Source organism: Rhizobium sp. R339 (assembly GCF_002211395.1).
GTDB lineage: Bacteria > Pseudomonadota > Alphaproteobacteria > Rhizobiales > Rhizobiaceae > Rhizobium.
Map to the genome: position 1 here is coordinate 1 of NZ_LOKV01000025.1, position 56630 is coordinate 56630.

Here is a 56630-nt window from a genome sequence, read left to right on the forward strand (position 1 = left end):
TCGTCGACTGCGAATCCACCTTCGTCATCACCTGCGACGAAGGTCTGCGCGGCGGCAAACCGGTGCCGCTGAAGGACAATACGGATACGGCGATCCACATCGCCGCCCGCCAGCATGTGCATGTCAACAAGGTGCTGGTCGTGCGCCGTACCGGCGGCAAGACCGGCTGGGCGCCGGGCCGCGATCTCTGGTATCACCAGGAAGTCGCCACGGTGAAGCCGGAATGCCCGCCGGTAAAGATGAGGGCGGAAGATCCGCTCTTCATTCTCTATACGTCAGGCTCGACCGGCAAGCCGAAGGGCGTGCTGCACACGACAGGCGGTTATCTCGTCTACGCCTCGATGACGCATGAATATGTCTTCGACTACCATCATGGCGACATCTACTGGTGCACGGCCGATGTCGGCTGGGTCACCGGCCATTCCTATATCGTCTATGGGCCGCTGGCGAACTGCGCCACGACGCTGATGTTCGAAGGCGTGCCGAATTTCCCCGATCAGGGCCGCTTCTGGGAAGTCATCGACAAGCACAAGGTCAATATCTTCTATACCGCGCCGACGGCGATCCGCTCGCTGATGGGCGCCGGCGACGACTTCGTCACGCGCTCGTCTCGCTCTTCACTGCGCCTGCTCGGCACTGTGGGCGAGCCGATCAACCCGGAAGCCTGGGAGTGGTATTACAATGTCGTCGGCGACAAGCGCTGCCCGGTGATCGACACCTGGTGGCAAACGGAAACCGGCGGCCATATGATCACGCCGCTGCCGGGCGCCACCGATCTGAAGCCGGGTTCGGCAACGACGCCGTTCTTCGGCGTCAAGCCGCAGCTGGTCGACAATGAGGGCAAGGTGCTGGAAGGACCTGCGGACGGCAATCTCTGCATCACCGACAGCTGGCCGGGCCAGATGCGCACGGTCTATGGCGACCACGAGCGCTTCATCCAGACCTATTTCTCCACCTATAAGGGCAAGTACTTCACCGGCGACGGCTGCCGCCGCGATGAAGACGGCTATTACTGGATCACCGGACGCGTCGACGACGTGCTCAACGTTTCCGGCCACCGGCTGGGTACGGCGGAAGTCGAATCCGCGCTCGTCTCGCATAATCTGGTTTCGGAAGCCGCGGTCGTCGGCTATCCGCATTCGATCAAGGGCCAGGGCATCTATTGCTACGTGACGCTGATGGCCGGCCACGAGGGGACGGACACGCTTCGCCAGGAACTGGTGAAACACGTGCGCGCCGAAATCGGCCCGATCGCGGCTCCCGACAAGATCCAGTTCGCGCCGGGCCTGCCGAAGACCCGCTCCGGCAAGATCATGCGCCGCATCTTGCGCAAGATCGCCGAGGACGATTTCGGCGCTCTCGGCGATACCTCGACGCTTGCCGATCCCGCTGTCGTCGACGATCTGATTGCCAACCGGCAGAACAAAGTGACTGCCTGATATTTGGAGCCGCCCCTTCTGGGGCGGCTCATTTTTCCTCTGCGCAGGGCGAGCGCGGTTTGCGGCCTCCGCCATATTCACGGGCGAAGCCGTCGGAGAGAAGATTGCCGGCGACGTCGCGTCCGTCCGCCAGGGTGACCGTCGCCAGAATGCGACCGAAATATTTGTCGCCGGAGATGTTCGTCAGCCGGATTCTAGGCGAATGGGCGGCCATCTCCTCCAGCGCATGGCGTGCCTCCAGACCTGCCCGCCGTACCTCATGACACTTGGAATGCAGTTCCGGCGCATCGATGCCGCGGATGCGCACATAGACTTCCATCGTCTGCTGCGGCCGGGGCATTGCCTGCACCAGCAGCGTATCGCCATCGATCACGCGAAGGATTTCAGCCGACACCGGACCATCGATCGCGTCCCGCGCCGTGACAGCGGAGGCGGCGAGAGCGACGAAGACGAGCATCGGCAGGAATCGTGTCATGAAAGGAATAAATTCCGATCACGGTGCGAAGTAAATAGGAATATTTACTTAGAAATCGATAGCCCGGCCATTGATCTCGTAGTCGCCGAAGCGGGCGGGCTCGGCGCCGCCTCGGCCGCCGATCTCAGGCGGTAGCTCCAGGGGCGTCTGGTTTTTCCGCCGCTCCTCGGCTTCGGCAAGTGCGCGCCTGGCAGCCGGAGACAGCATCTTGCGCGGTGGCTCCGATCCCTCGGCGGCCGGGATTTCGCTATTGTCGTTGTCGGCTTCCTGCATTGGCTTCTCCTGCCGGAAAACATTGAAAATGGCGGGTGAATAACCAAATCATAATGCGCCGGCACCGGGATTGAAAGCTCGTGACGCCGAAATCGGAGATGGAGATCCGCGATGAACCTCGTCCGCACTGCCATGTTGCTCGCCTTCATGACGGCGCTTTTCATGTTTGTCGGCTTCCTGATCGGCGGTCGGGCCGGCATGATGATCGCATTCGTCATTGCGGCCGGCATGAATTTCTTCTCCTACTGGAATTCCGACCGCATGGTGCTTTCGGCCTACCGCGCCCAGCAGGTCGATGAACGCAACGCGCCGGAATTCTTTGCGATCGTGCGCGATCTCGCCGGCAATGCCGGCCTGCCGATGCCGAAGCTCTATCTCTACGACAGCCCGCAGCCGAATGCCTTTGCCACCGGCCGCAATCCCGAAAATGCCGCCGTCGCCGCCTCGACCGGGCTGCTGCAAGCATTGTCTCCAGAGGAAGTCGCCGGCGTGATGGCGCATGAGCTCGCCCATATCCAGAACCGCGACACGCTGACCATGACGATCACGGCAACGCTTGCCGGCGCGATCTCGATGCTCGGCAATTTCGCCTTCTTCTTCGGCGGCAACCGCGAGAACAACAATCCGCTCGGCTTCATCGGCGTCCTCGTCGCGATGATCGTGGCGCCGCTCGCCGCCATGCTGGTGCAGATGGCGATCAGCCGCACGCGCGAATATTCGGCCGACCGCCGTGGCGCCGAGATCTGCGGCAACCCGCTCTGGCTCGCCTCGGCGCTCGGCAAGATCGCGCGGGGTGCTGCGCATGTCCCGAACGAAGACGCGGAACGCAATCCGGCGACGGCGCATATGTTCATCATCAATCCGCTCTCCGGCGAGCGCATGGACAATCTGTTTTCGACGCATCCGAATACAGAAAACCGCATCGCCGCGCTGCAGGAGATGGCGCAGGGCGGCATGAATGTCTCGACGGGACCGGTCCGTGCTGCTAATCCGTCGCGCAAATCGCGCTCTGTTCCGAATACGGGTCGCGGTGGTTCGCAACCGCCAAAAGGTCCGTGGTCTTGAATTCTGACGGCACGAAGAAGCCATTCCGCAAACAGAAGCCCTCCGCGCCCCGATCGGCGCCTGATAAGCCCGGCCTGCAGGCCCGGGCCGCGGCGGCGAAAATCCTGGCTGCCGTGGTCGACCGCAAGCTGCCGCTCGACGGCGCTCTCGACCACGAACATGGCAATCCCGCCTATAAGGCGCTCGGCGAGGGCGATCGGGCGCTGGTCCGCGCCATCCTGAACACGACGCTGCGCCATCTGCCGCGCATCGACGCGGCCATCGCCGTCCTCCTGGATTCGCCGCTGCCCGAGGGCGCGCGGGCGCTGCATCACGTTCTTGCCATCGGCGCGGCGCAGATCCTCTATCTCGATGTGCCCGATCATTCGGCCGTCGATCTTGCCGTCGAACAGGCCAATCAGGACCCGCGCAATCGCCGTTTCGCCAAGCTGGTCAACGCCATCCTGCGCCGTCTCGGCCGCGAGAAGAACGAGGTGCTGGAAAAGATCGGCCAGGTTGCGCCGATGCCGGCCTGGTTCATTGCGAGGCTGGAAAAAGCCTATGGCCGGGAAGCGGCGCTGGCGATTTCCGAATCCCAGCTCGAGCCCGCCGCGATCGATCTGACCGTCAAATCCTCAGCCGAAGATTGGGCGAAGCGCCTGAACGGCGTCGTTCTGTCGACGGGCGGCGTAAGGCTTGCGGCCTTTGAAGGCGGCATTCCCTTGCTCGAAGGTTTTGACGAGGGCGCATGGTGGGTGCAGGATGCGGCGGCCAGCATTCCGGCCAAGCTTTTCGGCGATCTCTCGGGTAAACGCGCTGCCGATCTCTGTGCCGCGCCCGGCGGCAAGACGGCGCAGCTCATCCTTGCCGGGGCTGCCGTCACCGCCCTCGACCAATCGGAAAGCCGGCTAAGACGGCTGCGGTCGAACCTGGAACGGCTTGGCCTGAAGGCGGAGACGATCGCGACGGACCTGACAAAATTCGAGCCGGCCGAGCGCTTCGATGCGATCCTGCTCGACGCCCCCTGCTCCTCGACCGGCACCACCCGCCGGCATCCCGATGTGCTGTGGACCAAAGGGCCTGAGGATATCGCCCGGCTGGCGGCGCTGCAGGAGCGGCTGCTGCGTCATGCGCTGACTTTGCTGAAGCCGGGCGGCATGCTGGTTTTCTCGAATTGCTCGCTCGATCCGGCAGAAGGCGAAGAGGTCGTCGCCCGTATTCTCGCCGATACGGATGCGGTCGAGCGCGTCGCGATCGACGCCCGTGACTGGCCGGGCCTCGAAGCGGCGGTCACGCCGCTTGGGGAATTCCGCACGCTTCCCACCATGCTGAAAATGACCGGCGGTTTTGCCTCCGGCCTCGACGGCTTCTATGCGGCCGTGCTGCGTCGAACAGCGTAATCGCAGCTCCGAGAACCGTTGGATAATCTCCGGCGGCGCGCATGAATTTGAGTATATTCGAACCTTGTCACAAATTAATTCATTGCGGGCGATGAAATCGGCCGCTTTTCACCTATTCTTAACCACGAGGGTCAATAGACAATAGAATATGCAGTCCGGTCGGCGTTTTGCGAGCATGTATGTTCGGGAGGCTTGGCGGCGCGCCTTGCGCCGCGTCGCGTTGCTGCGCCTGAAGCTCATTCGCCATTCCATCAAACCGCCCGAGCGCCTGATCGTCGCGCCGACCGATCTTCGCGGCATCGATCCGCATGTCGCCGACGAAATCCTCAACGGGCGCTTTCTTTTGGCCGGGCGCATGCTCGAGACCAGTGGAAAATCGCCCTTTACCTTCACCCTGCCCTCGCGCCCTTTTGCGATCCGCCTCCATAGCTTCGGCTGGCTGCGGCATATGCGGGCGCACAAGACGGAGCGCAGCGCGGCCGCTGCCCGTACAATCGTCGACAGCTGGCTTTCCATCCATGCCGGCCGCATGGAGGGCGTCGCCTGGGAGCCCGACGTCACCGCCCAGCGCGTCATTGCCTGGCTCTCGCACTCGCCTGTCGTGCTGCAGAATGCCGATCGCGGCTTCTATCGCCGTTTCATGAAATCGCTGGCGTTCCAGGTGAAATTCCTGCACCGCATGGCGCCGTTCACGCTGGGCGGCCTGGAGCTGTTTCGGCTGCGCATCGCGCTTGCCATGGCCTCCGTCGCCATGCCGACCCGCGCATCGACGCTGAAAAGAGCCGCGCAGGCGCTCGACCGCGAGTTCGATAGCCAGATTCTGCCGGATGGCGGCCACGTCTCACGCAACCCGCGCGCCGGCCTGGAACTGCTGCTCGATCTGCTGCCGCTGCGGCAGACCTATGTCAATCTCGGCCACGATCTGCCGCAGAAGCTGATCTCCGGCATCGACCGCATGTATCCGGCATTGCGGTTCTTCCGCCATCAGGACGGCGATCTGGCGCTTTTCAACGGCGCCACCTCGACACTCGCAAACGAGCTGATGTCGGTGCTCAGATATGACGAGACGGCAGGCCAGCCGTTCAAGGCCTTGCCGCAGTCGCGCTACCAGCGGCTTTCCGCGGGAAAGACTGTCATCATCGCCGATACCGGCGTGCCGCCTTCCGGAGGCGCGCTGCGGACCGCGCATGCCGGCAGCCTCTCTTTCGAGATGTCGTCCGGCCGGCATCGCTTCATCGTCAATTCCGGTTCGCCGAAATTTGCCGGGCATCGTTATGTCCAGATGGCGCGCACGACGGCGGCGCATTCGACCGTCATCCTCAGCGACACCTCATCCAGCCGTTTTTCACATTCGCCTTTTCTCAGCCACGCGATCATCGAACCGGTCAGAACCGTCAGCGTCGAGCGGGCCGAAACGGAGGATGGACGCGACGGCATCAAGCTCAGCCATGATGGTTATCTCAGAACCTTCGGCGTGATGCACGAGCGTGAACTGACGCTCAACGCCGCCGGCTCGATCGTCACCGGCCGCGACCGGCTCGTCGTCCGGGAAGGATATGAGAGTGACGAGCCGCTGAAGGCGGTCGCCCGCTTTCACATCCACCCGTCGATTGTGCTGGAGCAGAGCGACGGCGAATCCGTGCTGCTGACGGCGCCGGACGGCGAAAGCTGGCTGTTTTCCGCGCCCGGCAATGAAGTGCTGATCACCGAAGACATTTTCTTCGCCGACAGCTCCGGCATTTGCGGCTCGGACCAGATCGAGATCGATTTCGATCTTGCCGGGAAGACGGAAATCCGCTGGTTCCTGTCTCGCAAAGGTTAAAGCGCCCGGCGATCTTTCAGATCCTGTGCTGACTCCTGTTTGCGCGGGGGCAAAGCTGTGCTAACGCGACGCCAACATGCAGGCGTCCCCTGCGGATGTCTCCCGAGCCCGAACGGAGAAGGTTTCATGGCCGTCATTTCCAAGAAGATCCCCGCCCCCGACAAGGTCGAAATCAAGACCGCCCTCCTCTCCGTCTTCGACAAGACCGGGGTCGTCGAGCTTGCCCGCTCCCTGTCCGAACGCGGCGTGCGGCTGCTGTCGACCGGCGGCACTTACAAGGCGATCGCCGCTGCCGGCCTTGCTGTCACCGATGTCTCCGAAATCACCGGCTTTCCCGAGATCATGGACGGACGCGTCAAGACGCTGCATCCGTCGGTGCATGGCGGCCTGCTGGCGATCCGCGACGATGGCGAGCACCAGGAGGCGATGAAAAAGCACGGCATCGAGGCGATCGACCTCGCCGTCATCAATCTCTACCCCTTCGAGGAAGTACGCGCGGCCGGCGGCGATTATCCGACGACGGTCGAGAACATCGATATCGGCGGTCCGGCGATGATCCGCGCATCGGCCAAGAACCATGCCTATGTGACGATCCTGACCGATCCGGCCGATTATGCCGGACTGCTGAAGCAGCTTTCCGCCGATGGCGGCAAGACCGCCTATGCCTTCCGTCAGCGCATGGCCGCCAAGGCCTATGCCCGCACCGCGGCCTATGACGCGATGATTTCCAACTGGTTCGCCGAGGCGCTGTCGATCGACACGCCGCGTCACCGCGTCATCGGCGGCGCGCTGAAGGAAGAGATGCGCTACGGTGAAAACCCGCATCAGAAGGCAGCCTTCTATGTGACCGGCGAGAAGCGCCCCGGTGTGTCGACGGCCACCCTTCTCCAAGGCAAGCAGCTCTCCTACAACAACATCAACGATACCGACGCGGCCTATGAGCTGGTCGCCGAGTTCCTGCCGGAGAAGGCGCCGGCCTGCGCCATCATCAAACATGCCAATCCCTGCGGCGTTGCGACCGGAGCGAGCCTGGTCGAAGCCTATCGGCGGGCGCTCGCCTGCGATTCCGTGTCGGCCTTCGGCGGCATTATCGCGCTCAACCAGACCTTGGATGCGGAAACGGCTGAGGAAATCGTCAAGCTCTTCACCGAGGTCATCATCGCGCCTGATGTGACCGAGGAGGCGAAGGCGATCGTCGCCCGCAAGCCGAACCTGCGGCTGCTGTCGGCCGGCGGCCTGCCCGATCCGCGCGCCGCGGGCCTGACGGCGAAGACGGTTTCCGGCGGCTTGCTCGTCCAGAGCCGCGACAACGGCATGGTTGAGGATCTGGAGCTTAAGGTCGTCACTAAGCGCGCGCCGACGGCGCAGGAGCTCGAGGACATGAAGTTCGCTTTCAAGGTCGGCAAGCATGTGAAATCGAATGCCGTCGTCTATGCCAAGGACGGCCAGACCGCCGGTATCGGCGCCGGACAGATGAGCCGGGTCGATTCCGCCCGCATCGCCGCGCTGAAGGCCGAAGAGGCGGCCAAGGCGCTCGGCCTCGCGGTTCCGATGACAAAGGGTTCGGCGGTCGCTTCCGAAGCCTTCCTGCCGTTTGCCGACGGGCTGCTGTCGATGATCGCCGCAGGGGCGACGGCCGTCATCCAGCCCGGCGGCTCGATGCGCGATCAGGAGGTCATCGATGCCGCGAACGAACATGGCGTCGCCATGGTCTTCACCGGCATGCGCCATTTCCGGCACTGAATGAGGCTGCCGTCAGGTCCGGGCGCGCGTCGTGTTCCCTACGTGCGGTCGGCCGGATAAGGCGTGCGGACCAGCAGCGCCAGGCCGCCGGCGAGGAACAGGATCAGCGTTGCCATTCCAAGCCGCGGCGATCCGCTCATATAGGTCACCAGCGAGAAGAGCAGCGTCGCCATGAAGCTCGTGGCGCGGCCGGAAAGCGCGTAGATGCCGAAATAGCGGCCGGCTTCCTCGAGGCTGACGCTGCGGGCGAGATAGGAGCGCGACGAGGCCTGCACTGGCCCGAAGGCGAGCCCGATCAGCAGGCCGTAGAGGATATAGGCTTTTTCCGCGGCAGTGCCGAAGAGACCGCCGGAATCCGTCGTCGGCAGCGGCATCAAGCCGAACAGGGTGTAGCCCGGTCCTGTCGAAATGATGCCGACGGTGGCGAGGAGCAGCATGGTCAGGCTGATCACGACGGTCGCCTTCGAGCCGACAGCCTTGTCGACGCGGCCGGCGAGCAGGCAGCCAAGGATCGCCACGATGTTCAGGATGATGCCGTAGACGCCGATCTCGATCGTCGCCCAGCCGAACATGCCGGCAGCGAAGACGCCGCCGAGGATCAGCAGGCCGTTGACGCCATCCTGATAGATCATGCGGGCGATGAGGAATTTGAGGATGCCGCGGCGTTCCTTGAGCTCACCGAGCGTGTTTTTCAATTCCTTCAGGCCGAAGCGGACGGCAGCGCCGAAGGGAAGGCCTCGGCGGACGTCGGGCGTGAACAGGAACATCGGCAGGATAAAGATCAGATACCAGACGGCCGAAATCGGCCCGGTGATGCGCGCATCCTCGCCGGCCTTCGGATCGAGGCCGAAAAGCGGGTCGAGGCCGAGGATGGTCTTGCCGCTCTCGGGACTTGCCGCAAGCAGCGTCACGACGGCGATGAGGACGATCATGCCGCCGAGGTAACCGAGCCCCCAGGCGGTGTTGGAAAGCTTGCCGACCTCGGTTCTGTCGACCAGGCGCGGCATCATCGAATCGTTGAAGACGATCGAAAACTCGGCCGAGATCGAGGCGAGGATCGTGAAGATCACGGGATAGAGGATCGGCGAGCCGGGGGCGGCGAACCATAGGCCAAAAAGGCTTGCGATCTTGATGACCGCAAAGAAGCCGATCCAGGGCTTGCGCGCGCCGGACTGATCGGCGATCGAGCCGAGAACGGGCGAGAGCAGGGCGATGATCACCGAAGAGATCGTCGCCACGTTGCTCCACATCGCCTGGGCGGACACCGGATCATCGGTCAGGCGCGCGACGAAGTAAGGCCCGAAGATGAAGGTGGTGACGACAGTGAAGAAGGGCTGGGCCGCCCAGTCGAAGAACATCCACCCCCAGATGCCCTTCTCCGTGGCCTTTGGCGGCTGCGTTCCTGTCCAGTCGATGCGATTCAACATCCGCTCCTTTTTGGCGGACTGTCTCACCTCACCCGGTCGCGCGCAAGGTCGGTCAGGATGCCGGCGGCAACGGTAATGCGCGCAAGATTGGGATCGCCGCCGTCGCTGAGGCTCGAAAGCTCCTCGACAATGCGGTTGATGCGGATGCGATCCTGCGCATGCCAGGCCTGAACGGGCAGCTTCTCCTTGCCGTGATCGGAAAGGGCCGAGATGACGATATCGCGTCTGGCGCTGGCGATCTGGTCGATGCTGCGGGCAAGCGCCAGGTTCTCGTAGTGGTCGGAGGTGAGGATGCGTCCGCCCGCTGCCAGCAGCCGCGCGATACGGAAGGTCTGCGATACCGCAAAATAATTCTCGGCGGCGCGCACCAAGGGTTCGCCGGTACGCTCGGCAATCTGCATGATCTCGGGCACCAGCGCGAAACTCTGGAGATTGGCGATTTCGGCGGCGAGTTTTTCCGGCACCCCGGCCTGGACATAGTCCGCCTGGCGCGCGGCGGCATCGGCGGCCGACTGTTCGGCGAAGGCGGGCTTGAGCTTCTTCAGGGCTGCCTGCAGCCGGCTAATGACTTCCGCCATATCGGCCTTGCCCATGCCGGTCTTGAGAAGCAGGCGCGTCAGCACGATGAAACTGTGGCTGATTTCCTCGTAGATGCGGTTCTGCATGTCGCCGGAAACCTTGCCGTCGAGCGCGTCGGTTTCCGCCCACAGCCGGGCCAGGTCGAAACCGTCGCGGGCGACGATGGCGGCGCGCACCACTTCCGGCGCAGACGCCGCCGTCGCGTCCATCATGGCGACGGTGAAGCTCGGGCCGCCGCGGTTAATCGCCTCGTTGGCAAGCACGGTCGCGATGATTTCGCGCCGCAGTCGATGGCTGGCAATATCGCCGGCATTCGACTTCTGCATCTTCACGGGGAAGTAATTCGAAAGCGTCGCGGTGAAATAGGGATCGTCGGGCAGATCGCTTGCGGCGAGCGCATCGAAGAGCACGATCTTGGCATAGGAAACCAGCACCCCGATTTCAGGCCGCGTCAGCGGCCTGCCGGCGGCATAACGTTCGGCAAGCGTGGCGTCATCGGGCAGCGTCTCGACCTTGCGATTCAGCTGCTTGGCGCTCTCGAGCACGCTCATGAAGCGGGCGAGCTCTAGACCATTTGCCGTGCCTTTGCGCTCCGTTAGCGAGATCGCCAGCGACTGCAGATAGTTGTTGCGCAGCACGAGGGTCGCCACTTCGTCGGTCATCGACGATAGGAGCTGATCGCGTTTTGCCCGTGTCAGGCGCCCGTCATGCATGGCGGCCGCCAGCGCGATCTTGATGTTGACCTCGACGTCGGAGGTGTTGACGCCGGCCGAGTTGTCGATGGCGTCGGAGTTGCAGCGCCCGCCGCTGAGGCCGTAAGCGATGCGGCCCTTCTGGGTGACGCCGAGATTGGCGCCCTCGCCGATGACCTTGGCGCGAACCTCCGTCGCCGTGATGCGGATCGGATCGTTGGCGCGGTCGCCGACTTCGGTGTCAGTTTCGGAAGGAGCCTTCACATAGGTGCCGATGCCGCCGAACCAGAGCAGGTCGACCGGGCTCCTCAGGATCGCGGTCATGATCTCGAAGGGTGTCGCCACGGCCTTGTCGATGCCGATCGCGGCAACCGCTTCCGGCGTCAGTGTTACCGATTTCGCGGCGCGGGAAATGATCATCGCACCCTTCGAAAGGACGGTCTTGTCGAAATCCTGCCAGCTCGAGCGCGGCAGGTTGAAGAGCCGCTGGCGTTCGGCCAGGGTCTTTTCCATGTCGGGATCGGGATCGATGACGATGTCGCGATGGTCGAAGGCGGCAATCAGCCGGATCTTCGGAGAGAGCAGCATGCCGTTGCCGAAGACGTCGCCCGACATGTCGCCGACGCCGGCGACGGTGAAGGGCGTCGTCTGGATGTCGATGTCCATTTCGCGGAAATGGCGTTTGACGGTTTCCCAGGCGCCGCGGGCGGTGATGCCCATCTTCTTGTGGTCGTAGCCGGCCGAGCCGCCGGAGGCGAAGGCATCGTCCAGCCAGAAGCCGGCTTCCTGGGCCAGCGCATTGGCGGTGTCCGAGAAGGTTGCCGTGCCCTTGTCGGCGGCGACGACGAAATAGGGATCGTCGCCGTCGAGCCTGACCGTATCCTTCGGCGGCACGATCTCGGCGCCGGAGATATTGTCGGTGATCGACAGCAGCGTGCGGATGTAGGTCTTGTAGGCCTCGCGGCCGGCATTAAAGATCTCGTCGCGGCTGCCGCCAATGGGGAGCTTCTTCGGGTAGAAGCCGCCCTTGGCGCCGACCGGCACGATGACGGCATTCTTCACCTGCTGCGCCTTGACGAGGCCGAGCACCTCGGTGCGGTAATCCTCGGCACGATCAGACCAGCGCAGGCCGCCGCGCGCCACCTTGCCGAAGCGCAGGTGCACGCCTTCGACCTCGACCCCGTAGACGAACATTTCGCGGAAGGGTCTCGGCTCCGGCAGTCCGTCGATCAGATGCGGATCGAGCTTGAAGGCCAGCATCGCCTTCGGCGAACCGTCCGGGTTCCGCTGGAAATAATTGGTGCGCAGCGTCGCATCGACGATATTGACGTAACGGCGCAGGATCCGGTCGTCATCCAGGCTCGGCACGTCGGCAAGTTCGGCCTCGATCGCCTGATGCAGCTCGGCAAGTCTCTTCACACGGGCCTTTTCCGAAAGTTTGGTGTCGAGCGTGTCGTGGAAGAGACGGAAGATGGCGGCGGCAATCGTCGGATATTTATCGAGCGTCGTCGCGATATAATCCTGCGAGTAGGCGATGCCGGCCTGGCGCAGATAGCGCGCATAGGCGCGCAGCACGTTGGCCTCGCGGGCCGACAGCCCGGCCGACAGGATCAGCCGATTGAAGCTGTCATTGTCGATCGTGCCGGCAAAGGCGGCGACGAAGGCTTCCTCCAGCGCGGCGCCATAACGCTGCAGATCGATTTCGCGGCCGGTGCGGGTTTCGAGTTCCATGTCGTGCAGCACGACGAGCCTCGTTTCCCCATCGGCGACCGGCACGCGGATGTCGAAGGTGCGTTCGCTGACGACGTTGAAACCGAGATTTTCCAGAAGTGGCACGCGGCGCGACAGCGCCAGCTGGCCGGCGGCGTGGAAGATCTTCAGCGACAGGATGCGGCCATGATCTTCCTGACGATGATAGAACTGGATGCGGAGCGGTTCGCCGGCGGCACAGGCGCCGATATCGGCGAGGTCGGCTACGGTTTCTTCAGGGGTGAAGGAATCCTGGAAGGCCTGGTCGACGGATAGTTTGGGCGCCTTAGGCCCGGCGAGCGCCTCGAAACGGTCGTCCCAGCGGGCGGTAATTTCGCGGATCGTCTGCTCCAGCTTCGCCTGCGGAATGCGCGGCGTCTTGCCGCCGGAGCGGCCGATGATGAAATGGACGCGTGCCACGCCGCCTTCCGGAAAAGCCGGATAATAGGCGGAGACACGGCCGTCATAGACGGTCTTGAGATAGGTGCCGATCCGCTCGCGCACGATCGAGTCATATTCCTCGCGCGGCACGTAGACGATCACGGAGACGAAACGGTCGAAATGGTCGATGCGCGGCAGAGCGCGCACACGCGGCCGGTCGGCGAGATCGTTGATCTGTTCGGCAAAGCTCGCGAGCAGCGTCGTATCGATCTGGAAAAGATCGTCGCGCGGATAGGATTCCAGCGTGTTGTCGAGCATGCGACCGGAATGGCTCATCGGGTCGAAGCCGAAATGCTCCTTCACCTTCTCGATCTTGGAGCGCAGCAGCGGGATTTCGGAGGCGAGCGAGGTATAGGCCGTCGAGGTGAAAAGGCCGACGATGCGCAGTTCCCCCGTGACATTGCCCTTCGCGTCGAAGCGCTTGACGCCGACATAATCCATATAGGCGCGGCGATGGACGATCGATTTCACATTCGCCTTGGTGACGATCAGGTAGTCGGGGCCGTCGAGGAAGGCGAGGATTTCGGGCGTGGTCGTCACGGCATCCTTGCCGGTGCGCAGCACGAGAACGTCGGGATTGGAGAGGATGCCGAGGCCCGCCCCCTTGTCGCGCTCGACCTTGGCGTCGGCGCCCTTGCCGGAATAGACATATTCGCGCATGCCGAGGAAGGTGAAATTCTCGTCGCGCAGCCAGGTCAGAAAGGCGACCGCTTCGGCGTGTTCGGCCTTCCTGCGGCCGGCGCCGTTGGCCGCAAGCTCGGCGATCACGCCGTCGAGCTTGGCAAGCATCGGCTTCCAGTCGGAAACAGAGAGGCGGACCTGCTCGAGCACGGTCTGGATGCGCTTGATGAGATCGGTGGCCTGGGCGGAATTGAGCGGCGCGATATGAAGCTGGATATGGCTGACGCGGGCGGCGGGATCGCTCGGGTGATCGGCGGAATAGAGCGTGGGCGCCTTGCCCTTTTCCATCACCAGGATGGGATGCACGGCCATGAAGAGATCGCGGTGGGTGCTCGTCACTTCGCCCATGACCGATTCATAGAGGAAAGGCATGTTCCGGTCGGTCACGGAGAGCACCGAGACGGCAGTACCGGCAGGCGTCACATCGGCAATGGTGTCGATGCTGACGCGCGGGGTCTTGCCGTTCCAGGTGGCGAGTTCCCTGGCCGAATGCGCGGCGGTGAGTGCCAGCATTTCGGGCGTATAATGTTCGAGATCGTCATTGCTGGCCCGGCCGAAGAGAATATCCGGATCGAGATGCGCCTCGCCCGTCGCCTTGGCGATCTTGCGTGCATTTTCGATCTGCTTTTCCCGTTTCGGATTGTTTCTTGCAGCCATGAATCGCCTCCCGCAATGGACTTATTTCTGCAAGCTAGCAGAAGATTTCCCGAAAAAATCTCTAAAATAGAGGCCTGAAGGGTCGCTTTGATGCTTTTTTGACGCTCAAAATGGGAATTTGTTAGAGATTTTTCCGCTTTCGTGGCCAAAACGAACGGGAAGGCCCTTCTCCGGTTTTTCGCTCCGCCGCACATTTCCATGCTCACGTGAAGAATGGTTGACAGCGCGGCGTCAAAAAGATCATCAAACGCCATCATCAGTCGGACCTTGATATCATGTCGGAAAATGCAGCGGGTGCGGTCATCGTCATTTCCAGCCATGTGGTGCGCGGCTCGGTTGGAAACCGCGCCGCCGTCTTCGCGCTGGAGACGCTCGGTCATCCGGTCTGGGCATTGCCGACGATCGTGCTGCCCTGGCACCCGGGCCACGGCCGCGCGACGCGGCTGACATTTGCGGAAGCGGATTTCGACGCGGCGATCGACGATCTGATCCGCGCGCCGTGGATCGGTGAGGTTAAGGCGGTGCTGTCAGGCTATTTCGGCAATGCCGCCCAGGCGCGCTCCGTCGCCCGGCTGATCGGTGCGCTGAGGCAAGACAATCCCGATCTCGTCTATGTCTGCGATCCCGTCATGGGCGATCTCGGCGGCCTTTATGTGCCGGAGGCGACTGCGGAGGCCATTCGCGATCATCTGATCCCACTTGCCTCGCTCGCCACGCCGAACCGCTACGAACTCGCCTGGCTTTCGGGGGCGGCCCTCGAAGACAACAGCGCGATCATGGAGGCGGCGCTGGCGCTCGGACCGTCGCGCATGCTCGTCACCTCGGCCGTGCCGATGATGTCCGGCGGCACCGGCAACCTCTATCTCTCCGGCCGCCACGCGCTTCTGGCCGAGCATCGCGTCGTCGAAAACCCGCCGAACGGCCTCGGCGATCTGCTTGCCGCCGTCTTCCTGTCGCGCCTGCTGTCCGGCCTGGAAGACGAAAAGGCGCTGCAGCTTGCCACCGCCAGCGTCTTCGAAGTGCTTGCGCGCGCCGTCAAGCGCGGCAGCAACGAGTTGATGCTGGCAAGCGATGCGTCCAGCCTTTCGACGCCGATGGCGATGGTGCAGATGCGCCGGCTCGTGCATCCGGCGCAGCGGCGGAAAAAATGACGCATTTGCCAATGCACTCATTTTGCAGTGCAGCAGTTGATCTTGTCTTCGGTGCGCGCTAATCCAGAAGACATGCAGCGTTTTCCTACACCCCTTCTGGACGGCTATCGCAACTTTATGAACGGGCGCTATGCCGATGCCCGCGACAGGTATCGGCTGCTTGCCGAAAACGGCCAAAGTCCGAGTACCCTGGTCATTGCCTGTTCGGACTCGCGTGCGGCGCCGGAGCTGATCTTCGATGCCGGTCCGGGCGAACTCTTCGTCATCCGCAACGTCGCCAACATGGTGCCGCCTTACGAGCCGGATGGCCATTTCCACTCGACGTCGGCCGCGCTCGAATTCGCCGTTCAGGCGCTGAAGGTCTCGGACATCGTGGTGATGGGCCATGGACGCTGCGGCGGCATCCGCGCTGCCTTGGATCCGAACGCCGAGCCGCTGTCGCCCGGCGATTTCATCGGCCGCTGGATGTCGCTGGTCAAACCTGCCGCCGAGCAGATCCAGAGCAACGACGTGATGACGGCGGCGGAGCGCCAGACCGCGCTCGAGCGCGTCTCCATCCGCAATTCGATCAATAATCTCCGGACCTTCCCCGAAATCAAGGCGCTTGAGGAGGCAGGAGAAATGCATCTTCACGGCGCCTGGTTCGATATTTCGACCGGGGAACTCTGGGTGATGGACGCCGAAACCCGCGACTTCATTCGTCCCGAAATCTAGGGGCGCGCCGCTTTATCAGTTTTTTAAGAATTATTGATAAGCTCGCCGGCGATTGGTTGCGCACGACCGACATTTTGATCACCGTGGCGATTGGCGATGAAGTTCGAAACCATCAAGAAGGTTATCCTGGCTGCCATCATGCTGCCTTTCGTCTTCATGGTCATTGAAGGCGTCATCCTCCTGCGATCCTCGGTGAAGGAATATTGGGATCTCGAGAAGGATCGGCAGTTCGCCGATGTGCTTGCCCGCGGCGGGTCTATTGCGGCCACGGAAATCCTGACCGAAATCGGCGCCACCCGCCGCTACATCGCGCAGCCCAGCGAGCCCGCAGCTGCCGAGATGCAGCGGAGCCGAGCGATGCTCGACCAAGAACGCCGCGCCTTCTACGCCAGCCTGCCCTCCCGCGATGTGCTCGACGAGGGACTCGTGGACGAACTGTCGGCTCTCAACCTTGCCTACAGCCGCATCGTGGCGGCGCGAAGCGCCGTCGACCAAGGCCGTTATACCAATAGCGATCCCGGCTATATCTATTGGTATGTGGCCCAGAAGCAGCTTGCCGTCGTCGATGCGCTCTCGCCGCTGATCAGCGATCCGGTGCTACTGGAGAAATCCAACCAGCTGATGGGCATCCTGCTGACCTATTACGGCGAAAGGCTGATCACTGTCGTCGGCACCCGTTATCTGGATCAGAGTTCTTCCGCCAGATTTCCGATTGAACTGTTCTTGCAGGGCAAGGTCATGCTCGGCGACGGAATGGACCACATGGTCTTCCATTCCTCGAACTCGACCGTGCGCGACATCGTTGCCTATCTCGGCCGTAGCAGCCAGGTGAAGGCGAACGCGATCACCGATTCCATTCTCGCCGGATCGCGGCCGACGCGCGAGGTGCGCGACATCTGGACCGCTGCGCAGAACGAGCGCATGGCCTTCCTGCAGCAGAAGATCGTCGAGGCGGCCAACGATATCCACGAGACCGGCGAAGGCCTTTCGACGCGGGCCCACATTCACCTGACGCTGATCCTGTCGCTCTGCGCCGGCCTGCTCATTCTCGCCACGCTGGTGATGCTATTGGCGGCAAGGGGCCTGCGGCTGATCGACCGTCTAACGCGCGATCGCGAGACACTGGTGGGCGAGTTGCGCAACGCCGCCCAGACCGACCTTCTGACCGGGCTTTACAACAGGCGCGGCTTCGAGGTCGCCGCATCGGCGCTTCTCACCCAGGCCGAACATGGGTCGCGCTGGATCTCCGTCGTGCTCTTCGATCTCGATCATTTCAAGAAGATCAACGACGTTCACGGCCATGACGCCGGCGATGCCGTCTTGCGGCATGTCGCGAGCGTGGCGCGCGAGAATTTTCGTTCCTTCGATCTCCTGGTGCGCCATGGCGGCGAGGAATTCCTGGCGCTGCTGCCGGATTCGACACCCGATGATGCGGCAAGGGTTGCCGAGCGCGTGCGGCTGGCGATCGAGGCGGCGGAAATCCCGCTGGCGAGCGGCGATCGTCTGAAGGTCACGGCGAGTTTCGGCTGCGTCGGCCGGGCAAACGAAGCTTTCAACCGGAACTTCGAGGATCTGGTCAAGCGTGCCGATCTGGCGCTTTACGCTGCCAAGGCTTCCGGCCGCAACTGCGTCGTTTCGGGGCCGATCATGCCGGCGCCGGAAGAGCGGCGCAAGGCGGCATCCGCCGGCGGCTTCGATTCCCGCATATGAAAAACGCCGCATTCGCAGCGGCGTTTCAGATTATCGTTGCCGGTGAAGGCTTGGTCGGAGCGGCTTATCTGCCGGCGTCGATCTGCTCGCCGATATAGGCAATCGCCTGTTGGTAGACACTGGCTGCATTCCAGCCCTGGATGGCGGCGAAATTGGGCTCGCCCGGCTGATAGCCGGCGCCGGGACGCCAGCCGTGGCCCTTCAGGAAATTCGCCGTCGAAGCGAGCGCATCGGCGCGGGAGCCGACCATGTCGACGCGGCCGTCGCCGTCGCCGTCGGCGCCGAAACGGACGACGTTGCGCGGCAGGAACTGCGTCTGGCCGATTTCACCATGGGCAGCGCCTCGGGCCTGCGGGCTCAGATAACCCTCGGAGACGAGCTGGAGCGCAGCATAGAGCTGATCGGTGAAATATTCCGACCGGCGGCAGTCGTAAGCGAGCGTCGAAACAGCCGACAGCGTATGCTGATTGCCCATATAGCTGCCGAAGCCGGTTTCCATGCCCCAGATTGCGATCAGGGGGCCGGCCGGAACGCCGAAACGGCGCTCGATCGAGGCGAACAGCGCCTGGTTGGCGCTCTTCATGCTGCGGCCGCGGGAGATGATGGCGGCGCCTCCGCGCTTCTTCATGAAGGCGTCGAAGGACAGCTTGAAGCTTTTCTGCCCACGGTCGGCGGCGATCGTCGGCTTGTTGTAATTGACATTGGCGAAGGCGCGGTTGAGGACCGACTGGCTGACGCCATTGGCTGCCGCCGTCTGCTTGAAATCGCTGACCCAGGCATCGAAGCCGGCGCCGGTATTGCCACATTGTGCGCCCTGCGCGAACGCAGGTGCCGCGTGGAGGACGCCTACTGCCACGGCGGCCGCCAGAAAGAACTTTGTCATGCGCATTGAGAACCCCGCTCTCGATCTGCATAGCTTTTGGCCGGCAGGAGAATGCCAGCCATCAGCGATTTTGTCACGATCACCTTTTGGCGAGCGCTTCCATGGCCGTTTCTGCCGGAAAGCCCCGCTCACCGAGCGGGGCTTTAGCACGTTATGGTTTACAAATGGTGTCAAGCGGCTTGCTTGCGCGGCTTGACGAGGCCGCGATTGACGAGCAGCTCGGCGATCTGAATGGCGTTCAGCGCCGCGCCCTTGCGCAGGTTGTCGGAGACCACCCACATATTGAGACCGTTTTCAACAGTCGCATCTTCGCGGATGCGCGAGATGTAGGTCGCATCTTCGCCGGCGGATTCATAAGGCGTGATGTAGCCGCCGTTCTCGCGCTTGTCGATGACGAGGCAGCCGGGTGAGTCGCGCAGGATGTCGCGGGCCTGATCGGCAGTGATCTCGTTTTCGAACTCGATGTTGACCGATTCCGAATGGCCGATGAAGACGGGCACGCGCACGGCCGTGCAGGTCACCTTGATCTTCGGGTCGAGCATCTTCTTCGTCTCGGCCAGCACCTTCCACTCTTCCTTGGTATAGCCATCTTCCATGAAGCTATCGATGTGCGGGATGACGTTGAAGGCGATGCGCTTGGTGAACTTCTTGTTCTCGATCGGATCGGCGACGAAAACGGCGCGCGTCTGGTTGAAGAGTTCGTCCATGCCGTCCTTGCCGGCGCCGGAGACCGACTGGTAGGTCGAGACGACGACGCGCTTGATCTTGGCGAAGTCATGCAGCGGCTTCAGCGCCACCACCAACTGGGCGGTCGAGCAATTCGGATTGGCAATGATGTTGCGCTTGGTGAACTGCGTGACGGCGTCCGGGTTTACTTCCGGCACGATCAGCGGCACGTCGGCGTCGTAGCGCCAGGCCGAGGAATTGTCGATGACGACGCAGCCCTGCTGGCCGATCTTCGGCGAAAACTTCTTGGAGACTTCGCCGCCGGCCGACATCAGGCAGATATCGGTATCGGAGAAATCGTAATTCTCCAGATTGGAGACCTTCAGCGTCCGGTCTCCATAGGAAACCTCGGCGCCCTGCGAACGCGCGGAGGCGAGCGCTACGACCTCATCGGCGGGGAAGCCTCGTTCCGAAAGGATGTTGAGCATCTCCCGGCCGACATTTCCGGTCGCTCCCGCAACTGCTACTTTGAAACCCATTTCTCAAGCTCTCTTTCTCTTCTCTCCTCTATCCGGTGAGGGGAAAGGCGCGAATACTCGCGTCTTCCTGTCCCCAGCCGAGCCGGGGAGAGAGCGGCAGGCCAGAGACGTCAGACGGTTTTCGTCGTCGTTTTGGCCTTGGTTTTGGAAGAAACCGGAACGGCAATTTCCACCCCGGCAACCCGTGCCCGGTCATTGCACTCAGCAATGGCGTGTTCGTCGCGAACCATGGAGATTCCTTTTCCGCTGTTGCTCTTAGAAGGTTTTCCACAGGAGTCAAGGTTTTTGCGCGCATAGCTTAGGCCGGACGAGCGGTCCGCAATCCGCGGCCGTTTGTCATGCCGCTGTCATCCATGGAAGATATTCCGGCGCGGTTGTTATGCCTGCAACGAAAACGGGGGTTTTCCATGCGTATGCTTCTCGCCGCTTTTGCGGCCACCACCATCCTCGCCGGCGCCGCTCAGGCGACGACGGTCTATCCGCTTGACCGCGCGACGATCCTTGTCGGTTCACCGTTCGATTTCAAGGTCGAGCTCAACAAGCAGGTCAAGCCGGAAGACGTGAAGATCACGGTCAACGGCCAGGATTACAAGACCGTTCTCGGAAGCGAGGCGCAGTTCGTCGAGCTTGAAAAGGGCAAGGAAGACAAGGCTCTCGGCTCCGCCCTCCTGTTGCGCGGCCTGAAGATTTCGGCTGCCGGCGCCTACAAGGTCGAGGTCGCTGCCGGCGACGAGACAAAATCCGTTACCTGGAACGTCTACGAAACCGCCAGCCAGCCGAAGGCCAAGAACATCATCTTCCTGCTCGGCGACGGGCTTTCCGTTGCGCACCGCACGGCTGCCCGCATCATGTCCAAGGGCATGACCGAAGGGAAGGCGAATGGCCGCCTGAACATGGACGATCTCGATCATATGGCTTTCATCGGCACGTCTTCGACGAATGCCGTCGCCACGGATTCGGCCAATACCATGTCGGCCTACATGACGGGCCACAAGACGGCCGTCAACGCGCTCGGCGTTTACGCGGACCGCACGCCGTCCTCGCTCGATGACCCGCGTGTCGAAACCATCGCGGAAGCCCTTCGCCGCACGACCAAGAAGTCGATCGGCATCGTTGCAACGTCGGAAGTCGAGGACGCCACCCCGGCCGCGGTCGTCTCCCACACCCGCAACCGCAACGACAAGGCCGACATCGTCGGCATGCTACTCGAAGCCAAGCCCGAGGTGCTGCTTGGCGGCGGCTCGGCCTATTTCCTCGGCCAGGAGGTCGCCGGTTCCAAGCGCAAGGACAATCAGGACTACATCAAGCAGTTCCAGGAAGCCGGCTACAAGTTCGCGACCGACAAGAACGAACTTGCAGCCAACGCATCGGCTGAAGGCAATCTGCTCGGGCTGTTCCACACCGGCAACATGGACGTCATGCTCGACCGCGAATTCCTGAAGAAGGGCACGGTCGAGAAATTCCCGAACCAGCCGGGTCTCGTCGACATGACCAAGGTCGCGCTCGATCGCCTCTCCAAGAATCCCGAAGGTTTCTTCCTGATGGTCGAAGCCTCCTCGATCGACAAGATGTCCCATCCGCTCGATTGGGACCGCGCGGTCGTCGATACTATCGAATTCGACAAGGCCATCGGTGTTGCTCGCGAATTCCAGAAGGCCCATCCCGATACGCTGATCGTCGTCACCGGCGACCATACGCACGGCGTTTCCATCATCGGCACGGTCGATGATGACAAGCCCGGCACGGAAATGCGCGAAAAGGTCGGGATCTATGCCGAAGCCGGCTTCCCGAACTACAAAGACGAAAACGGCGACGGCTATCCCGACAAGATCGACGTCAGCCGCCGCCTGTTCCTGAACGCCAATAACGGCCCCGATCACTACGAGACCTTCCGTCCGAAGCTCGAAGGCCCGTTCGTTCCGGCTATCCAGAACGAAAAGAAGGAATATGTCGCCAACGAGCAGTACAAGGATGTTCCCGGCGCCGTCTTCGTCCAGGGCAATATTCCGAAGTCCGGCGACTCTGGCGTTCACGCTGTCGACGACGTCGTCCTGCAGTCGGCCGGTCCGGGCGCCGAAGGCTTCCGCGGCTACATGGAGCAGAGCGACGTCTATCACGTGCTCGCCGACACCTTCGCTCTCGGCGCGAAGCAGACGAACTGATCTGGATTGATCCTGCAAGGCCGCTTGCCGGCCTTGCTCTTTCACCGATCATGGTCCCGGCCGGGGACGGCCGGGACCTGCTTCTTGGAGGTCGCCATGGAAACAGTTTCTTCGTTGCATCTCAGCCGCCGCCGGCTGATTGGCGCCGCCATTGTGTTTCCCTTCACCGCTTCGCTCGTTCGCGCTGCCGATTCTTCGCTCGCCTTCGGGGAGCTCTACGGCAAGTTCAGCGTGCTCGGCCTCGAATTCTCCGACAAGGTGAAGCGCCTCGCCGGCCAGGAAATCAGCATGAAGGGCTTCATGGCCCCGCCGTTGAAGGCTGAGGCCCAATTCTTCGTGCTGACCGAAGTGCCCATGTCGCTCTGCCCCTTCTGTTCCTCGGACGCGGACTGGCCCGACAATATCGTCGTCGTCTATCTCTTGGAGAAGCAGACCTTCGTGCAGCCGCGCCAGACGATCGAAGTGCGCGGCACGCTGGAGTATGGCTCCTGGACGGATCTGGAAACCGGCTTTGTCAGCCTTCTGCGCATTCGCCAAGCCGAATATTCCGCCGTCTGAACCGATATGCTCGCTCTCGATATTGAAAATCTTGATGTCACTTTCCCCGGCCTCTCCTCGCCGGCGCTGGCGATCGGCCGCCTGTCGATCGAAGCCGGCAGCAGGGTCGCCATCACCGGGGCATCCGGTTCCGGCAAGAGCACCTTCGTCAATATCGTCACCGGGCTGGAGCGGACGCGGCAGGGCCTCATTCGCTGGAACGGCGAGGATATTGCGGGCTTTTCCGAAAGCCGGCGGGATCGGTTCCGCGCCTCCAATATCGGCCTCGTCATGCAGGAGTTTCATCTTTTCCCAGGCCTGTCGGCGCTGGAAAACGTCCTTCTGCCCGCGCGTCTTACCGGCGCTGCCACAGCCGCCATCATCGAGCGGGCGCATGCGCTTTTGAGCATGGTCGGTCTTTCCCGTCCCGGCCAGAAGATCGAGACCATGTCGCGCGGCGAGATGCAGCGCGTGGCGATCGCCCGGGCGCTGCTGCGCAAGCCGGGCGTCATCATCGCCGACGAGCCGACAGCGAGCCTCGATGCCGAGAGCGGCGAGGCCGTTGGCGATCTCATCCTCGATCTTGCCATGGCCGAAGGCAGCACGTTGATCGTCGTTTCGCACGACCAGCGCCTGGCCGGCCGACTCGACCGGCGCATTACCTTACGTTCCGGCCGGATCAGCGACGATTCCGCTGCTGCGGCAGGGGAGGCTGCATGATCCGCTTCATCCTCGCCGATCTTCGCCGTCTCTGGGCGGGATCGCTGGTGGTCGTGCTGCTGGTGACGCTTGCGACCGCACTCGGCGTTTCGGTCGTGCTGCAGGAGCGGGCGCTTCGTCTGGGCAGCGCCCGCGCCGCCGACAAGTTCGATCTCGTCATCGGCGCCGGCGGCAGCGAGACGCAGCTCGTGCTGTCCTCCGTCTTCCTGCAGCCCTCGCCTTTGCCGCTGATGCCGGGCGACGTGCTGGCGAGGCTTGCCGCCGACCCCCGTGTCGACTGGGCCGCTCCGATTGGCTTCGGCGATTCCTTCTCCGGCTATCCCATCGTCGGCACGACGGTGGCGTTGGCGGACAAGCTCTCCGGCGGCTTTGCCGAGGGCAGGGTTTTCGCGCGCGAGGGAGAGGCGGTGATCGGCTCCGCCGTCAAGCTGCCGCTCGGCGGCGAGATCAAGCCGATGCACGGCTCGGCGGAAGAGGGAGGCGAGACCCACACCGAACTCGTCTATCATATCGCCGGCCGCCTGCAGCCCACGGGAACGGCCTGGGACCGGGCCATTCTCGTTCCGATCCAAGCCGTCTGGCACATTCATGGGCTGGGAGCAGAGGGACACGCGGAAGGCGCCGAGGAGGCAGAGCACGATCATGAGCAGGCCGGCGCCGATCACGATGCGCATGAGCATGAACATCATGGCGAAGCCGACCCGGATGCCGCGCTTGACGAAAGCTGGACCGCGAATGCTCCCGGCCTTCCCGCCATCCTCGTCAAGCCGAAGTCGATCGCCGACGCTTACAAGCTGCGGCAGGACTATCGCAGCGGCAATACCATCGCCGTTTTCCCGGGCGAGGTGCTGACCAATCTCTACGCCACGCTCGGCGACGCCAAGCAGATCCTCGTCGCGGTTGCTTCCGGCGCGCAGACACTCGTGGCGGCCTCGCTCGTTCTGGTCACTATCATCCATATCGGCCAACGCCGCCGCCAGATCGGCGCGCTGAGAGCCTTCGGCGCACCGCGCGGCGCGATCTTCGGCATCGTCTGGCTGGAGTTCTTCACCCTCGTCGCAGCCGGCATCGGGTTCGGATTCGCACTCGGCTTTGCCGTAGCGCTGACCTTGTCAGGCCTGTTCTCGCAGACCAGTGGCATTGCCATGCCGGTCGGCTTTGCCCGGGAAGATCTCGCGCTTGCCGCGGTGCTGCTCGGCTTTGCCGCGATTCTTGCCGCGCTGCCGGCGGTGCTCGCCTACAGGCAATCGCCGGCGCAGGCACTGAGGGCATAGCCGCAGAGGCGCGTCTCAAGGGCGGCGTATGGCTGGATGTGGATAACACGCTCGCCGTTGTTAGACTAAAGTCATAATCCCAAAGCATCCCTCTTTTTGGTCTGCCGTTTCTGGCACACTCTCGTCAGGCGTGTCGCGGCCGGGGATTTGCTTTTGAGGAGAGAGTGGGTCGCGCGCGTTGCTCATCACTCTGTGGAGGACAGACAATGGCAAATGTCGCAAGCATCGACGGCGCGAAGGCCGGTCCGATGACGGGCGAGGAGAAGAAGGTCATCTTCGCTTCCTCGCTCGGCACCGTTTTCGAATGGTACGATTTCTATCTTTACGGTTCGCTCGCCACCTATATCGGCGCGACCTACTTCACCCAATATCCCGAGGCAACGCGCAACATTTTCACGTTGCTCGCCTTTGCCGCCGGCTTCCTGGTGCGTCCTTTCGGTGCGCTGGTGTTCGGACGTCTCGGCGATCTCGTCGGCCGCAAATACACCTTCCTCGTGACGATCATGATCATGGGTCTGTCGACCTTCCTCGTCGGCATCCTGCCAGGCGCGGCCACGATCGGCATTGCAGCTCCGATCATCCTGATCGGCCTGCGTCTGCTCCAGGGTCTGGCGCTTGGCGGTGAATACGGCGGTGCGGCAACCTATGTCGCCGAACATGCGCCGAACGGGCGCCGCGGCTACTTCACGTCATGGATCCAGACGACGGCGACGCTCGGCCTTTTCCTGTCGCTGATCGTCATCATTGTCGTTCAGTCCATCATGGGCCCGGCTCAATTCGCCGCCTGGGGCTGGCGCATTCCGTTCCTGGTTTCGGTCGTCCTGCTCGGCATTTCCGTCTGGATCCGCCTTAAGATGAACGAATCGCCCGCATTCCAGCGCATGAAGGCGGAAGGCAAGGGCTCCAAGGCGCCGCTGACCGAAGCCTTCGGCCAATGGCGCAACGCCAAGATCGCGATCATCGCGCTTCTCGGCGCCACGATGGGCCAGGCGGTCGTTTGGTACGGCGGCCAGTTCTATGCGCTGTTCTTCCTGCAGAACGTGCTGAAGGTGGATCTGCAATCGGCCAACATCATGGTCGCCATCGCGCTCCTGCTCGCAACGCCCTTCTTCGTCATCTTCGGCTCTCTCTCCGACAAGATCGGCCGCAAGCCGATCATCATGGCCGGCCTTCTCATCGCCGCGGTGACCTATAATCCGCTGTTCAAGGCGATGACCTGGGCGGCAAACCCGGCTCTTGCCGAAGCGCAGGCTTCGATCCGCGCGACGGTCACGGCCGATCCCGCGGACTGCAAGTTCCAGTTCAACCCGACTGGCACGGCGAAATTCACCAGCTCCTGCGACGTGGCGACGGCGTTCCTGACGAAGAACTCGGTGCCTTATGACGTCGTGGCCGGCCCTGCCGGACAGCCGGCGACCGTGAAGATCGGCAACGCGACAGTGACGAGCTTCGACGCCGCTGCCGCCGGCGACAAGGCCAAGGGCATGGCTGCCGCCTTCGAAAAGAGCGTCAACATCGCACTTCACGATGCGGGCTATCCGCTGAAGCGCGGCGTCGCCAAGGTGCCGGATGCCAAGCTCGATGCCTTCATCGCCGCCAATCCGGAACTGGCGCTCAATGCCGAAACCATCCGCGCCGGCGAGAAGGAAACCATGCCGGCAGCCAAGTTGGTCGAAGGCAAGCTGCTGACGGCGGATGAGGCCAATGGCGTTACGGACATGGCGGTCTACAACATCGCCAACGGCGGCACTTTCGCCATGACCGCCGATCCCGCCCGCGTCAACTGGGTCGGCACGATCGCCATCCTGTTCGTCCTCGTCCTCTATGTGACGATGGTCTACGGCCCGATTGCGGCCCTTCTGGTCGAGCTCTTCCCGACCCGCATCCGCTATACCGGCATGTCGCTGCCCTATCACATCGGCAACGGCTGGTTCGGCGGCCTGCTGCCGGCAACGGCCTTCGCGATGAGCGCAGCGGCGGGCGATATCTACTACGGTCTCTGGTATCCGATCGTCTTTGCGGCGATCACGTTGGTGATCGGCCTGATCTTCCTGCCGGAAACAAAGAACAGGGACATCCACGCAATGGATTGATGACGCGCTCGCGTCTCAGAAGCTTAAGAAACCGGCCCGGCGCTCACAAGGCGCCGGGCTTTTCCATGTCAGGGAAAAGGCGCTTGGCGAGCGGCCAGCCGTCCGGCGCCAGTTTGAAAAGTAAGCCGCAGCGGGCAAAGACGATCGCCGTCAGCAGCGAGAACCAGCCGCCGAAGGCAAGGCCGGCGATGACATCGCTCGGATAATGGGCGCCGACCATGACACGCGTCATGCCGAGCCAGATGGCGCAGGCGATGAAGGCAACGCGGTAGCGCGGAAACAGAAGCGCACAGGCGGCGAAGAAGGCGCCGACCGTGGTGGAGTGACCGGAGGGAAAGCTTTCGAAAGCGGAACGGCCTGAAAAGGGTGTGAAAGAAAACATGCCGTAGTCGTGGAAGTGATCGGGGCGAGCCCTTCCGATCGCCCGCTTCAGGAGATTGGCGAGAAGCCCGGAGAAAACGACCGTAGTGAAGAGATAGGCGCCGATCCAACTGACATAGAGTGCCTGCGCCCTGGAGCGCGCCGTCTTCAATAGCTTGTAGCCCGCCCTGCCCTGAAAGAAGAGCAGGATGCTGGTCAGGATCAGCCAGGCGGAGTCGCCGAAGCCGGTCAGAAGCTCGCCAAGCTGCTTCACCGGCGCTGGAGGCTCGCTGGCGCCGATCGGCGCATCGAAGAGCAGCATGGAAAGCATTACGGCATTGATCGTGATGAAGAGGCAGGCCTGCCAGCGCAAAGGCGGCATGGCCGCGCCGCTCCGGCGCCAGCGCCTGTCCAGGGAAGCCCAAAAAGCCCGCATTCCGTCGTCCGTTCGATTGGCCTTCGAGCGCCTGCGCATCCGACAGGCGTTCTCACTTTTGAATTGGCGCACAAGCCGGAAGTCGCTTCCGGCCGCCGAATGCGCCCGTTAAGTCGGCGCAAAAATACACGAGATTATGGCCGAGGATAGTCCGTTTCGGATAAATCGGCCAAGCTGACGGCTTGTCTGTTCCGATAAAAAGCCCTCCGCATGGGTGATGCGAAGGGCTGGAGCTGTTTCACGTGAAATATATCAGGCGGAAAGCGCCTTAAACTCGGCGAGGATCGCATCGCCCATCTCGACGGTGCCGACCTGCCTTGCGCCATCGGCCATGATATCGCCGGTGCGGATGCCCTTGTCGAGCACGTTGGCGATCGCCCTCTCCAGGTCGTCGGCTTCCTTCACCATGTTGAAGGAGTAACGCAGGCACATGGCGAAGGAGGCGATCATGGCGATCGGATTGGCAACGCCCTTGCCGGCGATATCGGGGGCGGAGCCGTGCACCGGCTCGTAGAGCGCCTTGCGCTTGCCGGTCTTGCCGTCGGGCGCGCCGAGTGAAGCCGAGGGCAGCATGCCGAGCGAGCCGGTCAGCATGGCGGCGACGTCGGAGAGCATGTCGCCGAAGAGATTGTCTGTGACGATGACGTCGAACTGCTTGGGCTGGCGCACGAGCTGCATGCCGCCGGCATCGGCGAGCATATGTTCGAGCTGGACGTCGGAATATTTCGCCTTGTGCGTCTCGGTCACCACCTGGTTCCAGAGCACGCCCGACTTCATGACGTTGCGCTTTTCCATGGAGCAGACGCGGTTCTGGCGCGTGCGAGCCATTTCGAAGGCGACGCCGGCAATGCGTTCGATCTCGTAAGTGTCGTAGACCTGGGTGTCGATGCCGCGCTTCTGGCCGTTGCCGAGATCGATGATCTCCTTCGGCTCGCCGAAATAGACGCCGCCCGTCAGCTCGCGGATGATCAGGATGTCAAGACCTTCGACCAGCTCCGGCTTCAGCGAGGAGGCCGCGGCAAGAGCCGGATAGCAGATGGCGGGACGCAGATTGGCGAAAAGCTGCAGATCCTTGCGCAGGCGAAGCAAGCCGGCTTCCGGACGGACTTCGTAAGGCACGCTATCCCATTTCGGGCCGCCGACGGCGCCGAAGAGAACGGCATCGGCGGCGAGCGCCTTCTGCATGTCGGCTTCCGAGATCGCCGCGCCATGGGCATCATAGGCGGAGCCGCCGACAAGGCCCTCGTCGGTAACGAAACCGGCATTCATCGCCTCGTTCATATAGGCGATGATCTTGCGGACCTCGCCCATGGCCTCGGGACCGATGCCGTCGCCCGGCAGCAGGAAAAGATTGCGCGCTGTCATGAAACCCTCCTGGAAAAACAAGTTGCGGCTTCTTAGACCCCGGAAATGGGCATTTCAAGCGACAGAAGGGATGAATCGGTACGCTTCGCTGCCGGTTGCTCCTCTACCCGCAATCGGATTAGAACGGGCGTTCTATCTTTTACGACCGCGGATGTTTGCTATGGCTTCAGCTCCTCTCCATCTCGATACGCCGCTGGTTCGCACGGCTCCCGGCTACAGCGCCAGCGGCAAGCCGCTCTGGCTGAAGCTCGACGCGCTGCAGCCTTCCGGCAGCTTCAAGCTGCGCGGCGTCGGCCGGCTTTGCCAGCACGCGGTGGAAAATGGCGCGCGCGAGATCTTCTGCGCCTCCGGCGGCAATGCCGGCATAGCCGCGGCCTATGCCGGCCGGGCGCTCGGCGTGCCTGTGACGATCGTCGTGCCGGAGACGACGGCGGGCGATGTCCGGCAGACGATTGCCGCGACAGGCGCCAATGTTCTCGTTCACGGCTCGGTTTTCGATGAAGCCAATGCCCATGCGGTCGCCCTCGCCGAGAGCCGCGAGGCGACCTATGTGCACCCTTTCGACCATCCGCTTCTGTGGGATGGCCATGCCACGCTGGTCGACGAGGTGGTGGCGAAGGGCGCGGCATTCGATTGCGTCGTCACCAGCGTCGGCGGCGGCGGGCTGCTTGCCGGCATCGTCGAGGGGCTGAAGCGGAACGGGCTTTCAGACGTCCCGGTCATTGCCGTCGAGACCGAAGGGGCGGCCTCGCTCCATGAAAGCCTCAAGGCAAATGAGCGTATTATGCTCCCAGCCATTACCTCGATCGCCAATTCGCTCGGCGCACGGCAGGTGGCGCAGCATGTCTTCGACCTGCCGAAACAGCACCCGATCGAAAGCGTTCTCGTCAGCGATGCCGATGCCGTTGCCGCCTGCCTGAAATTTGCCGATGCACACCGCATTCTGGTCGAGCCTGCCTGCGGGGCGGCGCTTGCCGTTGCCGATGTGCATGCCGGGCTGCTGGCGCGCTTCGACAATCCGCTCATCGAAGTCTGCGGCGGCATCGGCGTGTCGCTGGAAAAGCTGAGGCTCTGGAAAGAGAAGTTTCTCTGATCTGTTATCAAAGAAAAAGCCGGGCGAAGGCCCGGCTTGATCGATCGTCATTCGTTCGGGCTCAGGCAGCCCAAGGATGCACAGAGGCGTTCTTCTTTTCGAATTCGTCGATCGCCTTGCCCTTTTCCATGGTCAGGCCGATATCGTCGAGGCCGTTCAGCAGGCAGTGGCGCTTGAACGCATCGAGATCGAACTTGATCGAGCCGCCATCGGGACCGGTGATTTCGAGGTTCTCCAGGTCAATCGTCAGAATGGCGTTGGAGCCGCGCGAGGCGTCGTCCATCAGCTTGTCGAGATCTTCCTGGCTGACCTTGATCGGCAGGATGCCGTTCTTGAAGCAGTTATTGTAGAAAATGTCGGCGAAGCTGGTGGAGATCACGCAGCGGATGCCGAAATCGAGCAGCGCCCAGGGCGCGTGTTCGCGCGAGGAGCCGCAGCCGAAATTGTCGCCGGCAACCAGGATCTTGGCATCGCGATAGGCCGGCTTGTTCAGCACGAAATCAGCGTTTTCGGATCCATCTTCATTGTAACGGGCTTCGGCGAAAAGGCCGGTGCCGAGGCCGGTGCGCTTGATGGTCTTCAGATAGTCCTTCGGAATGATCATGTCGGTGTCGATGTTGACGACCGGCAGGGGCGCCGCAACGCCCGTGAGCTTCACGAATTTATCCATGACCCATGCTCCATTTCAGCAAATGTACTTTCCTGAATGTGCATCTAGTCCAGTTTTTCGCCGAAATGAAGGAGAATCTTTCTAAAGTGGCGGCCACGCGACGTTTCGCGCGGCCGCAAGAGTGCCTGGGTTCTTACTTGGTCGGGGCGTTCAGGCCCCAGAGAACGCCGAAAGGATCGCGAAGCTGGCCGTAGCGGTCGCCCCAGAACATCAGTTCGATCGGCATGACGACCTCGGCGCCGGCGGCAACCGCGCGCTCCCACCAGAAATCGATATCGTCGATAACAAGCTGGATGGCGAAGCCTTCATGGCCTTTGAAGGGATGGCCGTATTCCGGATAGGCATCCGCCAGCATGAGGGAGCTGCCGTTGATATAGAGATGCACATGCATCGTCCGGCCGCTCTCGTCGACCGGCACCCTGTGCGCTTCTTCAGCGCCGAAAGCCTTCTTGTAGAATTCCGCGGCCTTCACCGCGCCTTCGACCGTCAGATAGGGCAGCAAGCCATTCTTGACCGGCGGCATTTTAACCGGATTGTTTTCCGTCGTCGTATCCATGCTCGTCCTCCATCGTTTTCAAGCGCCGGCGGAATGCCTGGCTGCTTCAAGGACGTAGCATGGAAGCATGATCCGACAATGTCGGTCAGTTTTTATGCAAAGCGGCTTAGAGATCGATGATTGTGCCGCGGCCGTCGTTCCAGATGCGCATCTCAGGCTTACGGTTGTTCGCCTTGGCACGGACCGGAGCGGGCTTCATCTTCATCGAAAGCGCGCGGCCGACCATGAGCACGGTCAAAATGCCGCCGACGGCGAGCGTCACCGAGAAGGTGAGAAGCAGCATGGCCACGACAACCGTGGCGCCGGCAAGCATGATGAAGATGGAGCGTATGTTCTGCATGGGTTCGAGACCTTTCTTCGGAAAGGAATGTGGTCCTTCTTTTTCCTCTCTGCAAGGCAAGCATGGCTTTTTGTTGTCTTGCCGGGCTTTGCGAAGCTTGGCACTAATATTCCATGAGCCGAACCGTATCTCTCCGTTCCTTCAATCTGCGCCGCTCGGTGCTGAGCGTACCCGCCATCAATCTGCGCGCGCTTGAGAAGGCCCATTCCCTTGATTGCGATGCCGTTATTCTCGATCTGGAGGATTCCGTCGCACCGGAGAAGAAGGCGGAGGCGCGGGAAAATCTGAGACGGTTTTTTGCCTGGCCGCCGCTTGAGGGCAAGGAAAGGATCGTCCGCATCAATTCTTTGTCATCCGAGTTCGGAGAGGCGGATCTCGACCTGGTCAAGGATGTTTTGCCCGATGCCGTTCTCTTGCCGAAGGTGGACGAGCCCCAGGATGTCATGGCAGCCGGCGATCTTCTCGTGGAAGCGGATGCGCCGGAGGAGTTGCGGATCTGGGCGATGATCGAAACGCCGCGCGGCGTGCTGAATGTCGGGGCGATCGCCGAAGCCGGCCGCACGCCGGGATCGCGGCTCGATTGCCTCGTCGTCGGCCTCAACGACCTGCGCAAGGAAACGGGCGTGCTGCCGCAGCCGGGGCGGAACTATCTCGTGCCCTGGCTGATGCAGGTGATCCTGGCGGTCAAGGCTTACGGGCTCGATGCGCTCGACAGCGTCTTCAACGATTTTAAGGATAGCGAAGGCTTCGATGCCGAATGCGGGCAGGGCCGCGCCATGGGTTTTGCCGGCAAGATGCTGATCCATCCCTCGCAGATTGCGGCCGCCAACCGGCATTTCGGACCGAGCGCGGAGGAGATAAGGGAAGCCGAAGCGATCATATCAGCCTTTGCCGACCCTGAGGCCGAGGGCCTCAACGTCATCAATGCGGGCGGGCGGATGATCGAGCGGCTGCACCTTGTCCAGGCCGAAGCTCTGGTCCATAAAGCTCGCCTGATTTCTGCAAGAAAGCCCGCCTGATGAAACTCTATCGCTTCCTGACCGGCCCCGACGACGCTTCCTTCTGCCATAAGGTGACTGCCGCCCTCAATAAGGGCTGGTCGCTGGAGGGCTCGCCGACCTATGCCTTCAACGCCGCGACCGGTGCGATGCAGTGCGGCCAGGCCGTCGTCAAGAATGTCGAGGGCAAGGATTACGATCCTGAGATGAAGCTCTCGGAGCAATAAGACTTCGTGCCGGGATTGAGCGCCTAACGCTCGGCGGCTTCCTCGGCGCTTGCCTCGATCCGCTCCATATCCTCGTCGCTCAGCCCGAAATGGTGGCCGATCTCGTGGATCAAGACATGAGTGATGATATCGCCGAGCGTTTCGTCGTTTTCCGCCCAATAATCGAGGATGGGACGCCGGTAGAGGCGGATGCGGTTCGGCATCTCGCCGGTTTCCACCGTGAAGCGTTCGGAAATGCCTCTGCCCTCGAAAAGACCGAGTAGGTCGAAAGGGGTTTCCAGCGCCATGTCCTCGAAAACGTCGTCATCGGGGAAGTCCTCGATCTCGATCGTGAGGTTGGTGGTCAGCTGGCGGAATTCGTTCGGCAAGTGGCTATAGGCCTCCATGGCCAGCGACTCGAAAGTGCTGATCGTCGGCGCATGGCGGTCCCGCCAATCATCGCTCAGGTCTATGCGGGCCATGAATGTTCCTTCCTTTGCGGGCCCATATAGAACCTTTATCGCGGTTTTTCGAGTGTGGAATCAAAGGCAGGAATAAATTCATAGAAAATGGTTGTTGACTCTTCTCCGGCTCTCTGGAATCCATAAGAACATAACAGGAACACGACGGACGGAGTGAACGCCATGGCGCAGAACGCCCTGGCGCGCGAGCGGCTTTTTGCGCTCCGCGAAACCATCGCTAAGCTGGAAGGAAAGCCTGCGCCGACGCTTGCGGCGGCGGAGCGGGAAGCCTTGGCAGAGGGACGCAAGACGCGCCAGGAGCGCATTCTGCCATCCCTGCCGTTCGGAGTGGAGCTTCTCGATCGGGCGCTGGAGGGCGGCCTATCCCTCGATGCGATTACCGAATTCCGTTCCGCGCTGTCTCGCGATGCCGGCGCGGCAAGCGGACTGGCGATGGCTGTTGCCGCGCGGCTGCAGAAACAGGAATCAGATGCCGGCAGGCTTATGCCGCTGCTCTGGATCGGCGATGCAGTCGGTACGCTGGAGGCCGGCCGTCCCTATGCTCCCGGGCTTCGGGATTTCGGGTTGAGCCCTGAGCGATTTCTCCATGCCGCGCCACGCAAGCTGGACGAAGCGCTCTGGCTGGCGGAGGCGGCGGTGGAAAGCGCTGCATTCTCGGCCGTCATCCTCGAAGTGCGGGGCAATCCTGCGCATTTCGGGCTGACCGAAAGCCGCAGGCTCAGCCTCAGGGCGCATGCTGCCCGCCGTCCGCTCTTTCTCGTGCGGCAGGCAGGGGCGGAGGAGGCCAGCAGTGCCGCCTTCCGCCTGCATGTCGAACCGGGACTGTCTGGTCTGCGGCCATTGCCCGACGGATCGAAGCTTACCGGCAGCATCGGCAATCCGATTTTCCGTCTCACGCTGGAGAAGAGCCGCAATCCGGCCCCGCTCTCCTTTCTCCTGGAGTGGAACCCCCATGAACGCGAATTTTTCCCTGTCACCGAACCAAACCTCATTCGCCCTCCAGGCGAACAGTCAGCGCATTCTGGCGCTCAGCTTCCCGCATCTGGCAACAGACCGCATCGCCCGCAGACGATGGGGACTCTCGTGGCGTTCGAAAGGGCGTCCTGAAGCGGCACCGATCGTCTGTTCCGGCAAGCTCAACAATGCGATGCGGCTGACGGCGCTGGACGAATTGGCCGAGCGGCTGGGGCTGAAAAAGGATCAGGGCGTTGCCGAGGCACGCGCCATGTATCCGACGCTCGAGGTGGTGGAAGAAGATCCGGCCGCCGACCGACGGCTGCTGGAGGCAATTGCCGACTGGTGCGATCGTTATACGCCTTTGGTGGCATACGACGGCAAGGACGGCCTGTTTCTCGACATTACCGGCTGCACGCATCTTTTCGGCGGAGAGAAGGCGCTTCTCAAGGACGTTCTGTCGCGGCTCTTTCATATGGGGATCGATGCGCGCGGCGCGATCTCATCGTCGCCGGGCCTTTCCTGGGCCGTGTCGCGTTTCGGGCAAAGCGGTGTGATCGGGGAGGAGGAGAGGGAGCATGTGCTGATGTCTTTACCGATCGCAGCCTTGCGGCTGCAAGGGCAAACCGTCGATGGGCTGAAGAAGCTCGGTCTGAAATATATCGGCGACGTCATCAATGCGCCGCGGGCGCCGCTGACCCGCCGGTTCGGGCCGGAATTGCTTCTGCGTCTCGACCAGGCGCTAGGGCATGAAGAAGAACCTGTTTCGCCCCGTCGCCCCGTCGCCAGTCTTTCGGCAGAAAGCCGCCTGATCGAGCCCATCGGAACGGAGGAACAGATCCTTGCCGTCACCAGGCAGGTCGCCGTGTCGCTGCAGCCGTCGCTGGAGGCACGAGGCGCCGGCGGGCGGGTGTTCGAATTGGTTCTATTCCGCGTCGACGGCAGGGTCTTCCGTATTTCCGTCGGCGCTTCGCAACCGCTTCGCGAACCGAAATTTATCGCCGGGCTTTTTTCCGAACGACTCCAGGCGGTCTATGACGATCTCGATGCCGGCTATGGTTTCGAGATCGTCCGGCTGAATGTGTTGCGGCACGATCCCTTCAACGAAGCGCAGGCTGATTTCGAGGGCGATCGTCAGGCAGAAATCTCCCTTTCGGCTTTCGTCGACCGTGTCTCCGCCCGGCTGGGTGCGGATTGTCTGCAAAGCTTCCAACTCCGTGAGAGCCATGTGCCGGAACGCGCCGTCATCACAGTTTCGACGATGGATAAGCTTTCAAGACGAGGGAAGGCGGAACAGAGCGGTTCTCTCCCTTTCCGCGAAGAGCGTCCGTTGCGGCTTTTTGCAATGCCGGAGCCTGTCGAGACTGTACTCGCCGAAGTGCCGGATGGCCCGCCGCAGATCTTCCGCTGGCGGCGCATGCAGCACCAAGTGGCAAAAAGCGAAGGTCCGGAGCGGATTGCCATGGAATGGTGGATCGACGGAAGCGACGCGGAGGCGCGCGATTATTTCCGTATCGAGGATGAGGCCGGGCACCGCTTCTGGATTTATCGCCGAGGGTTCTATGGCCAGGAGCTCGATCCTCGCTGGTTCATGCATGGGGTATTCGCATGAAACTCGAGCCTGCATTCTTCGAAATCGGCACCAAAACGAACTTCTCGTTCCTCGAAGGCGCCTCAGGCCCCGAGGAGATGGTCGTACAGGCCGCCCATCTCAAACTTGGTGGTCTCGGAATTGCGGACCGGAATTCGGTTGCCGGCGTGGTCAGGGCACATGCGCAGGCGTTGCAGCTTGAGGAGAGATACAAGAACAGGGATATGATTATGGCCCAAGCGGAGAAGGACGGGAAGAAAGAAGTAATTCTCGATCCTATCCGGGTTCAGCCGGGCGCTCGTCTCGTTTTTTCCGATCATACGCCTGATATCCTTGCCTACCCACGCAATCGGCGAGGCTGGGCAAATCTCTGTCGTCTCCTGAGCGCCGGCAATCTGAAGGAGGAAGCAGTCAAGGGAACCTGCATCTTAACGGAAGCGGAATTCATGGAATGGGGCGACGAGATGATGCTTGCACTCGTTCCCGATCGCACTCTTGTCGAGACCCAAGCCGGCCAGTCGGCGCTGGAGGATTATCTGGAACGGTTTCGCAGACGGTTCCGCAAGGCTTTTTATATGTCATTGGCGCCAACCTATGACGGTCGCGACAGGCAGGTCTTTGCGGCGCTTGCCATGCTTGCCGCCCGAAATCGCGTGCCGTTGATCGCGACCAACCAGCCGCTTTACCACCATCCTGAACGCCGGCCCCTTTCGGATGTCGTGATCGCGATCCGGGAGCATGTGCAGATATCGCAAGCCGGATTCCTGCTGGCGCCGAATGCCGAGCGCTATCTCAAGGATTCACGTGAAATGGTCCGGATCTTCCGAGACTATCCTGGTGCGATCGAAAATACGCAGACCTTTTTCGGGAAGTTGACCTTTTCGCTGAAGGAACTGGAGCATAATTATCCGCCTGAAAACGATCCCGGCGAAACGCCGCAGGAGACCCTCGAGAGACTGACAAGGGCGGGGGCGGCAAAGCGCTATCCCGAGGGGATTCCTGCCAAAGTTGCGCCGCAGATCGAGTATGAACTCGATCTCATCGGAAAGAAGAACTATGCCTCCTATTTCCTGACGGTTCACAGGATCATCCAGCACGCCCGTTATAAGCTCAAGGTCTTGTGCCAGGGACGCGGATCGGCGGCGAATTCGGTCATCTGCTATTGTCTCGAAATAACGGAGGTTAATCCTGAAAAGAGCACGCTGCTCTTCGACCGCTTCATTTCGATGGACCGGGACGAACCGCCGGATATCGACGTCGATTTCGAGCATGACCGGCGTGAAGAGGTCATCCAGTTCATCTACAAAAACTACAAAAGAGAACATGCCGGGCTGACCGCAGGGGTTACCACCTACCGCACCCGTTCGGCCGGCCGCGAGGTCGCCAAGGCCTTCGGCCTGTCGGAGGATGTTCAGTCGGCGATCAGCAGTCTCGTCTGGGGCTGGTCGGAGGACAATCTCTCCGATCGGGATGCGAAGGCGGCCGGTCTCGACGTCAAGGATCCGGTGACCCAGAACGTGCTGAAATATGCCTCCGAGCTTCTCGGCTTTCCGCGCCACCTCACCCAGCATGTCGGCGGCTTCGTCATCACACGGGACAGGCTCGACGAGGTCGTCCCGATCATGAAGACGGCGATGCCGGATCGATACATGATCGAATGGGACAAGGACGACCTCGACAACGTCAAGATCCTCAAGGTGGATGTATTGGCGCTCGGGATGCTGACCTGTCTGCGCAAGGCCTTTTCGCTGCTTGAACTACATTATGATGTCAAGAAGACGCTGGCAGATCTCGGCAATAAGGAACATGGGGAAGAGGGCAGACCGGTCTATGAGATGATGGGCCGGGCCGACACGCTTGGGGTCTTCCAGATCGAGAGCCGGGCACAGATGAGCATGCTGCCGCGTCTGAAGCCGAAGGAATTCTACGACCTTGTTATCGAGGTGGCGATCGTCCGGCCGGGACCGATCCAGGGCGATATGGTCCATCCCTATCTGAAACGCCGGGAGCAGCGCGCCAGGAACATCCCGATCGAATATCCGAGCAAGGAGCTGGAAGCGGTCCTCGAAAGAACCCTCGGCGTGCCCCTGTTTCAGGAGCAGGCGATGCAGATCGCCATCACCGCTGCAGGCTTCAAACCAGCAGAGGCCGACAAGCTTCGTAGGGCGATGGCGACATTCAAGCGAACCGGCACGATTGGCGATTTCGAAAAGCGGTTCATCGAGGGAATGGTTTCAAAGAATTACGATCCAGAATTCGCCAAGCAATGCTTCAATCAGATCAAGGGATTCGGTGAGTATGGCTTTCCGGAAAGCCACGCCGCTTCCTTCGCGCTGCTCGTCTATGCCTCGTCCTGGGTCAAGGCCTATTATCCCGATGTCTTCTGTGCGGCGATGCTGAATTCTCAGCCGATGGGGTTTTATGCTCCGGCCCAGTTGGTGCGAGATGCGCGCGAACATGGGGTAAAGATCTTGCCGGTCGACATCAATGAATCGGACTGGGACTGTACTTTGGAAGAGGCTGCCTTCGACCGGAAAGCAGTCGATTTCCGGCACGACAAGATGCGCGAGGTCATCAAGAGCCGGCATGCGGTGCGGCTGGGCTTCCGGCAGATCAAGGGTCTCTCGTTGGACGAGATGGAAAGGCTTGTCGCTAATCGAGGTCAGAAATATGCGTCAGTTCGCGATCTCTGGCTGCGGTCCGGTTTGCAAAAATCCGTCATCGAGCGACTGGCGGATGCGGACGCATTCCGCTCCATCAATCTGTCACGGCGCGAAGCGCTTTGGGCTGTAAGGGCATTGGATGTGAAGAGCGCGGCCGAAGAACTACCCCTTTTTGAACAAGTCCGTCATGTCGATCTCCAGCCTGAACCCAAGACAAAGCTACCGGACATGCAGCCGGGCGAGCAGGTGATCGAGGATTATCGTTATCTCTCACTGTCGCTGAAGGCGCATCCGGTTTCCTTCCTGCGCGAGGAGTTTCAGAAGATCGGCATCACGCGCAATGTCGATCTTCTGAGGGTGCCGAACGGAAAGAGGGTGACGATCGCCGGCCTCGTGTTGGTGCGTCAGCGGCCGGGTTCGGCCAAGGGCGTGATCTTCATGACGCTGGAGGACGAGACCGGGGTCGCCAATGCGATCGTCTGGAACACGGTATTCGACAAATACCGGGCGGTGGTCATGGGCGCCCGGCTCGTGAAGATCCGCGGCAGGCTGCAAAGCCATAGCGGCGTGATTCATACCGTCGTCGAGCATATTGAGGACATGACGCCGGCGCTCGGCATCCTGCAGCGCGAGGCCCGGCGTTTCGGCGCCTGCGAACGTTCGGACGAGGTGCTGAGGCCGGGAATCGACCAGCGCCAGGCCGCGGATGCGCGCAAGAGGCCGGGGCAGGAAAGAGGGACAGCTGCCGCAAGCCGCCATGCAGGCGTGGCGGAAACTGCCGAAGTCATGCCGCGCGGGCGGAACTTCCATTGAAGCGCACCGCCTCGGCCGGGATCATCCGGCGTGCTTTTGCGGGTTGAATTCATCGTCGCGGACGTGCGGCATCATATTAGACAATCTGCAACAGTCCCCGCCTGACGTTGCTCCCTAAGCGATCGGATTCGAATTTTTTCTTGACAGCCACCATCTTCTTTAGCAGAAAACACGATAGTCAGTGTCATGTTTGGAAATGAAGACGTGCTTGTCTGCAGCTGCAATTACATAACCGACAAGGAAATCCGGGAGGTTATCACCAACCTTCTCGATGAAGACTGTTGGCAGCTTATCGTGCCGGCGAAGGTCTACCACGCCATGGAAAAACGCGGCCGCTGCTGCGGCTGTTTCCCCAACGTGGTCGACATCATTATCCAGACGACCGAGGAATATCACGCCCGTCGCCACTCGACGGAAGCCGAAATATTTGATTTCATGTCGCGCTTGAAGCAATTCCATGAGGAAAACAGGAGAGCGGACATTGAAAGGCGACAAAAAGGTCATCGAGCGGCTTAACGAGGCATTGTTCCTCGAACTCGGTGCGGTCAACCAATATTGGGTTCACTATCGTCTTCTTGAAGATTGGGGCTACACCAAGCTCGCCAAGAAGGAGCGCGCCGAATCCATCGAAGAGATGCACCATGCCGACCGGCTCGTTGCACGCATCATCTTCCTCGAAGGTCATCCCAATCTGCAGACCCTCGCGCCTCTGCGAATCGGCCAGAACGTCAAGGAAGTCCTGGAAGCCGATCTTGCCGGCGAATACGATGCCCGCACGGCCTACAAGAAGTCGCGCGATATCTGTCACGAGGCCGGCGACTACGTTTCGATGAAGCTCTTCGAAGAGCTGCTGATGGATGAGGAAGGCCATATCGACTTCCTCGAAACCCAGCTCGATCTGCTCGAGAAAATCGGCGAAAGCAAATACGGCCAGCTCAACGCCGATTCCGCCAACGAAGCCGAATAATTACGAGCGATACCGGCCGTCCCCGACGGCCGGTATCCCGATTCGGCATTGCCGAATGCATAGGCCGCCCTTCTACCGCTTTCCGAATGCGAAGGAGCAGGCCGGTCCGCCCTTGTCAATCTTCCGATTGAAGCGTTGCCAGGTGCTGGAATTCGGCGACCACCTGGTCATAGACGGCGCGCTTGAAGGGGACGATCAGGCCCGGCAATTCCTGCATCGGCTTCCACTCCCACGCATCGAATTCCGGCTCGTGACCGCCGGGCGGCGGGTTGATGGCGATCTCGCTTTCGTCACCGTCGAAGCGGAAGGCGAACCAGCGCTGCGTCTGGCCGCGGAACTTCCCCTTCAGTCCGATGCCGATCAGTTGCGGCGGCAGATCGTAATTGATCCAATTCCGTGCCTCGGCAAGCAGCGTCACGGTCCTGATGCCGGTTTCCTCGTAAAGTTCGCGGTAAGCGGCATCCAAAGGGTCTTCGCCCTTGTCGATGCCGCCCTGGGGCATCTGCCAGAGCTGCGGCGAGCCGTCGAATTCGGAATTTCCGTCGGCGATGCGCCGACCGGCCCAGACCAGGCCGTCGCGATTGAGGATCATCAGGCCGACGCAGGGGCGGTACGGCAGATCCTCTGCTTTCACAGTCGCCTGGCTCATTTTCTTCTCCGTTCACGGATTCCTGGGATCATTGGCGAGAGTGGCGATGCCGACGATTTCGATGCCGCGCATCGCCGCCTCCTGGCTCCATTTGGCGATGGCGTCGACGCTTTCATCGAAAGCCGAGGCGACGCCGATGGCCTGGCCGTTCTTGCGGGCGATGCGCTCGAGTTCGTCAAGTTTCTGCAGGATGGCGTTGATATCGAGCTGGCCGTCGAGCTGGAGATCGGCGAAGGCATAGGGCAGCTCCGTTCCTTTGGCGACGGTCGCCGTCTTCGACTGCGCGCAGCTGCCATCGTCAAGGAACAGCAGGCCGCGTTTGCCGATGTCGCGCATGACAGGTTCCATGGCGGTGGGATCGGACAGGAAACGGCCGCCGAGATAGTTCATGACACCGGTATAGTTGGTGATCTCGCCCATCGCCTTGTGCAGGTTTTCGATGTTGCGGGCCACCGGCTTCGACGTCAGCAGCGTTTCCGGACCGGGATCATTGGCCGGGTAATCAAAGGGTTCAAGCGGCACCTGCAGAAGAATTTCGTGGCCGCCGCGGCGGGCCTCCTGCATCCAGCGCTGCAGGCTGTTGCCGCTCGTTGCGAAGGCAAGCGTGATCTCTTCGGGCAGTTCGGCGATGGCGCGCTGCGTTCCCGTCTGGCTCAGCCCGAGGCCGCTGACGACGATGGCGACCCGGACGCCGCGCGCGCCGGACGAGGGCCGCGCATATTGATCCATCGGCCGCCGGCCATCGGGGCCGACGATCGGCAACCTGCCATAGGGAGATTCTTCCAGCAGCGTTTCGTTGGGCTGGGCCGCCATGCGGGGATCCTGGCCGATCTGCATCGCATCAACCAGGACAGGCCCGCTGCCGTCGCGGGGGCGGGGACTGTATTTGGTGACGACCGAGCCGTCGCCGGTGACCATCTGCTCGACATTGGCGCCCGAACGGGGCTCGGCGCGGGGCATGCCGTTCGCCGGCTGGCCAGCCTGCGTCGGCACCTGTTGAGATGTGCCGGAGGATGCGGTCGCCTGCTCGGTCGCGACGGGTTTTTTACGTTCGAGCCCATCGCCACGAAACGCCGTATACAGGGAGAAGCCGCCGATGGCGAAAAGGCAAAGGCTGGCGGCGATGCGGCCGAGGCGCAGAACGCCCGGGCGCCGGCTGCCGGCTTTGCTGTTGCGGCCTAAAGGCGCATGCAGATCCGTTCCCAATTTTCTCGCCCGCTCCAAAACCGGGAAACAGCAGAAAGGCTCAAGGCCGGGCGAGGTGCCCGGCCTTGAGATGATCGATTACTTGGCGACGACGGCCTTGTCGGGGTTCGGCGGGAAGGCCGGATCGGTCTTCTTGCCGCGCAGGAGATCGAGCGCGTAGTTCAGCTGAACGTCATCCTTCGGATCCGGCGGCACATAAGCGACGGAGCCCGAACCTTCGTCGGTCTCGCTCTGGCCCTTGATGTGGCCGCGCAGGCTGGATTCGCCTTCGGTCACCATCTTGCCCTGCAGTTCTTCCGGCAGCGGCTCTTCGACCTTGATGTCGGGCGTGATGCCGGTGCCCTGGATCGAACGGCCCGATGGCGTGTAATAGAGCGCCGTGGTCAGGCGCAGCGCGCCGTTTTCGCCGAGCGGGATAATCGTCTGGACGGAACCCTTGCCGAAGGAACGGGTGCCGAGAACGGTGGCGCGGCGCAGATCCTGAAGCGCGCCGGCGACGATTTCCGATGCGGAAGCCGAACCGCCGTTGATCAGCACGATGACCGGCTTGCCATCCGTCAGGTCGCCCGGGCCGGCGTTGAAGCGGCGGGTTTCGTCGGGATTGCGGCCGCGGGTCGAAACGACCTCGCCGCGCTGCAGCAGGGCATCGGAGACGTTGATCGCCTGGTCGAGCAGGCCGCCCGGATTGAGGCGCAGGTCGAGGACGTACCCCTTCAGCTTATCGGCTGGAACGGTGTCCTTGATCTTCTTGATCGCCTTTTCCATGTCGGGATAGGTCTTCTCGGTGAAGGAGATGATACGGAGGTAACCGACATCGTCCTCGACGCGTGATTTGACCGCCTGGACGGCGACGACGTCACGGACGATCGTCAGCTCGATCGGCTTATCGGCGCCCTTGCGGATCAGCGTCAGCTTGATCGGGGTGTTGACGGCGCCGCGCATCTTCTCGACGGCATCCTCAAGCTTCAGGCCGCGAACGGACTGGCCGTCGATCTCGGAGATGTAATCGCCGGCGAGAACACCGGCCTTGGCGGCGGGCGTGTCATCGATCGGGGTGATGACCTTGACGAGTTCATCTTCCATCGTGACTTCGATGCCGAGGCCGCCGAACTCACCCTTGGTCTGGGTGCGCATGTCCTCGGCGTCCTTCGCATTCATATAGCTCGAATGCGGGTCGAGCGAGGAGAGCATGCCATTGATGGCATTCTCGATCAGTTTGTCCTCGGCCGGCGGCGTCACGTATTGGGCACGCACACGCTCGAAGACGTCGCCGAAAATCGAGAGTTCCTTGTAGGTGGAGGATCCGGCCGCTTCTGCCGGCACACCCGCCGAGTAAATGACGCTCATTGCGGTCGCACCCATCAATGCGCCGACCAGAACAAGAGAAGCCCTACGAATCATTGCGTGCCTTTCCAGTGTCCTTGGCGGTCCACCACGGTCGGGAATCGACCGGTTTACCGTCTTTTCGAAATTCAATGTAAAGCGTTGGCCGGTCCGTTTCCAGCGCCAATGCGGTTGCGCTCGCCACTCTTTTCGCTCCCATCACGGCGAGCGGCTCGCCGGAGAAAACGAATTTTCCCTGTCGGGTATTGATCGTATCCATTCCCGAGAGAACTAGGTGATATCCGTCGCCCGTGTCGAGGATGATCATCTGGCCGTAACTGCGGAAAGCGCCGGCGAAAACCACCAAGCCGTCTGCAGGGGCGGTTACCACCGTCTCCGGGTTGGTGGCGACCGTCATGCCCATAGCCTCATGCCCGGTGCCGTCGGCATCGCCGAACTGACGCAGGATATCGCCCGCCACGGGCAGTTCCAATTTCGCCTTCAATTCTCCGAAGGGATATGCGGGCGCAATGCGGTTTTTATCGGGCACACCGCTCTCGGCCAAAGCCTTCGCCTGGGCGCGCTGCTCGTCCGTCAGCAGCCTGCGGTTCTCCTCCGCCTGACGGGCGGCGGCGGCGGCTTCGCGCACCGAGGCGATCTCGGATTCCATCGACGCGACGAGGCTTTCGAGGCTGGTCGCCTTGCCCGCCAGTTCCTCCGAACGCTTCTTTTCGGCCTCGAGTTCGGCGGCATTGCTGCGGCTGAGCTTGTCGTTTTCGGCAAGCAGCAGATCCATGCGCCGCTCTTCCTCGATATTGTCGGTCATCGTCGCCGTCAGGCTGGCCTTTTCGGCAGCGCTTGCGGTCTGCAAGGCGGCCAGACTCGCAAGGTCTGCGGCAAGCTTGTCGGTTTCCTTGCGGATGCCTGGAACAACGGCGCCGAGCAGGATGGCGCTGCGCACGGATGCGAGCGCGTCATCGGGAGTGACGAGCAGGGCGGGCGGCGGGTTGCGGCCCATGCGCTGGAGGGCCGCCAGCACCTCGGCCAGCAGGCCCCGGCGTTCGTGCAGGGAGCGGCGGATGCCATCTTCCTTGACGCCGAGATCGGCAAGTTTCTTTTCGCTTTCGAGGATCTGTTTTTCGAGCCCCTTGCGGCGGGCGGCGGAATCGATCAGCGCCTGGCGGACGCTTTGCGTGCTCTTCTCCAGGCTGGCGATGCTCCGCTGGAGGTCGTTCACCTTGTCCGAGGAAAGGCTGATCGATTTCGACAGGGTTTCAAGCTCGGCGCGGGTCTGGTCGCGTTTGGCGGAGAGTTCGGCGGCCGGATCGGGCGGCGGCGCCTCGGCTGCCGGCGAGGCCGGAGATTGCACCACCTCAGGAGCAGCATCCTGTGCCTGGACGGAAAAGGGGTTTGCCGGAATAACCACCAGCGCCGCACCAAAACCGGCCGCAATAGCCGGCAGGATCATGCGGTGTCGCCTGGTTGCTGTTCTCGTCATGCGTGTCTGGGTGCTCTTTCAAATCGCGCGGAGACTAAGCTGATTTGGCGCGATTTGCCAGAAAGTTTGGCGCAAAACGAATGGCCAGGCAAAACAAGCCTGCGTGACAATCCGACGCATACGGGCCGCGGGTCTTTTCAGACGCGGTGATACGGGTGGCCGGACAGGATGGTGACGGCGCGATAGAGCTGTTCGGCGATCAGCGTGCGGACGATCTGGTGCGGCCAGGTCATTTTTCCCAGACACAGCATGGCATCGGCACGGTCGTAAAGGGCGGGATCGAGGCCGTCGGCGCCACCGATCGCAATCGTCAGCTCGCGCTTGCCCTGGTCGCGATAGCCACCCAGCAGGTTGGCGAAGGCTTCGCTGTCGAGCGCCTTGCCGCGCTCGTCGAGCAGAATGAGGATGCTGCCCTCGGCAAGCGATTTCAAAAGCATGGCTGCCTCTTCACGCTTGCGGGTTTCCGCATTGGAGGCGCGGCTTTCGGCAACTTCGGCGACGCGGGTGAATTCAAGGCCGACCGCGGAGCCGGCCTTGGCGAAACGGTCCAGGTAACGGGCCACAAGATCCTTTTCGGGGCCGGACTTCAGCCGTCCCACAGCAAAAAGACCAATTCGCATTCACCCGCTCCCGTTCATGGCGGCACTTCAGGCGCGCGATGCGCCACAGGCCGGCTTGCTTGTTTCCCGGCCAGTCAATGCCACGTCTCAGGCGCCGAGCGAAGTGCCGGCCCGCCTGTCAGTGCCGTGTTTCTTCATCCATATCCGGAGCCGCCCACATCTTTTCGATGTTGTAGAACTCGCGGGTTTCGGGACGGAACACATGCACGATGATGTCACCGGTGTCGATCAGGATCCAATCGCCGCCCTCCTGACCTTCGACGCGGGCTGATCCAAAGCCCTCATCCTTGAGATCGGTGAGCAGATGATCCGAGATCGCCATGACATGCCTGTTCGAGCGGCCGGAGACGACGATCATGTAGTCTCCAAGCGCCGATTTCCCGGCAATGTCGATGGTGACGATATCTTCAGCTTTGGAGTCCTCGAGGCTGGCGAGGACGGCTTCTAAGGTACGGGCGGCGGCATCGGCGCCACGTTCCGCACTCTTCGGGACAACGGCGAGCGTTTTTCCCTTGGCGTGTACTGTTGTCAGTGCTTTCCCTTTCCTGGAATGACAAACCATGCACAACACGAGATCCGAAAACGACCGGATCATGGTTAAGATAGGCATCAAACCATTAATGTTTCAAGACGCGCTAACGTACCGAGCGGCGGAAAAGCCGATCTTACGTTAGAATTACAGAATATTGCCGCCGGAGCTGCTTCTTGCGGGCGGTGTACAGTTTCCATACCGCAGCGTAAAGTGCGGCAAATTTCACGATTTCTGGCTTCGATGACCGACACGGCTGCAAAATTAATCGTTCCCGTCCTGCGAATCAGCTTTCCGGATGAGGATCGTCTCGGTCACGGCAAGATGGAACTTCTGGAATATATCCGCGAGACCGGCTCGATTTCGGCCGCGGGACGGGCGATGGACATGTCCTACCGGCGGGCATGGCTGCTCGTCAGCGAGATGAACCGGATGTTCTCAGAACAGGTGGTGGAATCGCAGCGCGGCGGCCAGAAGGGCGGCGGTGCGGCGCTGACGCCGTTCGGCGAGGAATTGCTCGGCCGCTTCCGCCGGATGGAAAAGACGATGCGGGAGAGCCTTGCCGAGGATCTCGCCTGGCTCGAAGGCAAGCGCAGCCGGCCGCAGGGCGGCTGATCAGGCTTCAAGAGCGACTGTCTTGACGACGGCGAAGACGGTCTTGCCGGGCCTGAGATCGAGGCGTTCGCAGGACAAGGCGGTGATGCGCGAGAGAATGGCATCGCCGCCGCAATCGATCCGGATTTCGACCGTTCCGTCGTTCTGAGGCGACATTTCCTCAATCCTGCCTTCGAGAATGTTCAGCGCACTCAGCCCCTCGGGCCTTGCCGTCGCCAGCATGACATCGCGTGCGGGAATGCGGATGCGGACCGGCCTGCCGGGCGCAAGGGCGGCACCGGGAATATGCAGCCGGCAGGATTTCAGGGCGACGATCGACAGGTGGTGACCGGCATCGAAGCTTTCGACGATGCCCTCCAGCAGAGCGCCCGCTTCCTTCCTGTCGGAAGCCGCGGAGGGACGGCTCAATATGTCGAGGGCCGGGCCCGTCGCTTCCACTCTGCCGTCGCGCATCAGGACGACCTGGTTTGCCAGACGCGCCACCTCGGCGATCGCATGACTGACATAGACGATCGGGATTTCCGTCTCATCGCGCAGCCGCTCCAGATAGGGCAGGATCTCGGCTTTGCGCGCTTCGTCGAGGGCGGCAAGCGGTTCGTCCATCAACAGCAAGCGCGGAGAGGAGAGAAGGGCACGGCCAATCGCGACGCGCTGCTTTTCGCCGCCGGATAGCTTTGCGGGGCTGCGCTCGAGCAGCGCCTCGATGCCGAGCAGGTCGACGATGCGGTCGAAGCTCTCGCGGCCTGCCGCCTGCGGCGCGAACCAGCGGCCATAGAAAAGATTGGCGCGGACGCTCAAATGCGGAAACAGCCGCGCCTCCTGGAACACGTAGCCGAAACGGCGGCAGTGTTTCGGGACGAAGATGCCGCCGGCGGTCTCCGTCAGCGCCTCGCCATCGAGCACGACGCGGCCTTCGTCGGGGCGGGCAAGGCCGGCGATGATGCGGATCAGCGACGTCTTGCCGGAGCCGGAGCGGCCGAACAGCGCGGTGACGCCGCGCTCGGAGGTGAAGGCCGCGTCGAGCGAAAAAGCGCCGAGCCTCTGTTTTGCCTCTACGATCAGCGTCATTCCGGATCGATCCTCCGGCCGGCGAGGCGGGCGAGGAATTCCGAGGCGAGCAGGGCGGCCATTGATATGACGATGGCGACCAGCGTCAGCCGCAGCGCGCCGGCATCGCCGCCCGGCACCTGGGTGAAGGTGTAGATCGCAGCCGGCAGCGTCTGGGTTTCGCCCGGAATATTGGAGACGAAAGTGATCGTGGCGCCGAACTCGCCCATCGCCTTGGCGAAGGAAAGTACCATGCCGGCGATGATGCCCGGGAGTATCAGCGGCAGGGTGATCGTCAGGAACACCCAGGCGGGACCGGCGCCGAGCGTGCCGGCCGCCTCTTCCAGCTTGCGGTCGACCGCTTCGATCGACAGGCGGATGCTGCGCACCATCAGCGGAAAGGCCATGACCGCGCAGGCGAGTGCTGCGCCCGTCCAGCGAAAGGAGAAGACAATGCCGAAATGCTGATCGAGCAGGCTGCCGATCGGGCCGCGCCGGCCGAAGAGGATCAGGAGAAGGAAACCGGTGACGACGGGGGGCAGGATCAGCGGCAGGTGAACCAAGCCGTTCAACACCGACTTGCCCCAGAAACGGCCGCGGGCAAGCAGCAGCGCGACCAGAATGCCGAAGGGAAGGCTCGCCAGCATGGCGACGAACGAGACGCGCAGGCTGAGCAGGATCGCCGTCCATTCCTCATCGCTCAGGCCCAGTATATCCAAATGCAGTTGTCTCCACGAAATCGAAAGCTCGCTGAGGCTCGGTTCACCTTTTACTCCGCGTCATCCTCGGCCTTGTGCCGAGGATCTGCTGCCCTATCAAGCGGATGCAGATGCTCGGCACAAGCCCGAGCATGACGAAGGAGCAATAGGCCGGTTCTGTCAGCCTTCACGCTAAGCGGTGGTTGTTGATTCCGCAATCACTTCGCCCTTCAGTCACTTGAGAACGATAAATCCCTGCGACGTGAAGAAGGCGGCCGCCTTGTCTGATTTCAGGAAGTCGAGATAGGCTGCCGCATCCGGGTTCTTGCTCTCGGCAAGAATTGCGACCGGATAGATGATCGGTTGATGGGAATCGGCTGGGAAGGTGCCGACGATGGCGACGCCCTTATCGGCCGCCGCGTCCGTCTGGTAGACGATGCCATAGGGCGCTTCGCCGCGGGAGACGAGGGCGAGGGCAGCGCGGACGCTTTCGGCGCCGGCAACCTTGGTTTCGACCGATGTCCAGACGCCGAGTTTTTCCAGCGCTGCCATGCCGTATTTGCCGGCGGGGACCGATTTCGGTTCACCCATGGCGAGCTTGCCGTCGCCGAGCAAACCGGCAAGTTCGAAGCCCTGCTTGATCTCGACGGGTTTTGCCTTGTCCTTTTCGGCAACGAGCACGATCCGGTTTCCCAGCAGGTTCGTGCGGGTGTCGGCCTTGATCAGGTTCTTCTTGGCGACGTAATCCATCCAGTCGAGGTCGGCCGAGATGAAGATGTCGGCGGGTGCTGCGTTCTCGATCTGCTTGGCCAGCGCCCCGCTCGCCGCATAGGAAGCGACGGCTTCCTTGCCGCTTTCGCTCGTCCAGGCGGCGTTGGCGGCGTCGAGAGCATTCTTGAGGCTTGCCGCTGCAAAGACGGTCAGTTTCTCGGCGGCTGCGGCCGGCGCCGGCAGTGCTGCGGCTCCTGATAAGCACGCCGCGATCACGGCGGTCGCCAGTTTCATCCATTGGCGGTGGTTCTGCATGCTGTCACTCCCCGGGTTCGAAATATTTTGACGAATATAACGACGCCGGCGTTTTGGCTAGGGATATATCCGTGGAAATATAACCATATCGGCGGCCGTTGGGATTTACGTCGTGAAGCGCATGGCTTTATGAGCCTGAGTATCTGTGAGCGCGCGATGAGCTTGGGATACCGGCCGCCAAACCACGTGAACTGCTGTGGGAAAGGGCTGTTCTACGGAGCCTTGCCGATAATATCGGCATTGGCCCAAGCCTCCCGCCCTCAGTCTTGCATCGCCCGCATTGCTGCATTGCACAATTCGATATTCATCTTCGTAAGGAATATGGTACAACACATTTATCGAAACGGCTTTCTCCTCCTCCCATAGCCGTTCGACAGGATCGACAACACTCCTCCTCCCAGTTGTCGATCGAGTTTATAAGCCCGACGGATCTCCTCCCCCGTCGGGCTTTCTCGTTTCAGCGATATCCTTGAAAATCGATCTCGGCCGTGCCCGGCAGCGCGCCGTTGCGGATGGCCGTCGAGCTCAGGCCGGAGCGCGGCCCGTGGATGAAGGTCCAGGCCGGGGCCGGCTTCTTCCAGAGAACGCGTGCGTCGTCCTCGTCGATCCGGGCGAAATCGAAGGTCCTCGTCATTTTCGAGGAGAGGTAGGAGAGTGTGGCGCCCGGCCGGTCGATCACGGCGATCGGGAAGGTGCGGGCGATCTCCTGCCATTTCTGCCATTTGTCGAAGGTCTGCAGGCTGTCGGCGCCCATGATCCAGATGAAATGCACATGCGGATTGCGGGCTTTCACGCGGGCGAGCGTATTGGCGGTGTAGCTGACGCCGAGCGCCTGTTCGAAAGCGGTGACCTTAATGCGCGGATCGGTGGCGATCCGCTCGCTCTCCGCGATGCGCGCGGCAAGCGGCGCGAGAAGATTGCGGCTTTTCAGCGGGTTGCCTGGCGTCACCATCCACCAGAGCTGGTCGAGGCCGAGCCGCTTGATGGCGATCTCGGCGACCAGTGCATGGCCTTGATGCGGCGGATTGAACGAACCGCCGAACAGGCCGATGATCATGCCGCGCTCGCTGTGCGGCATGCGGAGATAGCGCCGGTCCAGTTTTTCCGCCGTCACGTCAGGGTCGGGTCTGTCCGGCACCGCGCACCCGGTATTTGAAGGAGGTGAGCTGTTCGACGCCGACGGGGCCGCGGGCATGCATCTTGCCGGTGGCAATGCCGATTTCCGCGCCCATGCCGAACTCGCCGCCATCGGCAAACTGCGTCGAGGCATTGTGCAGCAGGATCGCCGAATCGACTTCGGTGAAGAAGCGCTCGACGACGGCGGGGTCCTCGGCGATCACGGCCTCGGTGTGGTTCGAGGAATATTTCTGGATATGGGCGATCGCGCCCGATATGCCGTCGACGACGGCGACCGAGATGATCGCGTCGAGATATTCGGTCGACCAGTCCTCTTCGGTCGCGGGCCTCATGCCGGGAGCGACCTTCAGAACCGTTGCCGACGCGCGGATCTCGCAGCCGGCGTCAGTTAGAACCTGAAGCAGCGGCGTGAGATACGTGCCGATCGCTGCGCCATCGACGAGCAGCGTTTCGGCTGCGCCGCAGATGCCGGTGCGGCGCATCTTGGCGTTGACGACGATCTTCTTGGCCATCTCGATATCGGCCGATGCGTCGACATAAATGTGGCAAAGGCCTTCCAGATGGGCAAAGACCGGCACGCGGGCCTCGTTCTGCACGCGGGCGACCAGGCTCTTGCCGCCGCGCGGCACGATGACGTCGATCGATCCGTCCAGGCCGCGCAGCATGGCGCCGACGGCGGCGCGGTCCGACACCGGAACGAGCTGGATAGCATGCTCTGGAAGTCCTGCCGCCTTCAGGCCTTCGACCATGCAGGCATGGATAGCCTGCGATGAACGGCGTGAATCCGAGCCGCAGCGCAGGATGACGGCATTGCCCGCCTTGAGGCAAAGCGCGCCGGCATCGGCCGTGACGTTCGGCCGGCTTTCGAAGATCACGCCGATGACGCCGAGCGGCGTGCGGACGCGCTCGATCTTCAGGCCGTTCGGGCGGTCCCAGGCGGCGATGACTTCGCCGACCGGATCGGCAAGAGCGGCGATGGCGCGGATACCCTCGGCCATCTCGGCGATGCGCTTGTCGTTCAGCGTCAGCCGGTCGACGAAGGAGGCAAGCATCTCGCTGCCTTCGGTATCCTTCAGGTCCTTGGCGTTCTCGGCCAGGATATGCGCCTTGTTGGCGAGGATCGCATCGGCCATGGCATTCAGGGCGCGGTTCTTCGCCTCGGTGGAGGCAAAGCCCAACGGTCGCGCGGCAGCCTTCGCCTTGCGGCCGATGTCGTTCATCAGCGCGTCAATGTCAGGGCTCGGCGCAACGGTATCAAGCATAGCTCGCGTCCTTCTTCTGCCTTTCCGATTTCTGTCTGATCTGCGCGGTCATCACCATGTCGTCGCGATGAACCATGGCGGCGCGGCCGGCATAACCGAGGATCGCCTCGATCTCTGCCGATTTGCGGCCGGCGATCCGGCGGGCATCCTCGGCATCGTAGCTGGCGAGGCCACGCGCGATCTCGCGGCCTTCAGGGCCGATGATCGCAACGGTATCGCCGCGGCTGAAGAGACCGGTAACGCTGCGCACGCCGGCCGGAAGCAGGCTCTTGCCGGCGCCCAGCGCGGTGACGGCGCCCTCATCGACATGCAGTTCGCCGGCCGGCTGCAGCTGCCCTGCGATCCAGGTCTTGCGGGCGGTGACGGGTGTGCCCGAAGGGGCGAACCAGGAGGAGCGCGCGCCGTTTTCGATCGCCGACAGCGGGCTTTCGGTCTTGCCCGAAGCGATGATCATGGCGCAGCCCGATGTCGTGGCGATCTTGCCGGCATCGATCTTGGTGCGCATGCCGCCGCGCGAAAGCTCGGAGGCCGCACCGCCGGCCATCGCCTCGATCTCGGGCGTGATTTCGCCGATCGTCTCGAGAAAGGCCGCATTCGGATCGAGATGCGGCGGCGCGGTGTAGAGGCCGTCGATATCGGAGAGAAGAATGAGCAGGTCGGCGCCGGTCATGGTCGCGACGCGGGCGGCGAGGCGGTCATTGTCGCCATAGCGGATTTCGCTGGTCGCGACCGTATCGTTCTCGTTGATGATCGGCACGGCGCCGATTTTCAAAAGCTGGTTGATGGTGGCGCGTGCATTGAGATAGCGGCGGCGCTCTTCGGTGTCACCGAGCGTCAGCAGGATCTGGCCGGCGACGATCTCGTCGCGCGACAGGCTTTCCGACCAGGCGCGGGCGAGTGCGATCTGGCCGACGGCGGCCGCCGCCTGGCTTTCCTCGAGCTTCAGCGCTCCCGATGGCAGGTCGAGCACCGAGCGGCCGAGCGCGATCGCACCCGAGGAGACGACGAGCACATCGATGCCCTTGGCCTTCAGGCCTGATATATCGGCGCACATGGCGTCGAGCCAAGTCTTCTTCAGCCCGGCCTTGCGGTCGACCAGGAGGGCGGAGCCGATCTTGATGACGATGCGGCGGTAGCGGCCTAGCGGCTTACGGCTGGTCATCGGCCCCATCCTCGCCCTCGTCCTCTTCGGTGACGATCATATCGCGATGCCTGAGCTTCGGCACCTTGGCCGGTTTTTCCTCTGTATTCGCTTCGACGATGATGTCGCGCAGCGCGCGCAGGACCTCGGTCATACCCTTGCCGGTGGCCGCCGAAATCTGGAAGGGCGTCTTGCCGCAGGCCTTGGCCAGCTCTTTCGTCTTCTTCTTCAGTTCGGCCTCGTCGAGCACATCGATCTGCGACAGTGCCACGATCTCGGGCTTGTCGGTCAGCTCGTTGCCATAGGCTTCGAGCTCATGCTTGACCGTCTTATAGGCCTTGCCCACCTTTTCTTCCTGGGCGGAGACGAGATGCAGCAGCACGCGGGTGCGCTCGACATGGCCGAGGAAACGGTCGCCGATGCCGACGCCCTCATGGGCGCCTTCGATCAGGCCCGGAATGTCGGCAAGGATGAATTCCCGCTCGTCGACCGTGGCAACGCCGAGATTGGGATGCAGCGTCGTGAAGGGATAGTTGGCGATCTTCGGCCGGGCGCGGGTGACCGATGCGAGAAATGTCGACTTGCCGGCATTCGGCAGGCCGACGAGGCCGGCATCGGCAATCAGCTTCAGCCGCAGCCAGATGGTTTTTTCCTCACCGGGCAGGCCGGGATTGGCCCAGTCCGGCGCCTGATTGACCGAGGTTTTGAAATGGGCGTTGCCGAAGCCGCCATTGCCGCCATGGGCGAGGCAGAAGCGCTGGCCTTCCTCGGTCAGGTCGCAGATCAGCGTTTCCCTGTCTTCCTCGAAGATCTGGGTGCCGACAGGAACCTTCAGCGTCACATCGCTGCCGTTGGCGCCGGTGCGGTTGCGGCCCATGCCATGGGTGCCGATCGTCGCCTTGAAATGCTGCTGATAGCGGAAATCGATCAGCGTGTTGAGCCCATTGACGGCCTCGACCCAGACGTCGCCGCCGCGTCCGCCGTCGCCGCCGTCGGGGCCGCCGAACTCGATGAATTTCTCGCGCCGGAAGGAAACGCTGCCCCCGCCGCCGTCGCCTGAGCGGATATAGACCTTTGCTTCGTCGAGAAATTTCATTTTACTTCCAGTATCCGGTGGCAGTTGGACGGCCCGTCTTGGCCCATTCGATATAGGCGGTTCCGACGGAGGTCAAAGATTATCGTGATTTTTGCGAGCTATAACATACAGTACGGCTTCGGTCTCGACGGCAGATACGATCTTGAACGTATCGCCCGGAGCCTCGAAGGCGCCGATGTCATCTCTCTGCAGGAGGTGACCCGAGGCTTCTCCCGCAACGGTTTCGCCGATATGCCGGGCGATATCGCAGCCTTTTTTCCCGACCATTTCTGGGTGTATGGGCCGGCCTGCGATCTGCATATCGAGGCTGATGAAAGCGGGCTGCGGCCGGGGCGCGGCACCCGCTTCCAGTTCGGCAACATGGTGCTGTCGCGCTGGCCGATCCTTTCGACGCGGACGCTGCTTCTGCCGCGCAGCCGCACGATCGGCAAGATCAATCCGCAGCGCGGCGCCACCGAGGCGGTGATCGCCGCTCCTGGCGGCGCGATCCGCGTCTATTCCGTCCATCTCGACCACGTGTCGCCCGACGAGCGCATCCGCCAGCTGCAATTCCTGAACACGCATATCAACGCCTTCGTCCAGGACGGTGGATCGCTGACGGGGGCGGCCGAATTCGAACTGCCGGAGCCGCCGCTGCCGGAGGATTATATCATCATGGGCGATTTCAACATGGAGCCGGAATCGCCGGAATATTGCGCGCTTGCGGGGGCTGCCGGCGGATATTACGGCCGGGTTGCGAGGATCGGCACGCCGATCGATGCCTTCGCCGCGCTCGATGCCTATCGCCCGGAAAGCTACAGCTGGATGAATCCTGAGGATGGCGGCGAACGCATGCATCTCGACTATTGCTTCGTCAGTTGCGGCCTGAAGGGCCGGTTGAAATCCGCACGGATCGATACGCAATCCGTTGGGTCCGATCATTTCCCCCTCTGGGTCGAGATCGATGACTGAAGAAGACGCCGCCGGTGGGCGGCGTCTCCGTTTTTAATATGAGCATGATGTTACTCCGAAAACCGCTCACACTTTTCGGCATCATGCTCTGTCAGGCGACCTTCCGCGGCTGCAGCATGCCCGGCTGCAGCACGGTTTCGATGTGCGACACCATGGTGTTGCGGGCGAAACAATAGATTTCGCCGCAACCCGTCATGCGAAAACCGAGCTTCTCCTGCAATCTGAGTGAAGCCGGGTTGTCGGCGAAGACGCCGGAATGGATCGGCGTCTCCGGCATGCGGCGCGAGAAGCGCTCGATGATCGCCGCCACCGCCTCGCTCATATAGCCGCGCCGCCAATAGTAGCGGTTCAGCCAGTAGCCGAGGTGCCAGCGGCCGTGGCGCAACTCGAGCGAAACGTTGCCGATATGGACATCGTCCTTGCCCGTTATCGCCAGCGGCCAGTCCGGCAGTGTGCCTGACGTGACCGGGATCAGCCAGTCCAGCGCATCCTGCCTGTCGAAAGGCGTGGGTACGCGGGAAAGCATGCGCGTCACCGCGAAATCGGAAAGCGATTCCGCGATGGCGGGCGCATCGCTCAGCCTGTGGGGGCGAAGCGTCAGCCGGGCTGTCGAGATGACCGGCGCGGGGCCGGGCATCATCGACTTCAACTCCGGCCTTTGCAGTGCCGTCGTGCTCATGCGATGTTCCCCCAGCTTCTGAGGGACATCCAGGTCTTGCGGTCGAGCCTGTACCATTCGACAGGCACGTTGCTGCCGAGCGCCAGCGACGCGGCAAGCCCCGATCCCTGGAACTGGAAGCCGCACTTCTGGATGACGCGCCGCGAGGCGACGTTCATGACCCGGCAGCGGGCGTCGATCTGGTCGACCTGCTGCCTCGTCCTGAACACCATGTCGACGAGGGCATGGCAAGCCTCGGTCGTGTAGCCCTGGTTCCAAAAGGGCTCACCCAGCCAGTAACCGATCTCGACGGTTTTGCCGTCGGTGTGCGGTTCGACGCCGCAGCACCCCATGAAGGCGCCGTTTTCGGCTTTGGTGATGGCATAGACGCACTTGCCAATCTCGCCATTTCGCGTCCGCCAAACAAAGTCGGCGGCATCATTGGCGGTATATGGGTGCGGCATACGCGATACCATGGTGGCGACTTTGGCGTTGTTGGCGAGATGGGCAAGGGCGTCAATGTCTTCCTCGTGGGGCGCGCGCATGACGAGCCGTTCCGATAACAAGACAGGGCAATCGGTCCTTAACCGCTCCGGCCTCAGCCGTTCCTTGGGAGACCGCTGGTCTTCCCTGGGCGACCGTGATTGGTCGACCCTTATCAATTCGCCTTGCATGTTCAGTCCTCCTGTTTGGACAAAGAAAAAGGGGAGATGGCGCCCCATCTCCCCTGTTTTCTGGACTGAACCTGGTACGGCCAGCCGGGTCGATGAGACGCCGGCTGTTTTTGAGCGCTACCGGCTTATTCCGCT

Annotated in this window: 51 protein-coding genes and 1 pseudogene (1 of these 52 running past the window's edge); 23 read left to right on the forward strand and 29 right to left on the reverse strand. The window is 62.1% G+C overall.

Translation table 11 applies throughout. From position 1 onward, the window contains the following. Positions 1-1439, forward strand: a 1439-nt coding sequence (acs, locus tag ATY76_RS25045; RefSeq protein ID WP_088677378.1) for an acetate--CoA ligase, incomplete at its 5' end; no start/stop codon positions are given. Positions 1440-1467: 28 nt separating this feature from the next. Here the strand turns inward: acs and ATY76_RS25050 are convergent. Both ATY76_RS25050 and ATY76_RS25055 read right to left on the reverse strand, forming a co-directional pair. Beyond that, positions 1468-1914: a thermonuclease family protein gene (locus ATY76_RS25050; RefSeq protein ID WP_088677379.1), complete on the reverse strand. Its 447-nt coding sequence runs from the start codon at positions 1912-1914 to the stop codon at positions 1468-1470. 48 nt (positions 1915-1962) lie between these two features. After that, the gene (locus tag ATY76_RS25055; protein WP_088677380.1) at positions 1963-2187 is read right to left on the reverse strand and encodes a DUF1674 domain-containing protein; all 225 of its coding nucleotides are present in this window, start codon (positions 2185-2187) and stop codon (positions 1963-1965) included. A 111-nt stretch (positions 2188-2298) separates the two neighbouring features. Between ATY76_RS25055 and htpX the strand changes: the two genes are divergently transcribed. The 4 genes from htpX (at position 2299) to purH (ending at position 8196) form a co-directional block, all read left to right on the forward strand. Beyond that, the gene (gene htpX / locus ATY76_RS25060; RefSeq protein ID WP_088677381.1) at positions 2299-3252 is read left to right on the forward strand and encodes a zinc metalloprotease HtpX; all 954 of its coding nucleotides are present in this window, start codon (positions 2299-2301) and stop codon (positions 3250-3252) included. After that, positions 3243-4631 (forward strand): RsmB/NOP family class I SAM-dependent RNA methyltransferase, encoded by a 1389-nt coding sequence (locus tag ATY76_RS25065; RefSeq protein ID WP_088677382.1) that lies wholly within the window; start codon positions 3243-3245, stop codon positions 4629-4631. The genes htpX and ATY76_RS25065 overlap by 10 nt, the downstream gene beginning before the upstream one ends. A 148-nt stretch (positions 4632-4779) precedes the next feature. Beyond that, complete coding sequence (locus ATY76_RS25070) at positions 4780-6453, forward strand: heparinase II/III family protein (RefSeq protein WP_088677383.1); 1674 nt, start codon at positions 4780-4782, stop codon at positions 6451-6453. Positions 6454-6579: 126 nt separating this feature from the next. Continuing rightward, complete coding sequence (gene purH, locus ATY76_RS25075) at positions 6580-8196, forward strand: bifunctional phosphoribosylaminoimidazolecarboxamide formyltransferase/IMP cyclohydrolase (RefSeq protein ID WP_088677384.1); 1617 nt, start codon at positions 6580-6582, stop codon at positions 8194-8196. A 38-nt stretch (positions 8197-8234) separates the two neighbouring features. Here the strand turns inward: purH and ATY76_RS25080 are convergent, their stop codons facing one another. After that, positions 8235-9623 carry an MFS transporter gene (locus tag ATY76_RS25080; protein WP_088677385.1) on the reverse strand — a complete coding sequence of 463 codons (1389 nt, stop codon included), beginning with the start codon at positions 9621-9623 and terminating at the stop codon, positions 8235-8237. 23 nt (positions 9624-9646) lie between these two features. Continuing rightward, positions 9647-14422 (reverse strand): NAD-glutamate dehydrogenase, encoded by a 4776-nt coding sequence (locus ATY76_RS25085; protein WP_088677386.1) that lies wholly within the window; start codon positions 14420-14422, stop codon positions 9647-9649. 275 nt (positions 14423-14697) lie between these two features. Between ATY76_RS25085 and pdxY the strand changes: the two genes are divergently transcribed. From pdxY to ATY76_RS25105, 3 genes are all read left to right on the forward strand, one after another. Next, a complete protein-coding gene (gene pdxY / locus ATY76_RS25095; protein ID WP_088677387.1) occupies positions 14698-15573 on the forward strand; it encodes a pyridoxal kinase PdxY in 876 nt (291 codons plus the stop codon). Between the two features lie 72 nt (positions 15574-15645). Further along, positions 15646-16287, forward strand: coding sequence for a carbonic anhydrase (locus tag ATY76_RS25100; protein WP_088677388.1), 642 nt, complete (start codon positions 15646-15648; stop codon positions 16285-16287). Positions 16288-16383: 96 nt separating this feature from the next. Next, positions 16384-17997 carry a GGDEF domain-containing protein gene (locus tag ATY76_RS25105; RefSeq protein WP_088677389.1) on the forward strand — a complete coding sequence of 538 codons (1614 nt, stop codon included), beginning with the start codon at positions 16384-16386 and terminating at the stop codon, positions 17995-17997. Between the two features lie 64 nt (positions 17998-18061). On the opposite strand, the gene ATY76_RS25110 is transcribed toward ATY76_RS25105, so the two are convergent. From ATY76_RS25110 to ATY76_RS25120, 3 genes are all read right to left on the reverse strand, one after another. Then, the gene (locus ATY76_RS25110; RefSeq protein ID WP_088677390.1) at positions 18062-18886 is read right to left on the reverse strand and encodes a lytic murein transglycosylase; all 825 of its coding nucleotides are present in this window, start codon (positions 18884-18886) and stop codon (positions 18062-18064) included. A gap of 164 nt (positions 18887-19050) precedes the next feature. Next, positions 19051-20085, reverse strand: a complete 1035-nt coding sequence (locus ATY76_RS25115; RefSeq protein ID WP_088677391.1) for an aspartate-semialdehyde dehydrogenase — start codon at positions 20083-20085, stop codon at positions 19051-19053. 110 nt (positions 20086-20195) lie between these two features. Then, entirely contained in the window at positions 20196-20408 is a 213-nt protein-coding gene (locus ATY76_RS25120; protein ID WP_088677392.1) for a hypothetical protein, read from the reverse strand. 84 nt (positions 20409-20492) lie between these two features. Between ATY76_RS25120 and ATY76_RS25125 the strand changes: the two genes are divergently transcribed. From ATY76_RS25125 to ATY76_RS25145, 5 genes are all read left to right on the forward strand, one after another. Beyond that, positions 20493-22247, forward strand: a complete 1755-nt coding sequence (locus ATY76_RS25125; protein ID WP_088677393.1) for an alkaline phosphatase — start codon at positions 20493-20495, stop codon at positions 22245-22247. A 96-nt stretch (positions 22248-22343) separates the two neighbouring features. Then, positions 22344-22805, forward strand: coding sequence for a hypothetical protein (locus ATY76_RS25130; RefSeq protein WP_088677394.1), 462 nt, complete (start codon positions 22344-22346; stop codon positions 22803-22805). A 6-nt stretch (positions 22806-22811) separates the two neighbouring features. After that, the gene (locus tag ATY76_RS25135) at positions 22812-23504 is read left to right on the forward strand and encodes an ABC transporter ATP-binding protein (RefSeq protein WP_088677395.1); all 693 of its coding nucleotides are present in this window, start codon (positions 22812-22814) and stop codon (positions 23502-23504) included. Beyond that, positions 23501-24778, forward strand: a complete 1278-nt coding sequence (locus ATY76_RS25140; protein WP_088677396.1) for an ABC transporter permease — start codon at positions 23501-23503, stop codon at positions 24776-24778. The genes ATY76_RS25135 and ATY76_RS25140 overlap by 4 nt, the downstream gene beginning before the upstream one ends. A 206-nt stretch (positions 24779-24984) precedes the next feature. Next, a complete protein-coding gene (locus ATY76_RS25145; protein WP_088677397.1) occupies positions 24985-26871 on the forward strand; it encodes an MFS transporter in 1887 nt (628 codons plus the stop codon). Between the two features lie 43 nt (positions 26872-26914). On the opposite strand, the gene lpxE is transcribed toward ATY76_RS25145, so the two are convergent. Continuing rightward, positions 26915-27667, reverse strand: a complete 753-nt coding sequence (gene lpxE / locus ATY76_RS25150; protein WP_190233729.1) for a lipid A 1-phosphatase LpxE — start codon at positions 27665-27667, stop codon at positions 26915-26917. Between the two features lie 252 nt (positions 27668-27919). Further along, on the reverse strand, positions 27920-29032 hold the full coding sequence (gene leuB / locus ATY76_RS25155) for a 3-isopropylmalate dehydrogenase (RefSeq protein WP_088677398.1): 1113 nt from the start codon (positions 29030-29032) through the stop codon (positions 27920-27922). A 160-nt stretch (positions 29033-29192) separates the two neighbouring features. Between leuB and ATY76_RS25160 the strand changes: the two genes are divergently transcribed. Further along, positions 29193-30125: a pyridoxal-phosphate dependent enzyme gene (locus ATY76_RS25160; RefSeq protein ID WP_088677399.1), complete on the forward strand. Its 933-nt coding sequence runs from the start codon at positions 29193-29195 to the stop codon at positions 30123-30125. Positions 30126-30186: 61 nt separating this feature from the next. Here ATY76_RS25160 and leuD read toward each other — a convergent pair whose 3' ends face one another. From leuD to ATY76_RS25175, 3 genes are all read right to left on the reverse strand, one after another. After that, complete coding sequence (leuD, locus tag ATY76_RS25165; protein WP_088677400.1) at positions 30187-30795, reverse strand: 3-isopropylmalate dehydratase small subunit; 609 nt, start codon at positions 30793-30795, stop codon at positions 30187-30189. Positions 30796-30928: 133 nt separating this feature from the next. Further along, the gene (locus tag ATY76_RS25170; RefSeq protein WP_088677401.1) at positions 30929-31351 is read right to left on the reverse strand and encodes a VOC family protein; all 423 of its coding nucleotides are present in this window, start codon (positions 31349-31351) and stop codon (positions 30929-30931) included. Between the two features lie 106 nt (positions 31352-31457). Then, a complete protein-coding gene (locus ATY76_RS25175; RefSeq protein ID WP_088677402.1) occupies positions 31458-31691 on the reverse strand; it encodes a hypothetical protein in 234 nt (77 codons plus the stop codon). Between the two features lie 113 nt (positions 31692-31804). Here ATY76_RS25175 and ATY76_RS25180 point away from each other — a divergent pair, with 113 nt between their 5' ends. After that, a complete protein-coding gene (locus tag ATY76_RS25180) occupies positions 31805-32710 on the forward strand; it encodes a CoA ester lyase (RefSeq protein ID WP_088677403.1) in 906 nt (301 codons plus the stop codon). Next, complete coding sequence (locus tag ATY76_RS25185; RefSeq protein ID WP_088677404.1) at positions 32710-32916, forward strand: DUF1737 domain-containing protein; 207 nt, start codon at positions 32710-32712, stop codon at positions 32914-32916. The genes ATY76_RS25180 and ATY76_RS25185 overlap by 1 nt, the downstream gene beginning before the upstream one ends. Positions 32917-32939: 23 nt before the next feature. Here ATY76_RS25185 and ATY76_RS25190 read toward each other — a convergent pair whose 3' ends face one another. Continuing rightward, positions 32940-33377: a metallopeptidase family protein gene (locus ATY76_RS25190; protein ID WP_088677405.1), complete on the reverse strand. Its 438-nt coding sequence runs from the start codon at positions 33375-33377 to the stop codon at positions 32940-32942. A gap of 162 nt (positions 33378-33539) precedes the next feature. Between ATY76_RS25190 and ATY76_RS34305 the strand changes: the two genes are divergently transcribed. The 5 genes and pseudogenes from ATY76_RS34305 to bfr all read left to right on the forward strand — a co-directional run bounded on the left by ATY76_RS34305 (position 33540) and on the right by bfr (position 40365). Continuing rightward, complete coding sequence (locus tag ATY76_RS34305; RefSeq protein WP_245310080.1) at positions 33540-34484, forward strand: hypothetical protein; 945 nt, start codon at positions 33540-33542, stop codon at positions 34482-34484. 10 nt (positions 34485-34494) lie between these two features. Continuing rightward, a complete protein-coding gene (locus tag ATY76_RS25195; RefSeq protein WP_280950946.1) occupies positions 34495-35943 on the forward strand; it encodes a DNA polymerase Y family protein in 1449 nt (482 codons plus the stop codon). Continuing rightward, a complete protein-coding gene (locus ATY76_RS25200) occupies positions 35940-39398 on the forward strand; it encodes an error-prone DNA polymerase (RefSeq protein WP_088677407.1) in 3459 nt (1152 codons plus the stop codon). Before ATY76_RS25195 ends, ATY76_RS25200 begins: the two co-directional genes overlap by 4 nt. A 107-nt stretch (positions 39399-39505) precedes the next feature. Then, positions 39506-39914 (forward strand): annotated as a pseudogene (locus tag ATY76_RS25205) ((2Fe-2S)-binding protein). Next, complete coding sequence (gene bfr, locus ATY76_RS25210; RefSeq protein WP_064696427.1) at positions 39880-40365, forward strand: bacterioferritin; 486 nt, start codon at positions 39880-39882, stop codon at positions 40363-40365. Before ATY76_RS25205 ends, bfr begins: the two are co-directional and overlap by 35 nt. A gap of 115 nt (positions 40366-40480) precedes the next feature. Here the strand turns inward: bfr and ATY76_RS25215 are convergent, their stop codons facing one another. The 6 genes from ATY76_RS25215 to rsfS all read right to left on the reverse strand — a co-directional run bounded on the left by ATY76_RS25215 (position 40481) and on the right by rsfS (position 46223). Next, positions 40481-41014, reverse strand: a complete 534-nt coding sequence (locus ATY76_RS25215) for an RNA pyrophosphohydrolase (protein WP_088677409.1) — start codon at positions 41012-41014, stop codon at positions 40481-40483. Between the two features lie 12 nt (positions 41015-41026). After that, positions 41027-42220 (reverse strand): divergent polysaccharide deacetylase family protein, encoded by a 1194-nt coding sequence (locus ATY76_RS25220; RefSeq protein WP_088677410.1) that lies wholly within the window; start codon positions 42218-42220, stop codon positions 41027-41029. Positions 42221-42298: 78 nt separating this feature from the next. After that, the gene (locus ATY76_RS25225; RefSeq protein ID WP_088677411.1) at positions 42299-43621 is read right to left on the reverse strand and encodes a S41 family peptidase; all 1323 of its coding nucleotides are present in this window, start codon (positions 43619-43621) and stop codon (positions 42299-42301) included. After that, on the reverse strand, positions 43611-45011 hold the full coding sequence (locus ATY76_RS25230) for a murein hydrolase activator EnvC (protein WP_088677412.1): 1401 nt from the start codon (positions 45009-45011) through the stop codon (positions 43611-43613). Before ATY76_RS25230 ends, ATY76_RS25225 begins: the two co-directional genes overlap by 11 nt. A gap of 167 nt (positions 45012-45178) precedes the next feature. Continuing rightward, positions 45179-45661, reverse strand: a complete 483-nt coding sequence (gene rlmH, locus ATY76_RS25235; RefSeq protein ID WP_088677413.1) for a 23S rRNA (pseudouridine(1915)-N(3))-methyltransferase RlmH — start codon at positions 45659-45661, stop codon at positions 45179-45181. 118 nt (positions 45662-45779) lie between these two features. Further along, on the reverse strand, positions 45780-46223 hold the full coding sequence (gene rsfS, locus ATY76_RS25240) for a ribosome silencing factor (RefSeq protein ID WP_088677414.1): 444 nt from the start codon (positions 46221-46223) through the stop codon (positions 45780-45782). A 210-nt stretch (positions 46224-46433) separates the two neighbouring features. On the opposite strand from rsfS, the gene ATY76_RS25245 reads away from it, so the two are divergent. Continuing rightward, the gene (locus tag ATY76_RS25245; RefSeq protein ID WP_088677415.1) at positions 46434-46805 is read left to right on the forward strand and encodes a winged helix-turn-helix domain-containing protein; all 372 of its coding nucleotides are present in this window, start codon (positions 46434-46436) and stop codon (positions 46803-46805) included. On the opposite strand, the gene modC is transcribed toward ATY76_RS25245, so the two are convergent. From modC to obgE, 7 genes are all read right to left on the reverse strand, one after another. Continuing rightward, the gene (modC, locus tag ATY76_RS25250; protein ID WP_088677416.1) at positions 46806-47873 is read right to left on the reverse strand and encodes a molybdenum ABC transporter ATP-binding protein; all 1068 of its coding nucleotides are present in this window, start codon (positions 47871-47873) and stop codon (positions 46806-46808) included. Then, positions 47870-48571 (reverse strand): molybdate ABC transporter permease subunit, encoded by a 702-nt coding sequence (gene modB / locus ATY76_RS25255; RefSeq protein WP_088677417.1) that lies wholly within the window; start codon positions 48569-48571, stop codon positions 47870-47872. Before modB ends, modC begins: the two co-directional genes overlap by 4 nt. Before the next feature lie 213 nt (positions 48572-48784). Next, positions 48785-49576, reverse strand: coding sequence for a molybdate ABC transporter substrate-binding protein (gene modA, locus ATY76_RS25260; protein WP_088677418.1), 792 nt, complete (start codon positions 49574-49576; stop codon positions 48785-48787). Between the two features lie 457 nt (positions 49577-50033). Continuing rightward, entirely contained in the window at positions 50034-50654 is a 621-nt protein-coding gene (locus ATY76_RS25265; protein WP_245310090.1) for a nicotinate-nucleotide adenylyltransferase, read from the reverse strand. A gap of 37 nt (positions 50655-50691) precedes the next feature. After that, positions 50692-51975, reverse strand: coding sequence for a glutamate-5-semialdehyde dehydrogenase (locus tag ATY76_RS25270; RefSeq protein WP_088677420.1), 1284 nt, complete (start codon positions 51973-51975; stop codon positions 50692-50694). Further along, entirely contained in the window at positions 51968-53137 is a 1170-nt protein-coding gene (proB, locus tag ATY76_RS25275; RefSeq protein WP_088677701.1) for a glutamate 5-kinase, read from the reverse strand. The genes ATY76_RS25270 and proB overlap by 8 nt, the downstream gene beginning before the upstream one ends. Next, entirely contained in the window at positions 53124-54212 is a 1089-nt protein-coding gene (gene obgE / locus ATY76_RS25280) for a GTPase ObgE (RefSeq protein WP_088677421.1), read from the reverse strand. Before obgE ends, proB begins: the two co-directional genes overlap by 14 nt. 84 nt (positions 54213-54296) lie before the next feature. On the opposite strand from obgE, the gene ATY76_RS25285 reads away from it, so the two are divergent. Beyond that, positions 54297-55163 (forward strand): endonuclease/exonuclease/phosphatase family protein, encoded by an 867-nt coding sequence (locus tag ATY76_RS25285; RefSeq protein ID WP_088677422.1) that lies wholly within the window; start codon positions 54297-54299, stop codon positions 55161-55163. A gap of 91 nt (positions 55164-55254) precedes the next feature. Here ATY76_RS25285 and ATY76_RS25290 read toward each other — a convergent pair whose 3' ends face one another. The 3 genes from ATY76_RS25290 to rpmA form a co-directional block, all read right to left on the reverse strand. Beyond that, a complete protein-coding gene (locus ATY76_RS25290) occupies positions 55255-55842 on the reverse strand; it encodes a GNAT family N-acetyltransferase (protein WP_088677423.1) in 588 nt (195 codons plus the stop codon). Further along, positions 55839-56495, reverse strand: a complete 657-nt coding sequence (locus ATY76_RS25295; RefSeq protein WP_088677424.1) for a GNAT family protein — start codon at positions 56493-56495, stop codon at positions 55839-55841. The genes ATY76_RS25290 and ATY76_RS25295 overlap by 4 nt, the downstream gene beginning before the upstream one ends. A gap of 125 nt (positions 56496-56620) precedes the next feature. Further along, positions 56621-56630: the 3' portion of a 50S ribosomal protein L27 gene (gene rpmA / locus ATY76_RS25300; RefSeq protein ID WP_003567620.1), read on the reverse strand. It continues 260 nt past the right edge of the window; the window shows 10 of its 270 coding nt (coding positions 261-270); its start codon lies off the right edge, out of view; it ends in the stop codon at positions 56621-56623.

Excerpts from the sequence above, each read along its gene's own strand:
- ATY76_RS25125 (WP_088677393.1), top strand. The coding sequence starts at position 20,493 with ATGCGTATGCTTCTCGCCGCTTTTGCGGCCACCACCATCCTCGCCGGC.
- ATY76_RS25070 (WP_088677383.1), top strand. The coding sequence starts at position 4,780 with ATGCAGTCCGGTCGGCGTTTTGCGAGCATGTATGTTCGGGAGGCTTGG.
- htpX (WP_088677381.1), top strand. The coding sequence starts at position 2,299 with ATGAACCTCGTCCGCACTGCCATGTTGCTCGCCTTCATGACGGCGCTT.
- ATY76_RS25290 (WP_088677423.1), bottom strand. The coding sequence starts at position 55,842 with ATGAGCACGACGGCACTGCAAAGGCCGGAGTTGAAGTCGATGATGCCC.
- ATY76_RS25185 (WP_088677404.1), top strand. The coding sequence starts at position 32,710 with ATGAAACTCTATCGCTTCCTGACCGGCCCCGACGACGCTTCCTTCTGC.
- ATY76_RS25085 (WP_088677386.1), bottom strand. The coding sequence starts at position 14,422 with ATGGCTGCAAGAAACAATCCGAAACGGGAAAAGCAGATCGAAAATGCA.
- ATY76_RS25110 (WP_088677390.1), bottom strand. The coding sequence starts at position 18,886 with ATGCGCATGACAAAGTTCTTTCTGGCGGCCGCCGTGGCAGTAGGCGTC.
- ATY76_RS25180 (WP_088677403.1), top strand. The coding sequence starts at position 31,805 with ATGAGCCGAACCGTATCTCTCCGTTCCTTCAATCTGCGCCGCTCGGTG.
- ATY76_RS25080 (WP_088677385.1), bottom strand. The coding sequence starts at position 9,623 with ATGTTGAATCGCATCGACTGGACAGGAACGCAGCCGCCAAAGGCCACG.
- ATY76_RS25145 (WP_088677397.1), top strand. The coding sequence starts at position 24,985 with ATGGCAAATGTCGCAAGCATCGACGGCGCGAAGGCCGGTCCGATGACG.
- ATY76_RS25115 (WP_088677391.1), bottom strand. The coding sequence starts at position 20,085 with ATGGGTTTCAAAGTAGCAGTTGCGGGAGCGACCGGAAATGTCGGCCGG.
- leuD (WP_088677400.1), bottom strand. The coding sequence starts at position 30,795 with ATGGATAAATTCGTGAAGCTCACGGGCGTTGCGGCGCCCCTGCCGGTC.
- lpxE (WP_190233729.1), bottom strand. The coding sequence starts at position 27,667 with ATGCGGGCTTTTTGGGCTTCCCTGGACAGGCGCTGGCGCCGGAGCGGC.
- ATY76_RS25175 (WP_088677402.1), bottom strand. The coding sequence starts at position 31,691 with ATGCAGAACATACGCTCCATCTTCATCATGCTTGCCGGCGCCACGGTT.
- ATY76_RS25215 (WP_088677409.1), bottom strand. The coding sequence starts at position 41,014 with ATGAGCCAGGCGACTGTGAAAGCAGAGGATCTGCCGTACCGCCCCTGC.
- ATY76_RS25295 (WP_088677424.1), bottom strand. The coding sequence starts at position 56,495 with ATGCAAGGCGAATTGATAAGGGTCGACCAATCACGGTCGCCCAGGGAA.
- ATY76_RS25050 (WP_088677379.1), bottom strand. The coding sequence starts at position 1,914 with ATGACACGATTCCTGCCGATGCTCGTCTTCGTCGCTCTCGCCGCCTCC.
- ATY76_RS25265 (WP_245310090.1), bottom strand. The coding sequence starts at position 50,654 with ATGCCGCACAGCGAGCGCGGCATGATCATCGGCCTGTTCGGCGGTTCG.
- ATY76_RS25140 (WP_088677396.1), top strand. The coding sequence starts at position 23,501 with ATGATCCGCTTCATCCTCGCCGATCTTCGCCGTCTCTGGGCGGGATCG.
- ATY76_RS25160 (WP_088677399.1), top strand. The coding sequence starts at position 29,193 with ATGGCTTCAGCTCCTCTCCATCTCGATACGCCGCTGGTTCGCACGGCT.
- rlmH (WP_088677413.1), bottom strand. The coding sequence starts at position 45,661 with ATGCGAATTGGTCTTTTTGCTGTGGGACGGCTGAAGTCCGGCCCCGAA.
- ATY76_RS34305 (WP_245310080.1), top strand. The coding sequence starts at position 33,540 with ATGGCGCAGAACGCCCTGGCGCGCGAGCGGCTTTTTGCGCTCCGCGAA.
- ATY76_RS25135 (WP_088677395.1), top strand. The coding sequence starts at position 22,812 with ATGCTCGCTCTCGATATTGAAAATCTTGATGTCACTTTCCCCGGCCTC.
- ATY76_RS25055 (WP_088677380.1), bottom strand. The coding sequence starts at position 2,187 with ATGCAGGAAGCCGACAACGACAATAGCGAAATCCCGGCCGCCGAGGGA.
- rsfS (WP_088677414.1), bottom strand. The coding sequence starts at position 46,223 with ATGGTTTGTCATTCCAGGAAAGGGAAAGCACTGACAACAGTACACGCC.
- ATY76_RS25100 (WP_088677388.1), top strand. The coding sequence starts at position 15,646 with ATGCAGCGTTTTCCTACACCCCTTCTGGACGGCTATCGCAACTTTATG.
- proB (WP_088677701.1), bottom strand. The coding sequence starts at position 53,137 with ATGACCAGCCGTAAGCCGCTAGGCCGCTACCGCCGCATCGTCATCAAG.
- leuB (WP_088677398.1), bottom strand. The coding sequence starts at position 29,032 with ATGACAGCGCGCAATCTTTTCCTGCTGCCGGGCGACGGCATCGGTCCC.
- ATY76_RS25190 (WP_088677405.1), bottom strand. The coding sequence starts at position 33,377 with ATGGCCCGCATAGACCTGAGCGATGATTGGCGGGACCGCCATGCGCCG.
- purH (WP_088677384.1), top strand. The coding sequence starts at position 6,580 with ATGGCCGTCATTTCCAAGAAGATCCCCGCCCCCGACAAGGTCGAAATC.
- ATY76_RS25270 (WP_088677420.1), bottom strand. The coding sequence starts at position 51,975 with ATGCTTGATACCGTTGCGCCGAGCCCTGACATTGACGCGCTGATGAAC.
- ATY76_RS25230 (WP_088677412.1), bottom strand. The coding sequence starts at position 45,011 with ATGATCCTGCCGGCTATTGCGGCCGGTTTTGGTGCGGCGCTGGTGGTT.
- obgE (WP_088677421.1), bottom strand. The coding sequence starts at position 54,212 with ATGAAATTTCTCGACGAAGCAAAGGTCTATATCCGCTCAGGCGACGGC.
- pdxY (WP_088677387.1), top strand. The coding sequence starts at position 14,698 with ATGTCGGAAAATGCAGCGGGTGCGGTCATCGTCATTTCCAGCCATGTG.
- ATY76_RS25200 (WP_088677407.1), top strand. The coding sequence starts at position 35,940 with ATGAAACTCGAGCCTGCATTCTTCGAAATCGGCACCAAAACGAACTTC.
- ATY76_RS25105 (WP_088677389.1), top strand. The coding sequence starts at position 16,384 with ATGAAGTTCGAAACCATCAAGAAGGTTATCCTGGCTGCCATCATGCTG.
- ATY76_RS25170 (WP_088677401.1), bottom strand. The coding sequence starts at position 31,351 with ATGGATACGACGACGGAAAACAATCCGGTTAAAATGCCGCCGGTCAAG.
- ATY76_RS25130 (WP_088677394.1), top strand. The coding sequence starts at position 22,344 with ATGGAAACAGTTTCTTCGTTGCATCTCAGCCGCCGCCGGCTGATTGGC.
- ATY76_RS25245 (WP_088677415.1), top strand. The coding sequence starts at position 46,434 with ATGACCGACACGGCTGCAAAATTAATCGTTCCCGTCCTGCGAATCAGC.
- ATY76_RS25225 (WP_088677411.1), bottom strand. The coding sequence starts at position 43,621 with ATGATTCGTAGGGCTTCTCTTGTTCTGGTCGGCGCATTGATGGGTGCG.
- modA (WP_088677418.1), bottom strand. The coding sequence starts at position 49,576 with ATGCAGAACCACCGCCAATGGATGAAACTGGCGACCGCCGTGATCGCG.
- modC (WP_088677416.1), bottom strand. The coding sequence starts at position 47,873 with ATGACGCTGATCGTAGAGGCAAAACAGAGGCTCGGCGCTTTTTCGCTC.